Annotated in this window: 56 protein-coding genes (1 of these 56 only partly in view); 5 read left to right on the top strand and 51 right to left on the bottom strand. The window is 57.8% G+C overall.

The features are described 5' to 3' along the window. The first annotated feature begins 44 nt into the window (after positions 1-44). From THEVEDRAFT_RS05535 to THEVEDRAFT_RS05550, 4 genes are read left to right on the top strand one after another with little or no spacing between them, the layout of a single operon-like run. Complete coding sequence (locus THEVEDRAFT_RS05535; protein WP_006583729.1) at positions 45-929, top strand: branched-chain amino acid ABC transporter permease; 885 nt, start codon at positions 45-47, stop codon at positions 927-929. An 11-nt stretch (positions 930-940) separates the two neighbouring features. After that, entirely contained in the window at positions 941-1,816 is an 876-nt protein-coding gene (locus THEVEDRAFT_RS05540; protein WP_006583730.1) for a branched-chain amino acid ABC transporter permease, read from the top strand. Positions 1,817-1,818: 2 nt separating this feature from the next. After that, positions 1,819-2,586 (top strand): ABC transporter ATP-binding protein, encoded by a 768-nt coding sequence (locus THEVEDRAFT_RS05545; protein WP_006583731.1) that lies wholly within the window; start codon positions 1,819-1,821, stop codon positions 2,584-2,586. 2 nt (positions 2,587-2,588) lie between these two features. Further along, on the top strand, positions 2,589-3,323 hold the full coding sequence (locus tag THEVEDRAFT_RS05550) for an ABC transporter ATP-binding protein (RefSeq protein WP_006583732.1): 735 nt from the start codon (positions 2,589-2,591) through the stop codon (positions 3,321-3,323). Between the two features lie 107 nt (positions 3,324-3,430). Here the strand turns inward: THEVEDRAFT_RS05550 and THEVEDRAFT_RS05555 are convergent, their stop codons facing one another. Next, positions 3,431-3,871: an OmpH/Skp family outer membrane protein gene (locus THEVEDRAFT_RS05555; protein WP_006583733.1), complete on the bottom strand. Its 441-nt coding sequence runs from the start codon at positions 3,869-3,871 to the stop codon at positions 3,431-3,433. A gap of 125 nt (positions 3,872-3,996) precedes the next feature. Here THEVEDRAFT_RS05555 and THEVEDRAFT_RS05560 point away from each other — a divergent pair, with 125 nt between their 5' ends. Next, positions 3,997-4,212, top strand: coding sequence for a putative Se/S carrier protein (locus tag THEVEDRAFT_RS05560; RefSeq protein WP_006583734.1), 216 nt, complete (start codon positions 3,997-3,999; stop codon positions 4,210-4,212). A 41-nt stretch (positions 4,213-4,253) separates the two neighbouring features. Here THEVEDRAFT_RS05560 and pseC read toward each other — a convergent pair whose 3' ends face one another. The 50 genes from pseC to nrdR all read right to left on the bottom strand — a co-directional run. After that, positions 4,254-5,387 (bottom strand): UDP-4-amino-4,6-dideoxy-N-acetyl-beta-L-altrosamine transaminase, encoded by a 1,134-nt coding sequence (gene pseC / locus THEVEDRAFT_RS05565; RefSeq protein WP_006583735.1) that lies wholly within the window; start codon positions 5,385-5,387, stop codon positions 4,254-4,256. A gap of 51 nt (positions 5,388-5,438) precedes the next feature. Beyond that, a complete protein-coding gene (gene pseB, locus THEVEDRAFT_RS05570) occupies positions 5,439-6,431 on the bottom strand; it encodes a UDP-N-acetylglucosamine 4,6-dehydratase (inverting) (protein WP_006583736.1) in 993 nt (330 codons plus the stop codon). 43 nt (positions 6,432-6,474) lie between these two features. After that, entirely contained in the window at positions 6,475-7,794 is a 1,320-nt protein-coding gene (locus THEVEDRAFT_RS05575; RefSeq protein ID WP_006583737.1) for an aminotransferase class III-fold pyridoxal phosphate-dependent enzyme, read from the bottom strand. Continuing rightward, complete coding sequence (locus THEVEDRAFT_RS05580) at positions 7,787-8,569, bottom strand: cytidylyltransferase domain-containing protein (protein WP_006583738.1); 783 nt, start codon at positions 8,567-8,569, stop codon at positions 7,787-7,789. Before THEVEDRAFT_RS05580 ends, THEVEDRAFT_RS05575 begins: the two co-directional genes overlap by 8 nt. Before the next feature lie 21 nt (positions 8,570-8,590). Then, positions 8,591-9,097: a GNAT family N-acetyltransferase gene (locus THEVEDRAFT_RS05585; protein ID WP_006583739.1), complete on the bottom strand. Its 507-nt coding sequence runs from the start codon at positions 9,095-9,097 to the stop codon at positions 8,591-8,593. A gap of 3 nt (positions 9,098-9,100) precedes the next feature. Then, a complete protein-coding gene (hisF, locus tag THEVEDRAFT_RS05590) occupies positions 9,101-9,862 on the bottom strand; it encodes an imidazole glycerol phosphate synthase subunit HisF (RefSeq protein WP_006583740.1) in 762 nt (253 codons plus the stop codon). Further along, entirely contained in the window at positions 9,859-10,482 is a 624-nt protein-coding gene (gene hisH, locus THEVEDRAFT_RS05595) for an imidazole glycerol phosphate synthase subunit HisH (RefSeq protein ID WP_040825796.1), read from the bottom strand. The genes hisF and hisH overlap by 4 nt, the downstream gene beginning before the upstream one ends. A 5-nt stretch (positions 10,483-10,487) precedes the next feature. Beyond that, positions 10,488-11,660 (bottom strand): N-acetyl sugar amidotransferase, encoded by a 1,173-nt coding sequence (locus THEVEDRAFT_RS05600; RefSeq protein WP_006583742.1) that lies wholly within the window; start codon positions 11,658-11,660, stop codon positions 10,488-10,490. Between the two features lie 13 nt (positions 11,661-11,673). After that, positions 11,674-12,552, bottom strand: coding sequence for an aldo/keto reductase (locus THEVEDRAFT_RS05605; protein ID WP_006583743.1), 879 nt, complete (start codon positions 12,550-12,552; stop codon positions 11,674-11,676). A 102-nt stretch (positions 12,553-12,654) separates the two neighbouring features. Beyond that, on the bottom strand, positions 12,655-13,017 hold the full coding sequence (locus THEVEDRAFT_RS05610; protein ID WP_006583744.1) for a flagellar protein FlaG: 363 nt from the start codon (positions 13,015-13,017) through the stop codon (positions 12,655-12,657). 86 nt (positions 13,018-13,103) lie between these two features. Then, positions 13,104-15,449: a flagellin N-terminal helical domain-containing protein gene (locus THEVEDRAFT_RS05615; RefSeq protein ID WP_006583745.1), complete on the bottom strand. Its 2,346-nt coding sequence runs from the start codon at positions 15,447-15,449 to the stop codon at positions 13,104-13,106. 172 nt (positions 15,450-15,621) lie between these two features. Beyond that, the gene (locus tag THEVEDRAFT_RS05620; protein WP_006583746.1) at positions 15,622-18,303 is read right to left on the bottom strand and encodes a motility associated factor glycosyltransferase family protein; all 2,682 of its coding nucleotides are present in this window, start codon (positions 18,301-18,303) and stop codon (positions 15,622-15,624) included. Beyond that, a complete protein-coding gene (locus tag THEVEDRAFT_RS05625; RefSeq protein ID WP_006583747.1) occupies positions 18,296-18,565 on the bottom strand; it encodes a carbon storage regulator in 270 nt (89 codons plus the stop codon). The genes THEVEDRAFT_RS05620 and THEVEDRAFT_RS05625 overlap by 8 nt, the downstream gene beginning before the upstream one ends. Further along, entirely contained in the window at positions 18,565-19,035 is a 471-nt protein-coding gene (gene fliW, locus THEVEDRAFT_RS05630; protein ID WP_040825800.1) for a flagellar assembly protein FliW, read from the bottom strand. The genes THEVEDRAFT_RS05625 and fliW overlap by 1 nt, the downstream gene beginning before the upstream one ends. A 16-nt stretch (positions 19,036-19,051) precedes the next feature. Further along, on the bottom strand, positions 19,052-22,093 hold the full coding sequence (flgL, locus tag THEVEDRAFT_RS05635; RefSeq protein WP_006583749.1) for a flagellar hook-associated protein FlgL: 3,042 nt from the start codon (positions 22,091-22,093) through the stop codon (positions 19,052-19,054). A gap of 12 nt (positions 22,094-22,105) precedes the next feature. Continuing rightward, complete coding sequence (gene flgK / locus THEVEDRAFT_RS05640; RefSeq protein ID WP_006583750.1) at positions 22,106-24,688, bottom strand: flagellar hook-associated protein FlgK; 2,583 nt, start codon at positions 24,686-24,688, stop codon at positions 22,106-22,108. Positions 24,689-24,700: 12 nt separating this feature from the next. Then, positions 24,701-25,147: a flagellar export chaperone FlgN gene (gene flgN / locus THEVEDRAFT_RS05645; protein WP_006583751.1), complete on the bottom strand. Its 447-nt coding sequence runs from the start codon at positions 25,145-25,147 to the stop codon at positions 24,701-24,703. A 3-nt stretch (positions 25,148-25,150) separates the two neighbouring features. Continuing rightward, a complete protein-coding gene (flgM, locus tag THEVEDRAFT_RS05650) occupies positions 25,151-25,432 on the bottom strand; it encodes a flagellar biosynthesis anti-sigma factor FlgM (RefSeq protein WP_006583752.1) in 282 nt (93 codons plus the stop codon). 88 nt (positions 25,433-25,520) lie between these two features. Further along, on the bottom strand, positions 25,521-25,880 hold the full coding sequence (locus THEVEDRAFT_RS05655; RefSeq protein WP_156787124.1) for a hypothetical protein: 360 nt from the start codon (positions 25,878-25,880) through the stop codon (positions 25,521-25,523). 16 nt (positions 25,881-25,896) lie between these two features. Beyond that, positions 25,897-26,532, bottom strand: coding sequence for a ComF family protein (locus THEVEDRAFT_RS05660; protein ID WP_245522611.1), 636 nt, complete (start codon positions 26,530-26,532; stop codon positions 25,897-25,899). A gap of 35 nt (positions 26,533-26,567) precedes the next feature. After that, complete coding sequence (gene metK, locus THEVEDRAFT_RS05665; protein ID WP_040825352.1) at positions 26,568-27,773, bottom strand: methionine adenosyltransferase; 1,206 nt, start codon at positions 27,771-27,773, stop codon at positions 26,568-26,570. 95 nt (positions 27,774-27,868) lie between these two features. Further along, positions 27,869-28,294, bottom strand: a complete 426-nt coding sequence (locus tag THEVEDRAFT_RS05670) for a GNAT family N-acetyltransferase (protein ID WP_006583756.1) — start codon at positions 28,292-28,294, stop codon at positions 27,869-27,871. 21 nt (positions 28,295-28,315) lie between these two features. Further along, positions 28,316-28,540 carry a hypothetical protein gene (locus tag THEVEDRAFT_RS05675; protein ID WP_006583757.1) on the bottom strand — a complete coding sequence of 75 codons (225 nt, stop codon included), beginning with the start codon at positions 28,538-28,540 and terminating at the stop codon, positions 28,316-28,318. Positions 28,541-28,543: 3 nt separating this feature from the next. Further along, positions 28,544-29,740, bottom strand: a complete 1,197-nt coding sequence (locus THEVEDRAFT_RS05680) for a DUF3084 domain-containing protein (protein ID WP_006583758.1) — start codon at positions 29,738-29,740, stop codon at positions 28,544-28,546. Positions 29,741-29,872: 132 nt separating this feature from the next. Beyond that, the gene (locus THEVEDRAFT_RS05685; protein ID WP_006583759.1) at positions 29,873-31,690 is read right to left on the bottom strand and encodes an O-antigen ligase family protein; all 1,818 of its coding nucleotides are present in this window, start codon (positions 31,688-31,690) and stop codon (positions 29,873-29,875) included. A 27-nt stretch (positions 31,691-31,717) separates the two neighbouring features. Beyond that, positions 31,718-32,812, bottom strand: a complete 1,095-nt coding sequence (locus THEVEDRAFT_RS09165; RefSeq protein WP_245522775.1) for a ParB/RepB/Spo0J family partition protein — start codon at positions 32,810-32,812, stop codon at positions 31,718-31,720. An 82-nt stretch (positions 32,813-32,894) separates the two neighbouring features. Then, positions 32,895-34,238 carry a replicative DNA helicase gene (gene dnaB / locus THEVEDRAFT_RS05695; RefSeq protein WP_006583761.1) on the bottom strand — a complete coding sequence of 448 codons (1,344 nt, stop codon included), beginning with the start codon at positions 34,236-34,238 and terminating at the stop codon, positions 32,895-32,897. Positions 34,239-34,242: 4 nt separating this feature from the next. Beyond that, positions 34,243-34,683 (bottom strand): 50S ribosomal protein L9, encoded by a 441-nt coding sequence (gene rplI / locus THEVEDRAFT_RS05700; RefSeq protein ID WP_006583762.1) that lies wholly within the window; start codon positions 34,681-34,683, stop codon positions 34,243-34,245. Beyond that, positions 34,680-35,639: a YybS family protein gene (locus THEVEDRAFT_RS05705; RefSeq protein ID WP_006583763.1), complete on the bottom strand. Its 960-nt coding sequence runs from the start codon at positions 35,637-35,639 to the stop codon at positions 34,680-34,682. Before THEVEDRAFT_RS05705 ends, rplI begins: the two co-directional genes overlap by 4 nt. A gap of 102 nt (positions 35,640-35,741) precedes the next feature. Beyond that, complete coding sequence (rpsR, locus tag THEVEDRAFT_RS05710; protein WP_006583764.1) at positions 35,742-36,002, bottom strand: 30S ribosomal protein S18; 261 nt, start codon at positions 36,000-36,002, stop codon at positions 35,742-35,744. 99 nt (positions 36,003-36,101) lie between these two features. Further along, complete coding sequence (locus THEVEDRAFT_RS05715) at positions 36,102-36,599, bottom strand: single-stranded DNA-binding protein (RefSeq protein ID WP_006583765.1); 498 nt, start codon at positions 36,597-36,599, stop codon at positions 36,102-36,104. 21 nt (positions 36,600-36,620) lie between these two features. Then, positions 36,621-36,905 (bottom strand): 30S ribosomal protein S6, encoded by a 285-nt coding sequence (gene rpsF / locus THEVEDRAFT_RS05720; RefSeq protein ID WP_006583766.1) that lies wholly within the window; start codon positions 36,903-36,905, stop codon positions 36,621-36,623. Between the two features lie 81 nt (positions 36,906-36,986). Next, positions 36,987-37,286: a septum formation initiator family protein gene (locus THEVEDRAFT_RS05725; RefSeq protein WP_006583767.1), complete on the bottom strand. Its 300-nt coding sequence runs from the start codon at positions 37,284-37,286 to the stop codon at positions 36,987-36,989. Continuing rightward, the gene (gene argS, locus THEVEDRAFT_RS05730) at positions 37,287-38,963 is read right to left on the bottom strand and encodes an arginine--tRNA ligase (protein WP_006583768.1); all 1,677 of its coding nucleotides are present in this window, start codon (positions 38,961-38,963) and stop codon (positions 37,287-37,289) included. It abuts the gene before it with no gap. Positions 38,964-39,016: 53 nt separating this feature from the next. Beyond that, positions 39,017-40,747 carry a hypothetical protein gene (locus THEVEDRAFT_RS05735; protein ID WP_156787125.1) on the bottom strand — a complete coding sequence of 577 codons (1,731 nt, stop codon included), beginning with the start codon at positions 40,745-40,747 and terminating at the stop codon, positions 39,017-39,019. Between the two features lie 15 nt (positions 40,748-40,762). After that, positions 40,763-43,411, bottom strand: a complete 2,649-nt coding sequence (gene secA / locus THEVEDRAFT_RS05740; protein WP_006583770.1) for a preprotein translocase subunit SecA — start codon at positions 43,409-43,411, stop codon at positions 40,763-40,765. Positions 43,412-43,461: 50 nt separating this feature from the next. Continuing rightward, positions 43,462-44,463, bottom strand: coding sequence for a hypothetical protein (locus tag THEVEDRAFT_RS05745; RefSeq protein ID WP_040825354.1), 1,002 nt, complete (start codon positions 44,461-44,463; stop codon positions 43,462-43,464). Positions 44,464-44,480: 17 nt separating this feature from the next. Then, positions 44,481-45,038, bottom strand: a complete 558-nt coding sequence (gene pseH, locus THEVEDRAFT_RS05750) for a UDP-4-amino-4,6-dideoxy-N-acetyl-beta-L-altrosamine N-acetyltransferase (RefSeq protein WP_006583772.1) — start codon at positions 45,036-45,038, stop codon at positions 44,481-44,483. A 1-nt stretch (position 45,039) separates the two neighbouring features. Then, positions 45,040-46,071 (bottom strand): N-acetylneuraminate synthase family protein, encoded by a 1,032-nt coding sequence (locus THEVEDRAFT_RS05755; RefSeq protein ID WP_006583773.1) that lies wholly within the window; start codon positions 46,069-46,071, stop codon positions 45,040-45,042. 280 nt (positions 46,072-46,351) lie between these two features. Continuing rightward, the gene (locus THEVEDRAFT_RS05760) at positions 46,352-47,746 is read right to left on the bottom strand and encodes a tryptophanase (RefSeq protein ID WP_006583774.1); all 1,395 of its coding nucleotides are present in this window, start codon (positions 47,744-47,746) and stop codon (positions 46,352-46,354) included. A gap of 202 nt (positions 47,747-47,948) precedes the next feature. Then, positions 47,949-49,196: a M20 family metallo-hydrolase gene (locus tag THEVEDRAFT_RS05765; RefSeq protein WP_040825808.1), complete on the bottom strand. Its 1,248-nt coding sequence runs from the start codon at positions 49,194-49,196 to the stop codon at positions 47,949-47,951. A gap of 43 nt (positions 49,197-49,239) precedes the next feature. After that, positions 49,240-49,785, bottom strand: a complete 546-nt coding sequence (gene pgsA, locus THEVEDRAFT_RS05770; protein ID WP_006583776.1) for a CDP-diacylglycerol--glycerol-3-phosphate 3-phosphatidyltransferase — start codon at positions 49,783-49,785, stop codon at positions 49,240-49,242. A 133-nt stretch (positions 49,786-49,918) separates the two neighbouring features. Then, positions 49,919-50,623, bottom strand: a complete 705-nt coding sequence (locus tag THEVEDRAFT_RS05775; protein WP_006583777.1) for an ABC transporter ATP-binding protein — start codon at positions 50,621-50,623, stop codon at positions 49,919-49,921. Next, positions 50,616-51,398: an ABC transporter ATP-binding protein gene (locus THEVEDRAFT_RS05780; RefSeq protein ID WP_040825810.1), complete on the bottom strand. Its 783-nt coding sequence runs from the start codon at positions 51,396-51,398 to the stop codon at positions 50,616-50,618. Before THEVEDRAFT_RS05780 ends, THEVEDRAFT_RS05775 begins: the two co-directional genes overlap by 8 nt. A gap of 6 nt (positions 51,399-51,404) precedes the next feature. Then, positions 51,405-52,448 (bottom strand): branched-chain amino acid ABC transporter permease, encoded by a 1,044-nt coding sequence (locus THEVEDRAFT_RS05785; protein WP_006583779.1) that lies wholly within the window; start codon positions 52,446-52,448, stop codon positions 51,405-51,407. Further along, the gene (locus tag THEVEDRAFT_RS05790; RefSeq protein WP_006583780.1) at positions 52,445-53,338 is read right to left on the bottom strand and encodes a branched-chain amino acid ABC transporter permease; all 894 of its coding nucleotides are present in this window, start codon (positions 53,336-53,338) and stop codon (positions 52,445-52,447) included. The genes THEVEDRAFT_RS05785 and THEVEDRAFT_RS05790 overlap by 4 nt, the downstream gene beginning before the upstream one ends. Positions 53,339-53,404: 66 nt before the next feature. Then, a complete protein-coding gene (locus THEVEDRAFT_RS05795; RefSeq protein WP_006583781.1) occupies positions 53,405-54,541 on the bottom strand; it encodes an ABC transporter substrate-binding protein in 1,137 nt (378 codons plus the stop codon). A gap of 149 nt (positions 54,542-54,690) precedes the next feature. Then, positions 54,691-55,194, bottom strand: coding sequence for a radical SAM protein (locus THEVEDRAFT_RS05800; protein ID WP_245522777.1), 504 nt, complete (start codon positions 55,192-55,194; stop codon positions 54,691-54,693). A gap of 171 nt (positions 55,195-55,365) precedes the next feature. Further along, entirely contained in the window at positions 55,366-57,495 is a 2,130-nt protein-coding gene (nrdD, locus tag THEVEDRAFT_RS05805) for an anaerobic ribonucleoside-triphosphate reductase (protein WP_006583783.1), read from the bottom strand. Continuing rightward, positions 57,482-57,671, bottom strand: the final stretch of a protein-coding gene (gene nrdR, locus THEVEDRAFT_RS05810) for a transcriptional regulator NrdR (protein ID WP_006583784.1). Its footprint extends 290 nt past the window's final position; 190 of the gene's 480 nt are visible here — the last part of the coding sequence; the start codon falls outside the window, past its right edge — the gene reads right to left on this strand; it ends in the stop codon at positions 57,482-57,484. Before nrdR ends, nrdD begins: the two co-directional genes overlap by 14 nt.

Raw genomic sequence — 57,671 nt, forward strand, 5'->3', positions numbered from 1 at the left:
TTGTTAAGGGATCTTTGTATACCATCACGGGTGAGGTGTTCAAGATGGGCGGCTCGGTAGTTCAACAGATCATAAACGGCCTGTCCCTAGGTTCCGTTTACGCCCTGATAGCGGTGGGATACTCCTTGGTCTACTCAATCCTCCTGTTCTCAAACTTCGCCCACGGAGGTTTCCTGGTCATAGGAGGCTATACCTGCTACTACGCCCTTAGGGGGCTTGGGATGAACATCTGGGCGGCTGGGGCCATATCCCTTTTGGCGGGGGGATTATCGGCGGTGCTCACCGAGCGGGTGGCCTACAAGCCCATAAGGGAGAGGACCTCCGTTACGCTGTACCTGCTCATAGCCTCCATGGGCATGAGCATAGTGATCGAAAACCTCTTCGTGGTAACCGTGGGAGGCCGTTTCAGGGCGCTGCCTCCGGTGATTCCCACGGACCCGGTGAACTTCCTTGGCATAGCCACCACCAGTGCCTTCGACATAATATCCCTGGTGACCGCGGTGGTATGCCTTACGGGGCTGCAGCTCTTCTTGAGCAAGACCAAATGGGGGCTGGCCATAAGGGCCGCATCCTACAACCTCAAGACCGCGGGGCTCATGGGGGTAAACGTGAGCCTCCTCATATCCATAGTCTTCTTCGTGGCGGGGCTTCTCGCCTCCGTGGGGGGCATATTCCTCTCGGTCCGCTACACCCTCTACCCGCAGCTCGGAGCGATCACCATAAAGGCCTTCGTTGCGGCGGTGATCGGCGGCCTTGGCAGCCTTCCAGGAGCAGTGGTGGGAAGCCTCATCCTTGGCCTTGCGGAGATGCTTACCGCGGGGCTCATCTCTAGCCAGTTCAGAGACCTCGTGGTCTTCGCGCTTCTCATCTTCACCCTTCTCATAAGACCCACCGGGCTTTTCGGCAAGTCCGTAGGGGAGAAAGTGTAGGTGTGGCAACGATGGAAGGATACGGACAGGGAATAATCATTCTTCTGTGCATAAACTGCATAGCCGCCATGGGGGTGAGCCTTCTGACCGGCTTCACCGGCATATTCAGCCTGGGCCACGCGGGTTACATGGCCATAGGGGCTTACACGGTGGCCATACTTACCGTGGAGCACTCGATCCCCTGGTTTGCGGCGCTGATCATAGCGGGTCTCATTGCAGCGCTTCTGGCCTTCGTTATAGGAGTTCCAACCCTCAAGCTCATGGGGGACTACTACGCCATAGCTTCCATAGGCCTCGGCGAAGCCATAAGGCTTATCATCGAAAACTGGCAGTCGGTCACCCGGGGAGCCCGGGGCTATCCTGGTATAGACGCTTTCACCACCATGCCGGTGGCGCTTGGCTTTGCGGTCGTCCTTGGGGCCTTCATGTTCTTCCTGGTGAACAGTAACTTCGGCCGGGCCTTCAAGGCCTGCAGGGATGACTACCTGGCGGCGTCCCTCCTGGGCTTCAACACCGCCCGCTACAGGGTCCTATCCCTCACCATATCGGGGTTCTACTGTGGGGTAGCCGGGGGATTGCTCGCGGGATTCATGTCCTTCATCCAGCCCGTCATGTTCGACATAAACAAGTCCACGGAGCTCACCGCCGTTGTGGTCTTCGGGGGGCTAGGGTCCATGAGCGGCTCAATACTGGGTACAACCGTCATCACCCTTGTGACCGAGCTGTTCCGGCCCATCTCCCAGTACAGGATGCTCATATACGGGTTGGTCCTGGTGTTAATAATGGTCTTAAGGCCCGAAGGCATAATGGGACAGAGGGAACTCAAGGGCGTCCTCATGGGTCTACTGGGCAGCAAGAAGGCCGGCGGGCCTAAGGAGGTGGCGTAACGGTGTCCTCGGTGCTGGAGCTGGCGGGGGTCAGCAAAAACTTCGGCGGCGTCAAGGCGGTTCAGGACATGACCTTCTCCCTTGAGAAGGGGGAGCTGGCGGCGTTGATCGGCCCCAACGGGGCGGGCAAGACCACCATCTTCAACCTCATAACCGGGGTGTACGACGTGTCGGAGGGGAAGATAACCTTCAAGGGTGAGGACATAACCCCTCTCAAGACCTACGAGGTGATAGGCCGCGGCATTGCACGAACCTTCCAGAACCTGCGGCTGTTTGCCTCGTCCTCGGTGCTGGAGAACGTCATGACCGCCTGTCAACAGCACTATCGGTACAGCTTCATCGAGGCCTTTTCCCACCTTGGACGATGGGCCTCCATGGAGAGGCAGAACCGCAAGTTCAGCATGGAGCTCCTGGAGCGGGTGGGGCTTGCGGACCGGGCCCACCAGGCGGCAGGGACCCTCCCGTACGGACTTCAGCGAAGGCTTGAGATAGCAAGGGCCCTCTCGCTAAAACCGGAGCTGCTCTTGCTGGACGAGCCCGCGGCGGGCATGAACCCCGAGGAGGTGGAGCAGCTTAACGAGCTGATCGTGGGGATCCACAGGGATTTCGACCTCACAATACTGGTAATAGAGCACCACATGGAGCTTGTGATGACCATATGTCCCCACATAATATGCATGAACTTCGGGGCCAAGATAGCGGAGGGAGGACCTGAGGACATACAGAACCACCCGGAGGTCCTAAAGGCCTACCTGGGAGAGGAGGATTGATCATGAGCCAGGATAAGTCCCCGCTGCTGTCGGTCCGCGGACTGGTGGTAAACTACGGGGCCATAAAAGCCCTGCAGGGAGTTGATCTGGACGTATACGCCGGTGAGATAGTGGCGGTCATCGGCGCCAACGGGGCGGGAAAGTCCACCCTCATGAACGCCATCATGGGCAGCGTGCCAAGGCAGGGAGGCAAGGTCTTCCTCGACGGCCAGGAGCTCCCTTCCAGGAGCTATCAGGTGGTCTCCCGAGGGGTGGCCATATCCCCGGAGGGCAGAAAGGTCTTCGCCCCCCTGACGGTGAAGGAGAACCTCCTCATGGGGGCGTTCCCACAGAAGTCCGATTCCCAGATTCAGGCGGACATGCGGAAGATATTTGACCTATTCCCACGCCTGGAGGAGAGGATGAACCAGTACGCGGGCACCCTGTCCGGAGGGGAGCAGCAGATGTTAGCCATAGGGAGGGCCCTCATGGCAAGGCCAAGGGTGCTGCTCCTGGACGAGCCGTCCTTGGGACTGGCCCCAATAATAATCAAGGAGATCTTCAAGGAGCTCAAGCGCATAAACGAGGAAATGGGGCTCACGATCCTGATAGTGGAGCAGAACGCAAGACAGGCCCTCATGCTCTCCCACAGGGCCTACGTGCTCCAAACCGGGCACATGATAATGGAAGGGGCTTCCAAGGACCTGCTCAACGACCCCCACGTGGAAGAGGCGTATCTGGGGGGCAAAAAGCGGTAGGCACAAGCAAAGATCCGTCCTGGGATAGCTTCGGAAACGAAAAAAGGGGAGGGGGCTCAGCTGCCCCCTCCCCCTTCGCGAAAAAGCAGGAAACGAGTGAAAAGAAACTAGTTCGCGGACTTCTTCTTAAGCTCCTGGATCACCTCGTCGGTGATATCTATCCCGCCGAAGAACACGGAGTTCTTATCCACCACAACGGTTATGCCCTTGTTCTTGCACACCGTCCTGATCGCGGTGTCTATGTCCTTGAAGATGGGGTCCATGAGCTTCTTCTCTTCCTGGGCGGCCTCGCTCCGCTTGGCCTCGAATATCTGGGCCTTCTTGTTGTTGTCCTTCTCCTTATCTATGGCGGCCTTCATCTCCGACTGCTTCTTATCCATCATGGCCTTTATCTGGTTCTGGGTCTGACTGAACTTGGGATGCAGGTACAGCACCTTCTGGGGATCCATAATCCCCACCTTCTCATCCGCAAGGGCCACCCCGCCAATCACACCCACCAGCATGACAGCCGCAAGGACCATCCCCACGAAACGCACGTTGAACCTCATGAAAAAACCTACCTCCTTCAATTTGGTAAAGCCCGCAAACTCAAACTGGGGTAGATTTTATACCCTACACCCATACAAGTCCACAAGTATAATTACCTATAACAAACCCAAAGGAGGAACCCGATTTGGAGTGCATCGCCACCTTCGACACCACCCACATGGCGCTTCTCTTTGAGAAGACCATGAGATCCCAAGGTCTCATGGTCAAGATAGTCCCCGTTCCGAGATCCCTGTCATCCAGCTGCGGTCTGGCATGTCGGTACCCCTGCGAGGAACACGAAAAGGTGGTCCGAACGGCGGAAGAACACCGCATCGAGGTGTCCGGCTACCACAAGATATGACGCCTTTGCCCTCGTGGCATACGCCCCAACAACCTGCGGCCCTATGCACGGCGGGTCATGAACTCCCTTATGACTTTAACCACCCTCTCCTGCTGCTCCTCCTCTAGGGAAGGGAACATTGGAAGGGATATGGCCCGACGGTAGAAATCAAGGGCGTTCGGGAAGTCCTCCGGATCAAACCCGTAGAGGTTCCTGTAATAAGGGTGCATGTGAACCGGCAGGTAATGGACTTGAACTCCAACCCCGGAATCCCGGAGGAGGTTGAAGAGGGAGAACCTCAGCTCCTCTGGAACCTGTATTGGGTAAAGATGATACGAGTGTCCCGAATGACTGGGCGGCAGTTCCACCAGATGTATCCCGGAAAGGAGCCGATCATATCTCTCAGCTATCCTCCGCCGAGCCTCAACAAACCCATCCAGCTTAGAGAGCTGAGAGAGACCAAGGGCACTGTGGATATCCGACAGGCGGTAATTATAGCCAAGATCCACCATCTCATAGTACCAGGGACCATCACACCGGCTCATCCTGGAGGGGTCCCTCTCTATGCCGTGGGATCTGAAAAGCCTAAGGCGCCTTGCGAACTCGTCGTCGTCGGTGGTCACCATGCCCCCCTCAGCGGTGGTGATGTGCTTAACCGGGTGGAAGCTGAACACCGTCATGTCCGCCTCCGCCCCCACCATCCTGCCGTTTCGTCCCGCCCCAAGGGCGTGACAGGCGTCCTCCACCACCACCGCATTCAACGACCGGGCAAAGGGGATGATCTGGTCCAACGGAGCGGGATACCCCCCGTAGCTCACAGGGGCTATCACCTTTAAGCCTTCACTGGCCAGGGGATCCAGCTTGGATGGATCTAAGCAAAGGGTGGTTGGATCAACATCCACGAACCTGACATCAGCTCCAAGGTAGCGGGCGGCGTTTGCGGTGGCGGCAAAGGTCAACGGGGATGTTACAACCCGATCCCCGGGCCCCACACCGGCGGCGTAGTAAGCCCCATGAAGGGCGGCGGTGCCGTTACAGAACGCCACCGCGTGCTTCACCCCCACCTTGGCGGCAAAGGCCTTCTCAAAGGCCTCCACCGCAGGACCCTGGGTAAGCCAATCCCCTTTAAGAACATCAACCACCGCCTGCACGTCTGCTCCATCTATGAACTGTCTTCCGTATGGGATGAACGACAAACAGACCACTCCCCGCCTATGGCTTAAACTTCATCAGGGTTCCCCCGGGTCTTAACACCTTTCGAGAAGCTCTTTTATCTGATCTGGGGTCAAGAACCAAGGGTTAGTACCGGATTGGTACTCAAAATCATCCGCCACCGGCTCACCGGCCTCTCCAATGGGGTTAACGGTGTAGTCCACATTGCTCTGGAACGATATGGCGGGTTTGACCACGAAGTGGTCATGGAACTCCAGGATGTTGAGCGCCTCGTCCTTGGGGCAGAGCACCTCGTGAAGCTTCTCCCCGGGGCGTATCCCCACCACCTTCGTGGGTATGTCAGGTGCCATGGCCGCCGCAAGGTCCACTATCCTGGCGGACGGTATCTTGGGAACAAATATCTCCCCCTGTCTCATCCGCTCAAAAGCCTTGATGACGAAGTCCACCCCCTGATCCAGGGTTATCCAAAACCTGGTCATCCTAGGATCAGTTATGGGAAGGGACTGGGCCCCCTTGGCTATGAGGTCCCTGAAGACCGGCACGACGGACCCTCTGGAGCCCACCACGTTGCCGTAACGCACCACGGAGAACCGGGTCTCATGGGTCCCCGCTATGTTGTTGGCGGAGACGAATATCTTGTCGGAGCAAAGTTTAGTGGCACCGTAAAGGTTTATGGGGTTAGCCGCCTTGTCGGTGGACAGGGCCACAACCTTCCGCACCCCCAAGTCTATGGAGGCCTGCACAACGTTCCAGGCTCCCATGATGTTGGTCTTTATGCACTCCATGGGGTTGTACTCCGCCGCGGGAACCTGCTTCAAAGCCGCAGCGTGAACCACGTACTCCACATCCCGCATGGCAAGCCTCAACCTATCCAGGTCCCGCACGTCACCGATGAAGAATCGCAGACAATCACAGTTGAAGTCCCGCTCCATCTCCGACTGTTTGAGCTCGTCCCTGGAGTATATTACCACCCTCCTTGGCTTGTACCGCTCAAGGATCCTTCTAACAAAGGCCTTGCCGAAGGAGCCGGTGCCTCCAGTTATAAGTATCGCAGAGTCATCAAACAAAACCCACACCTCCACGGGTAAATCGCATTCTTGCTAAAAGCTCCTAGTTCAGCCTTTTAAAACCCACCTGGGAGGGCTGTCCTAATAGGCTGTCCTCAAGGCGGTTTGACTCCATGAGCTGTCTCATGAGACGTAAGACCTCATCCGCCGCCTTAAGGTAACGGTCCACGTGTTGGTCCTGATGGGCCAGCATGGCGTAGAACAGGTTAGAGGCAAGTATCCCCCGCTCCAGCATCTCCTGCACGTAGAAGGCCTTCATGTGGCGGCTCAAGGGGCCTTGGAAGTCCACGTGGCTCATGGGATATATGCCGCTCACATGGGCATCTATGGAGTGCTTATTCAAAAGTTCCTTCCATCCCTCCTGCACCATCCGCCCCATCCGGCAGAGGTGTTCCGCCGCGTTAAGCGCCCTGTGTTTGCGTATGGTGGCCAAAGCGGCGGCGAAGCCGGTCCTCTCGGTCCAGCAGGTGCTGCTTATGAAGGTCCTCTGGGCGGATTCCATGACCTCCGCCCTTCCTATGACAGCCCCTATGGGATAGCCGTTACCCATGGCCTTGGAGAAAACCGCCATGTCGGGCTCATACCCATAAAGCAGGTGGGCTCCTCCGCTGTTGAGCCTGAAACCGGAGGATATCTCGTCCACCACAAGGACCGCTCCCGCGTGGGAGGCTAAGTCCCTGACAGCCTCCACAAATTCCCTTTGGGGTTCATCGTTCCTTATGGGCTCAAGTATAACCGCCGCCAGGTCGTCCCGGTGAGAATCCACTATGACCTTAAGCTCCTCAACCCTGTTGAAACGGAACGGCAGGGCTGTGCCGGACAATCCCTTGGGCACCCCACGGGGGTCCAGTCCGGATATGAGGTGTTCCCCCAAGGCGTTCTCGGTGCCCACGTTGGCCGCCAGGTACCAGTCGTGCCACCCATGGTATCCACAGAAAGCCACCTTGTCCCTCCCCGTGTGGGCCCTGGCTATCCTCACCGCCACCGCCATGGCCTCTCCTCCAGACCGGGTAAACCGGGCCATCTGAGCCCAGGGATGAACATCGCATAGAAGCTCCGCCAGCTCCACTTCCTCCGGACAGTTAAGGGATGAAACCACCCCTCCCCTTATGGCTTCAATCACCGCCCCGTCCACATCGGGATCGCAGTAGCCCAGGACGCTGGCCCCTATGGCGGATATGCTCATGTCAAGGTACTCGTTACCATCCAGGTCCCAAACCAAAGCACCCTTGGCCTTGGAATAATACCCGGGCCAAACCCCAAGGCTGAACATGTCAGGCCGCTTGGACAAAAGCTGAGTCATACCGGGTATCGAAGATTTACCACGGTCCTGCATCTTAAGCGATCTATTTATATCAGGCATCTAAACGTCCTCCCCTTAAAAATTTCTCGTCCTCCGCCAGGGATTTAAGGTACCCCTCGTTCCTTATGAATCCGCTGTTTATCCCCACGAGCTCCGGCCGCTCTTCCAACAGCTTTAACACGTCGGACATCCCAAAGGCCGGGTTCTTGGGATAGAGAGCCTCGTATATTTTGCATACAAACCTAAAGTCCTCGGGCTCATCCACCGTCCAGCGAAGGGAGGAGAGGTCCTTCCCCTCCAGCTTAAGGCACCCGAGCTTGTACCTCTTGGGCCTCTTGTGAATGAAGGGGGTTACGTGTTCCCTCTCCGAGGGAAGGGTCGCCTCACGGAAGGCCTCTTCCAGGGCGGAGAACCTCATGACCTCTACGTCAAGACCATCGGGGAAGGTGGGGCAGAGGGTGTTGCTGGTGTAGTCGTTATGGTCTTTAAGGTGAAGCTCTATCACGTCATCGATGACCTTCGGATCCGCCAGTGGACAATCGCCGGTAAGCCTCACCACGTGATCTGGTTTCCTTGTAATACAAGCCCCATGGAAACGGTCGAGCACGTCGGACAGGGAACCCCGGTATAGATCTATGCCCTCCCTTTCACAGAGCTCCGCCAGGGGATCATCGGATTGCTCCGTGCTGGTGGCAAGGACTAGGGCCTCTACCCTGCGGCTCCTCCTCACCCGCTCTATCTGTCTTAAGATCATAGGAACCCCCATTATCTCCGCCAGGACCTTCCCCGGCAACCTGGATGAGCTAACCCGGGCCTGAAGAACCGCCAAGATCATATGATGACCACCCCTCTTAAGCTATAAACGGGCAAGAAGCTTCTCCACCAACACCTCGTCCACGTACACCCCATCCAACAGTCGGTGCTCCTGCAGCACCCCAACCTGGCGGAACCCGGCCTTAAGAAACGCCTTAAGGGATCCGGTGTTACCGTCGTATATCCCGGCGAACAGCTTTCTCAATCCAAGCTCCCGGTGGGCATAGGAACAGCAGAACCTTATGGCCTCAGTGGCTATGCCTCTACCCCAGTACTCCTTAAGGCCTATCACCAACCCCAGGTCACCGTATCGGTGTTTCCAGTCCACGGACCCTATCTTTATGTTCCCTATGTGCACATCCCCGTCGAATATGCCAAATAGGAAGTCCCGGCCGCTTGATGACACGGACCTCACGAAATCCACCAGGTCCTGCTTGGTATAGGGTCTGAAACGGCTTTCAAGGTAACGGGTGACCTCCGGATCGTTCATCCATTTAACGTAATTCTCCCCCACTTGGTCGGGGGACAGCAGTTTAAGACGCAAGTCCATATCCTAAGCCTCCCTTACCGGTACATCCCGGCCTTTGAGGAAAGCCTTTATCCTCACCACGTCGTAATCCCGCAGGGAAAGCATCTTGCCAATGCCAACCCCCTCAAGGTCCACGGAGCGGAATAGGTCCACCAGATCCAGGTAGCTGCCAGCTCCACCGGAGGCTATGAGGTTGACTGGCACCACCTGCCGGGCCAGCTTCATAAGGTCCAGGTCAAATCCCGACAGGGTCCCCTCCCTGTCTATGGAGGTGAGCACCACCTCGCCGGCGCCGTTCTCCACAAGGGCCTCAAGGAGCACCACGAGATCAACATTCACCTCTTGAGAACCAGAGAGGATCATTGGCATCCACCCCTTGGATACACTTCCCCTTACGTCCACCGAGGCCACCACGGACTGGGAACCAAACCGCTCCGCCAGACGTCTAACGAGGCCGGGATCCAGGACACAAGCGGTGTTGACTATCACCTTGTCCGCCCCGGAAAGGAAAAGGTTGGCCGCGTCTTTCACGGACCTCACCCCTCCCCCCACCGCTATGGGCAGCCTACAACGCTCCGCAAGCCTCCTCACCAGGGAGGTATCCACCGTACGCCCCTCCTTTGAGGCCGTGATGTCCACCAGGACTATCTCATCCGCCCCCTGGGCATCCTGGATCATGGCCTGGGATATGGGATCCCCCACATCCACATGCTCCCCGAAACGGGTTCCCTTCACCAACCGCTCACCCTTAAGGAGGAACTGGGGGATGATCCGCTTGGCCATCATCGGCATAACACCTCCACCGCAGACCGTAAAACCCTGAGCCCGTCACCTTGGCTCTTCTCGGGGTGAAACTGGAACCCCATCACGTTGTCCCTTGCCACCGCCGCCACGAAGCTCTTGCCCCCGCAATCAAACCGGGCAAGCACGTGTTCCTCCGAATAGACCTGAAAGTGGTAGGTGTGCATGAAGTAGAAGGCCCCGTAACGAACCCCCTTGAATATCTGCTCAGCCTCTTCCCTGCCAGAGGGGGTCACCATGTCCCATCCCATATGGGGAACCCGGACACCCTCCATGCGGCAAACCCTGCCAGGTATCCAATCAAACCCCCGGTTCTCCCCCTCCTCCTCTCCCACAGAGGCGAACAGCTGCATCCCAAGACATATGCCAACAACGGGAAGCCCCCGATCCTTCCAGGAACACAAAAGATCCCACATGCGAAGTTCCTTAACAGCCTTCACCGCCGCACCGTAAGTCCCCACCCCCGAGAGGACCAAAAGGGAGAAACGGTCCGCACAAGACGGGTCCGACAACAGATCCACCTCATAGCCGTAAAACGAGAGGGCGCTAATGACGGACCCCACGTTACCAAGACCGTTGGAGACCACTCCTATCCTCAAAGCCATGGGGCTCACCACACCTTTCCCCTGTATTCCCTGTCCACATCATCCCGGAACCACAGGTCCTGATCCTTCAACCTCTCCCCCGTTGGGATCTCCTTGGGGTTCCTTGGAACCGCGGGCCTTATGAGGTGCCTGGCCACTATCTCGTTGAACTCCTCCTCGGTTATCCCAAGGTACTCAAGGAACACCTCAAGGCTTTGGGGCTTCCTGTCCTCGTAGCGCTTTATGTGCTCCAACGCCTCTTCCCTGGTCATTCGGCCATGCCGTATGTCAAGGGTGGTAAGGTGGGTTATCCTGGAGAAGCCCCGCTTGAGGTACTTTATGTAGTCCCTTATACCGGTGAACATACACTCGATCTTCTCGTAGGTGGGGCCTGGGAAGCCGCTTTCTATCTCATCCTCCCGCCATCCCAGATCCCGCTTTATTATCTCCACGTGCTTTCTCACGTCCCAGGGACGGTACTTGCCCAAGGGAAGGCTCTTGACCCCCGCCTCATCGAGTTCCTCCCTGGAGGGGTACACGTAAGGGGCAAGGTCCCTTGGATGCACCCCAATGAAACCCGCCATATCCTCTGCCCTCATGCCCAGGACTATCCGGCGGTTGAACTTCCACTCGTCGGTCTCCTCCAGGTCGGCAAAGCGGAAGTAGGCCTCGTACTCCCCGCCCCCCTCACCCCAGATGAGCAGGGGTATCTTGAACTTAACCGCTATCTGCATGGGGTAGGCGAAAACCCCAGCATGGCAGTGCCAGCAGAAGTCCCCCTTCCTTATCAGGGCCTCCAGCATGAGACGGCGCACCACCTGCCAGTTGGGGGTGAAGGTGATCACGTCAACCCCCAGCCGGCGAAACGTCCTCTTCCGGTTCTCCACCATGTTGGGCCGGTAGAACCAGTGGTCAAAAGAGACCACCAGGGGTTTGAGGCCATACTCCCTTACTATGGCCCAAAGGGTGAAGGTGGAGTCCTTACCCCCGCTGAACGGCACTATGCAGTCGTAGTCCGCCCCCCGGGCCTTGGCCTCCTCAAAGATCCTACGCAACTCTCGATCCCTGGCCTCCCAATCTATCTCCTTCTGCTTCACATCCCAGTTCCTGCAGATGTTGCAAACCCCGTCACGATCAAAGTAGACGGTCTCCCAGGTGATTGGAAGCACACACCTGCTGCAGCGCTGAAGCTCCTCCAAAACCGGATCCCTCCTATCCCCACTTCCGAGGATCTATCACGTGATCTTCAAAACATATGAGATCTTTAAGGTCCTCCGCACAAACCCTGCCGCAAGCTGAGCGGGCGGCTGATACCACCTCCAGAAGCTGCTTCGGGGAATCCACCCCCACTATCACCCGGTCAACCTCTGGGATCGACAGGCAGAACCCCAATGCCAGCTCCATGGGAGACATATTAAGCTCCAATGCCCTCTCGGCCAAACGGGTGAGGAACGGGGCAGCTCCTTTAACCTTTTCGGATCCCTCCTGGGGATCCATTAAGAGCAGCCCCTGAAGAAAACAAGATCGGACGTGGATCTCCGTCCCTATGTCCTTAAGCCTTTTTATCCCACCAGAGATGAGGAACCGCTGGTCCAATGGGTTAAGGGGGAACTGGATGACCTGGGGGGACATGATGCGGGATGCATCCAAGGCCTCCTCAGGGGAATAGCACGAAAAACCAACCTTTAAGGCAACCCCTGAGTCCCTCTGGGCCGCAAGGAATGCCGCCATGGATCCGCCCTGGGGGCCCAAAAGGGCCTCCCCGTGATGGAGCATGAGGCCATACACTCCGCTGGTCTTAAGGTCCTCTACCGAGGCCCTTAAGGCCTTCTCCATCTCCCGGGGGCTTAGTGCAGGCAACTTGGTCACCACCTTCATGGATGTACCTAGGCGGGCAAGGGCCTCTCCGATGAACCGGTGGGAGGTACCATAAAGGTAGGCGGTATCCACCATGTCTATACCGGCACAAAGGGCGGTTTCCAAAACACCGAGGGCCCTATCATAGCTGGGCTCCCGGGCTCCGCAAATCCCATAGGCCAACCCCAGCTGTGCCCCCCCAAGGGCAAGCCGTGTCACCGGGTCGGGCTTCATAAGCAAGCACCTCGCAATCCGAAATCCCTTGATTATAATAAAACCCGCAATCCGAAAAATGAAGAACTGCCCCAGGTCCTGTCTCCCGGGGCAGTTCAAGGGCTAAAACTTGTCATCGAAGAGCATCCCCAGCAGCTTGTTGATGTTCTCGATGAGCTTAACCACCTCGTCGGGGGGGATCTTCCTTATGACCTTGTCCTCCCCCCGGTCTATCACTTCAACCTGGTATATGTCCGCCTCCTTGCGGTAGAGGAACTTAAGGTCCCTCCCGAAGATCCGGCTGGTCTCCTCGGCCTTCCTCAAGGCCTCGGAGAGCACATCCTCCGAAAGAACCCCCTTGAGATCGGTCCCCTTGGACCCTTGGGGCTCCCGGTTGCCAAGGTCCATGGGGAAAGCCCCATGCCGCATTTCAATCCCGTTGGAGAACCCCACACCCAGCCGCAGGGATTCGACAGCATCCCTCATGGCTGCATCACCACCCTACTGCGATGCCTGTATGCCCTAAAAAGGAGAGGGGCTCATAGCCCCTCTCCATCAAGCGGCCTCCGGCGTTACCGGAGGAGCTGCAGCACGTTCTGGGGAAGCTGGTTGGCCTGGGCAAGCATGGAGTTGCCAGCCTGCATGAGGATGTTGAGCCTGGTGAAGTTCATCATCTCCTTGGCCATGTCCAGATCCCTTATGCGGCTCTCCGCAGCGGTGAGGTTCTGGCCCGCCACGGTGAGGTTGTTGATGGTGTGCTCCAAGCGGTTCTGGTAGGCACCTATGGCGGCCCGCTGCTTGGACACCCGGTCGATGGCGTTGTCGATCACGGTTATGGACCGGGCGGCGGAGTCGCGGTCGGTGACCAGTATGTTGTGAACCCCAAGGGCCCTGGCGCTCATGTCGCCGATGTTGACCCCCATGTCCTCCTTCTCGTTGGCGCCGATCTGGAAGACCGTGGTGTTGTCCGCAAGGTGCAGCTTGGTCTCGTAGATCTTGCCCGTGTCCTGAGAGAGGACGAACTCGTTGTTGAGGAAGCTCACCTTTACGTTGGCCATGGCGTCGAACTCAACGTCCACGTTGGGGTGCACCACGCCGTAGAGCACGTTGCCCGTCACCTTGGCGTTGCTCACCACCGTAGCGCCACTGTGGGCGTCCTGCACGGAGACCCGGAACTGGTTCTCGGTGGACTTCTTGATCACGTTGAGGCTCAGGGCCTTGATGAGGTCCTCGTCGCCGGAGAAGTTGAGCTCTCCAGCCTTGCCGGCTATGGCGGACCTTATGACGAAGGTGCCCTGCACCGACTGGGAGGTTCCGGAAATTACGTCGTTCTTACCAACGAAGGTTACGAACTTGTCGGTGTCAGAGGTAAGGTACTTGGCCTGACCAAGGTCGAAGGCGATGGCGTTGTTGAGCTTGGTCTGCACGTCCCGCAGGGTGTCGGTGGAGTAGAGGGTGATGGAGGCCTTGGTGCCGTCGCCCTGGACTATGGTGATGTCCTTGGGATCGTCCAGGAGGAACCGGCCATTGGCGTCCCAGAACTTGTCAAGGTCCTTAAGCTGCACGTCCGCCTCGGCGATCTGCCCCACGTAGGCGGCGTCGAAGGCCGCAAGGGTAGCGCCGGTGGCCACAAAGCTGGTGCTCAAGGTAAGGACTATGTCGGATTCGTAGAGGGTGCCGTTGGCGGTGTTGAGGTAGAAGTTCCTGAAGTGCACGTCCTTGCCCGCCACGTTGGCAGCCACAACGTTGAAAGCGGCGGTCAGGGTGTAGGCGCCGGTGTCCCAGTTGCCAAACCAGCTGGTGTTGTTGGTGGCGGAGATGGTGACCTGCAGGTCCGCAGTGGCGCTACCGGCCGCAAAGTTCACAACGATCTTGTCGCCAACCGTATAGTTGGTGACAGCGCTTATGGCTATGATACCCTCACCCATAGCGGTGGTTCCAAAAGCGGTCATAGAGGTAGCGGAGAGAGCCGTAGTCTGCAGGATTATGTTCTCGTTGGTGAAGGTGTAGGAATCACCGCTCAGGGACAGGGTGTTCGCCACGCCCCGGAACGTGACAGAGCTGTTGGCGGTGTCCACCGCAACCACTTCGAGGTATATGGAGCCGCCGCCGCCCGCGGCGCTAACGGAGCCGGAAAGGGCGCTGATTATGGACACGCCGGTAGCAGCACCGAAGACCTGCTGGTTATTAATTGGACCACCATCCACGGAGAAGTTATCAGCCGACACCGCAAGGATGGTGAACTTGCCGGCGGGCAGGGAGTCCACCCGGACCTTCTCCACGCCCTTGTTGGTGTTCTTGGTGACGTTCATGATCACGTTCTCGTGCTTGATCTTGAAGATGTCGGTCTTCTGGATCTGGGCGTCACCGGGGTTGGCTATGATGCTTATCTTGTAGTTGCCCTCGGCGCTGTTCTTCTGGCCGAACTGGTCCACGGTCCTGAGGCCGCCCCGGACGAAGGCCTTGGTGGTCAGCTTGTCGGAGGACCAGAGCACCGCGGCGGAGCCGTCCAGCAGCTTCTTCTTGTTGAACTGGGTGGTGCTGGATATACGGTTTATCTCGTCCTTCAGCTGCTCGATCTCGTCCTGGATGTAGCTGCGGTCCTGCTGAGTCAGGGTGTCGTTGGCCGCCTGGACGGACAGCTCCCTCATCCTCTGCAGGATGGAGTGGGTCTCGTTGAGGGCGCCCTCGGCGGTCTGGATCATGGATATGCCGTCCTGGCTGTTGCGCACCGCCTGATCAAGGCCGCGGATCTGAGCCCTCATCTTCTCGCTTATGGCAAGCCCCGCCGCGTCGTCCGCCGCGGAGTTGATCCTAAGACCGGTGGAGAGCTTGTTTATAGACTTCTGAAGGCTGTTGTTGGTGGCGCTGAGGGAGTTGTACGCGAAAAGCGCCGGTATGTTGTGGTAAACTCTCATGTTAATCTACCTCCTTGTGATGTTCCAGGGCGTCCTCCGTGGCGCCCCATGGGTAAGAACAGCTTGAACTAAGAACAAAATCCTTCTTTACTATCTAGCGACGCCGCATCACCTCCTGCTCCCCTTATCGGAAACCGGGGATGATAACTTTAGCGGCTTCACAATGGAAGACCTAACCCTCATCACAAGAAGCAACCGATACTAAGCTAACGTCCATCCCAAGGGACTTGAGGTAATCCAGCCACCTAGGTTCCCACTGGAAGCCCGCCTTGGAAAGCGACTCCCTAATGGAGAAGATGAAGTCAAGCGCCCTTCTTGCAGCCTGGTCAACGCGTGTGTCATCGCACCCCAGGACGTCAAAGGATGTGCGGGCAAGCCATGCAAAATGCGGCACCACATCTCCGGGGTATCGCTCAAGCCCCGCCTCCATCTTCATGACCTCCTCAAAAGCCCTTGGCAAATCCCCATCCATAAGAGCCCTTTGAGCGGAGTTCCTCAGACCCAACAACATCGCCGCAAGATCGTATTCCGCCACCTCACCCACCGCATCCACATACCTACGCTGAGAGGCCAAGACCTCCTGCTTCAACTGGTCTATCCGCTGGGACCACTGGGGCATCACGGACTTGGCACTGTCAAGAAGGGTTACCGCAAGCTCGTGCTGCGGAGCCCTTATCAGGTCGTTGGCCCCCTCGATCAAGGCCCAGTCGATGAAGAAGGAGGCCACCTTCTCCGCCTCCGCCTCCCTTCCCTCCAGCATCCCGTATGCCCTGCCCATGCAGTGCCTGGCCTCAAAGGCCCTGCCCTGTGCGTAGAGGAACTTGGCAGCCATCCAGAGGAGCTCCGGAGAAACTCCCTCCTCCCGCAAAATGTCAACCCGGCAGAGCATGTCCGATATGCACAACCCCAAGGGGGACAGAAGATCCGGCTCCTGGGAACCCAATAGCTCCTCAAGGGCACGTCCCAATGGCTCCAGAAGATCCCGGTCCTTGAGATCCAAGCTGTCACTCAGGGCTACCAGGGCCTCAGGGGATAACTGGGCCTCCATGTAGTCCAACCACTGGCTCATAAACCTAAGGTTCACTCTGTGGCTAGCCACCATCTCCCTGTGAACCCTCTCCCAGTCCCTCACCTGCTCCACCGTCTCAAGGAACCTGGTCCTCGCTATGGTAACCCCGGAAAGGTGGGTGTAGCTCTGACCTATAAACGCCAACGCCCTGTGTGCCCCATGCAGCCGGTCCAGAAGGTCCGCTATCTTAAGGGCATGCTGTCTTCTCCTTGTGGGGGGAAGACCCGCCGACGCAGCCCTGTCTATCTCCTGGTCCATCTCATCGAGCACGGAAAGGCAAAAGTCTATGTCGTGCTTTGCCCTTGAAATTCTACTCAAAAGTTCCCTGGTACCCTCCTGGGTTACATCCCTAGGCTTTGTCTCCGATACCCCCAGGTGACGCACCGTACCGTCACCACCGAAACGGTCCATGAACTCCCTAAGGGGGATGGGCTTGGCCCCTCTAATGTCAGCCCCCCGCTCGGAGCACTGAAAGACCCTATCATCCCCAAACCCACTTAGGAGCCTTTCGAAGATCTGAAGGAAGTAATACCACATGTAGTGGGTCTTGACCTTACCACCCCCTATGGCATCAACTTCCAACCGCTGGTATGAAAGCTCCTTGGCGATCCCCTCGGGGGTTAGCGACGCAACCCCCTCGGCATGGGTGGTAAGGCCGTCGTCGTCAAAGGAGAGGTCCTGGCCTATAAGGGCTACCTTTGGACACCCGAGCCCCACAGCAAAGCACATGGCCATGTGGGCCACGCTCATCCCGGAGGTCATGGTGTTCATGTTGAGCACTTCCTTAACCAGCCAGGTATCGGCGGGGCTGTCCATCTTGCCCACCACGAAAACCGGCCCGGGCCACCGGCCGGCGGTCAAGGGCTCGCTCACCGACTGGGACACCAGGAGTATACGCTTGCACTCCTCCGGAAACTCCTCCAGCACCGCAGGCATCCACAGCTCATACATGGAGTTCCGCTCGATGGTCACCACCGCATGGGGAACTATCCCGCGCCTTAAAAGCTTGATCAACGAGGTGTCGCAGGCTATGATAAGGAACCGATCTTCCTCACCCTTCAACAGGTCCACGTTCTTCTTAAGGGACGGACCGGAGCTCACGCACACCGCGGGACGACCGCCCCAAAGATCTATGAGCTTCTTGCCGTCAACTCCGCGCAGGATCCGCAAAAGGTTCAACGCCCCGTGCCTTATCCCCAGCAGGGTGTCCTCCGGGGAATTGCCCAACATCTCGATCCTATGCCGCACCGCATCCCAGAACTTGCCCTCTAGACGACTCATACCCTGCCCATGAGCCTCCCATATACCCCGGTGAACATGCCGTGAAGCCCCGGTAAAAAGGTATATCCCCAAGGGCACAACATTGTAGAAAAGGGCCTCTTCCAAAAGATCGGGATCTTCCCACACCACAAATGACAGCCTGCAGCCCTTAGGCAAGGCCATGTAGACCGACGTGGCGGACAGGGTGGCCAGGAGCCTCTCAAGGCTTGGCTCCAACACCACCACCGAGAGGGCGTCCTTGGGAAGGGATCTCAAGACCTTAAAAAGATAAGGGGGATAACCCACCCCCAACACCAGGTGGCACTCCCCTTGAACCCGCCCAGCCTCAGGCACCCTATCGAAGAAGGGCTCTCCCAAACCCTTCACCCAACGGCCCGAAGGGGTTTCCTCAACCCTGACCTCACCCCTCAAGGGCAGCTTCCCCATCTCATCAAATATCCTCTGGGCCAGGAGAGGCTGTCGGCTCCGCAGCTCCTCCAGGTTCTTGCTCAACAGGTCACTCATGATCCACAACCTCTCCCTCAGCGCATTTCCCAACACCCCGGCTACCCTTAAGCGGGATCTCCAAAAGGTCCATGGGCGGAGATGCCACCGCCGACGCGTTGGCATCCATCACCTCATCAAGCAGCTCCTTCCGCCATACCTTAACGTCCCTGGGGGCCACTATCCCAAGGCGGACCACATCGCCCCGAACCTCCACACAGCGGACCTCTATGTGGTCCCCTATTAATATGGACTCCCCGGGCTTCCTGGACAGGACCAGCACTAGGACCCCTCCCTCAATGAGCCGGGTTCCCCCTCTGCCCCCTCGGGGTCCCCGAAAACCCTGTACCTTATGGGATAGTCATCGTTCTTCAGTATCACCTGACAGCCCAAGCGCTTGAGATGGTTGAACACCAACGGGGCCCGAAGGTTGGCGGTCATCTGGCGAACATCCCCCGGGATGGTGAGCACCACCATTATCCCCAGCTCATCCTCCGACGAGGCCTCTATTACCTCCAGATCCTCACCGGTCACCTCCGCCCTATAACCGGGGAACACCAGCTCCGGAGGACACACCGGCAGCGCCACATCTCCATCCACCAGGCTCTGAAGCCACTTTATGGGGCTTTCATCCTCCCCGACAAAGGCCCACTCCTTGTGCTCCTCAAAGGCGGGTATGCCCTGAGGAAACCTTATAACCGCATCATCCCCCACCTCGAGCAATCCGAACCGGGAAGTCTCAAAACGTCTCATCTCACTCAAGATTCCATCACCTCAAAAAGTCCACGAGAGTGGGCTGAACTATCCGGGCTATGACCGCGAGGCTGGCTTGATAAACCGCCTGGGACATCTGAAACTGGGTGGCGGCCTCCGCAAGGTCCACATCGGATATCTTGCTCTGGAGATCCGTCAGGTTAACGTTGTTCTGCTTGAGCCTGCCCTGGGTGTTCTCGTAACGGTTCACCAGGGCCCCGCACTCGGTGCGGCACCTGAGCAGGTTGTCCCCCCATTTGGTGACCTTGCCCAGAAGGTAGTCCGATATCCCCCGCCTGTCCTGATTCTTAACGGCGTTTATGAGATCGTCCATCACCCCGAAGAAGTCCTGCTTAGACTGGTTCCCAAGGGTTCTCACCTGCTGCACCTGGTTGAAAGGCCCACTGCCTCCCCTATTGGGGGACGAGGCGGTCCAAGTGGGGCCGCTGGTAAGACCAAGCCTGGTGGCGGCATTCATGACGCTTTCATCAACGGTCACCACGTAACCCCTTGGGGAGGTTAACACCAGCTTCTTGCTCCCACCACCCTGATCCACTGCATGGGCCCTTATATCCTGCCCCTGGAATCGAGCGTTTATGAGCTCCGCCAGCTCGTCCAAGCTGGACACTATGGGCTGGCCAGCGCTCTCATCGTAAAGGTCGATGCTGTGACTCATCCCGTTGACATGCAGGGTCAACACGTCCCCCGCCACCGGGGTCCACGCGGCCAAAGCGGAACCCTCAAGGGCGGTGCCCATGTTAAACGTGGAAGCGGCGGACCCGGAGACATCAAATATGGACACCGGAGAACCGTCCTTGGATGATATGGAGAACCTAACAGGACCCGCTCCAGGGGGGTTCGCCACCGCCGGGTCGTAGTAGGCCACGTTGAGCCAATCCCCCGCCAGCTCCACCACCCGGTCAAGGAGGCTCTTCACGTTGTCCGCGGCCAACACCGGCACGTCCACGGACCTGCCCAGGGAGGATATCCTCAGAGTGCCGTCCGAACCGGCCGTCAGGTTCCCCGCCACAGCGCCCCCGGATATCCCCGTCGCAACACCGAGCTGGATCGCCAAACCACCGGTGTAGGATCTATAGGCGGGATCACCGTAGCCCCGGTCTGATATCCTGACCGGCTGGCCGCTGAGGGAAAGGATGGCGAAGTCGTCGGACGAGGATGACAGCTTGTCAACCCCAAGCAGCACCTCCCCCGCCTGCTGGTTAACCTGGGAAACGATGGCCTCCGCTATCTTCTCCCCCGTGTCATGCTGAAGCCGACAAAGCTTTACCGTGTAAGTGTTGTCCCCCACGGTCACCTCCATCATGGCGGGCATGTTCTCGTCGAAGCTCCCCACCCCGTCGGAGGGGTACACCACGGGACCGCTGCCCCTAATGGACGTGTCCACCCCCAGCTGGACGGCGTAGTTCGCCCCCGCCTTCTCCCCATCATAGAGCACAAGAGGAGAACCGTCCCGGGTCCTCAATATGAGGCGCTTGGTGGCCCCCTCGGCGTTAGACCCGCTGTTGTCCAAAGGATCCGGGCTCGGATAAGTGCCGTCAGGCTCGTCGGTCTCAACCACCGCCTCCAACCAATCCCCCGCGACGGCGGTGATCCTCTGGGCAAGCTCCTCCATGGTGAGGTTCGGATCACCGTTTATGAAAAGCTCCCCCTTGTTCGATCCGGAGACGAACTTCCAGTGCAGGGGAGACGAGGTGGTATCCTGGCTCCAAGAGACACCAACCTCCATGGACTTCAACGACGTCTCCATCCCAAGAAGCCTCGCCAAGTCCACGTGGCTGTGATCCGAGTTCTTCCTTACCTCGGAGGACGTGACCGCATCAACCCCTCCAAAGAGGTTCTGAACGTTGCCGTCCAGCTTGAGGCTGAAGGACTTAGAAGGGTCACGACTGACCACATCCAGCCACTCGCTAACCCCGTCGGTCTTGCGGGCCGCCCATATGCCCGGGACCTTCATAAGCTCATCCGCTATCTGGGCAACCGTCTTACCCACCACATCCACCGGGTAGGCAACCCCTCCTCCAAAGTCCACCGACATGGCAGAAACAGCATCGGCGGTGAACCCCAAGGGGACACCACTGCCCTTGATGCCCTGGGAGAGGTTGGGGATGTCGGTCTCAGGCCACGTCGTAAGCCTCACTGGAAGGCCGTTGTGGCTCCGCACCACCAACCGCTGAACCCCCTTGGAAACGTCCTTCTCCACCGAAACGGACACCAGCCGCTTAAGGTCCCCCATCTCTATGCTGTCGTTAAGGGCCTTGGCTATGTCGTCAAGGCTGTAACCCTCCAGCTCCTGGGCCTCTCTGAAACGGTCATAGTCAGTGCTGTCCGCCACGTTGTCCAGCTTCTCATCCTTCCACTTCTCGGGGAGCCTGGCCTTGACGACCTGATCCCCCACCTGAAGCTGGATTATCTCGTCCCTACCCTTCCAGGAGAAGTCCAAGGGCACGTCAAACCCGGTTATTACATACCTCTTGTCGTCCATCTGAAAAAGGTCCCGTCCGGTAAAGGAAACCCGGCCTAACTGCTGGCGCTCCATCTCAAAGTAGACTGGCATGTTGCTGCCCTGGTAGATAACCCTTCCCCTCTCATCCCGAACGAAGGGTCTTACGCCGGTCGAAAGCCCGGACAGGAGGAAACGCCCTTCAACCTCGTAGTTGGCGGCGTTCCTCATTTCCTCCTGAAGCTGATACAGCTGCTCCGCTATGGCCCCCATGTCCACATCCACCAGCCCGCCGTCCCCGGCGTACACCGCAAGCTGCCTCACCTGCTGGTACACACTGGTTATCTGATCAAAGGCGGTCTCGGTGTTCTTAAGCCACGTAAGCGCGTCGTCCAGGTTCCTCTGGTACTGGACGTTCTCCGTTATGGTGGTGTCCATGGCCAAGGACCTGGTTACGTCTATGGGGTTGTCGGAAGGCCTTGAGAACTTCTTCTGGGTGGCCAACTGCTTCTGTATCTCCAGCATCCTGGCCAGGTTATTCTGCATGTCCGAAAGCAACATCCCGTGCATCATGCTGTTGGTTACCCGCTGAAGCATCCTTCACACCCCCTACAGGCCCACCCGGCCCATGCCGTTTATTATCTTGTCCAACATCTCGTCTATGGTGGTTATGTAACGGGCCATGCCGTTAAAGGCCTGCTGGAACTTTATTATGTCCATCATCTCCTCGTCCAGGTTCACCCCCATCACCGACTGCCTCTGGGTCTCTATCTGGTCCACCAAGGCCTTCTGGTTCTTGGCCATGGTGGTGGCCCGCTGGCCCGCCGCACCAAGCTCGGCTATGAAGCTCTCGTAGTAGGAGTTGAAGTCCGAGGAACGGCCGTTCAAAACCTTGGACTGCTTTAACTGGGCCAGCTTAAGGGCCACTGTACCATCCCCAGAGGAGTTACCCGCCGCCCCCTGAGCCTTGCCCTTACCATCCCCGCTGTAGGCGGCTATCAACGACGACCGGGCCTCCAACAGGGGGTTCAACGAGAAGCTGCCGGAGGCCCCATACTTGCCGGTTACGGGGGTGAAGAACTCTATGCCAGTGGTGTTTATGTAATCCCCAGCCCCGTGCCCCGAGTAATGAAGAGCGTTAAACTCCGTGACCAGGCCATACACTATCTCGTCGAACCAGTCCGTCTGGGCCAGGAGAAAATCGTCCCTTGACTCCAGCAAACCCCGGATCTCGCCACCCTTTACGTGATGGCGGCACTGGATCTGGGTAAGGCCAACCCCCTTGAGCTCCAGCCTAAGCCCCTTGTAGACCTCCGTGGCGGAGGAGGCGGACCAAAGGTCCGAAGCGGACAAGGACCTGGCGTCCTTGAAGGAATTGGTGGAGGACAAATACTCCCTGCCCTCGAACTTAAAGTAAGCGTCCTCGGAGTAGGCTGCCACGCTGGTCGAGTCATCGGCGTTCACAAATCCCAGCTTACGGGCCATGTAGAGGCTTCCCCCCTGGCCGGTCCCACAGTCGCTGCCTCCCAAGACGTTTATCCTGTAGGCCTCCCCGACCAGGTCGCTCTGAAGCTTGAGATAGTAGTTACCGGTGGTGCCGTCCTGCTCCACAAGACACCTAAGCCACTGCTCCGGCTTCGACGGAGCAGTGCCAGGCGGATTGGTGGTAAGCTCGGGCGGGATCTTGGCGGCAAGATCGCTGGAGTAAGCGGCGTTTATCTTGTTGGCTATGGTGGTGAGAGAATCCCCTTCCGTCACCTCTATGGTGACCGCCGGCGAGCTACCCGTCAACCCCATATGACGCGCCAGGTCACCCTGAACATCCGATATGGCAATGAGGTGCCTGTCAACGCTCGACAGGGTCAGCTGATCTCCGCCAGACGAAACCGAGGAGATGAAAGCAGAGCCGTAGTTGGCTGAAAAGAAGGAGTTTAGATCCGAAAGGTTCAAAAGCCCTCCCGCGGTGGAGGCGCTGTTGCCCAGGTTGTCCGATATGTCCCATTGGGAAGTTCCGCTATTCCACACCACCGACACCAGCGACTCAAAGGAACCCGCCGCAACCCTGAACCTATACGAGGCAGAACCGCTGGAAGGGGGTATCAAAACCGTCCCCACGGGATTGCCCCCGGAGGCAGGGAAAGAAGCGGTGCTCTTAACCACCCCGGACGAGGAGACCTGAAGGGCAAAACTGCCCCTCAACCCGATGGCGGCGTCCTTATCGGTCACCGAAAGCATCGCGTTCCCGCGCCCCAGCTCCCAACGCTTCTCGTTCGCCAAACGCTGAACCTCCAGGGATACCACCGACTCGGGCATCCTCTGCTCTATTATCGCCACCGCCACGGTGGGGTCTGACACGTGCTGGAACTGGTTGTCCTCCACCTGCACGTCGAAAAAACCCTGGTTCCCCGCCACCGGCACGAGCACCAAGTGCCTGGTCTTGGTGCCCTGCACCAATAGTTTACCCCCCAGATCAATCTTGTAGTCCCCGTCGGCCTCGTCCAAACAAGGGCTGCCTACGGTGCAGTCTATCATCCTGGAGAGCTTCTCCACCAAAAGGTCCCTACGGTCCAAAAGGTCGTTGGGGTTCCCCCCTACCCCCTTTATCTCCTCTATCACCCCATTGAGCTGGGCTATCTGATCTATGAGGGAGTTCGCCTCCTCCACCTTAAGGCGAACCTCCTTGTTCAGCGCCGTCCTGTACTGATCATAGTTGGTCTTAAGCTGCTGAAGGAAAACCACCACGTTCTTGGCGTTCTGCACCAGGTTCTCCCGGGTGGCGCTGTTGTCCGGCCTCTTGGATACCTCCTGAAGGGCCGCCCAAAAGTCGTTCATGGAGGCCTGGAACCCCTTGCCCCCAGGCTCGTTGACGTAGGTCTCCGTCTGGCTTATGGCCTTCAGCACCGTGTCCCAGTAGCCCTTGACGCAAACCTCCTCCCGGTACTGGGCATCCAAGAAGAGATCACGAAGACGCCTTATAGCATCGGTCTGAACCCCCGTGCCTATCTGACCCGGCACCGCTGGACGGGCAAGACCGGGGTCCGTGAAAGGATCGCTGGCAGACGCCTCAACCCTCTGACGGGAATAACCCTCCACGTGGGCGTTGGACATGTTGTGCCCCGCCACCTCCATGCCCCGCCTGAAGTAGTCCATGGCCCTCCTGCCCATCTCAAACCCGAAGAAGCTGTTGAGCAAAGCCCTTCCCCCCTATATCCTGGCGCTAAAGCCCCCGGCGTCATCAAAAGGAGCCCGCATCCTGCGCCATTCGCTTATCATCATCTCGTTGAGCATCCTTGCCTCGTCCATGAGCATCTCCAGCAGCTTCATCTCAGACCTCAGCAGCCCCACACGGTTGGCCAAAGACCTGCCCCTGGCCCTGAGAAGCTCCCCATCCTCCAAGCTCAATCGCTCACACATCTCGGAGATCACGGGCTCACACCCCAACTCTGAAGCCAAGGCGGCACAAAGCCTGCTGCGCTTTCCCTCCAACGCCTGGGCCTTCACGGACAAAAACTGCATCTCCTTGAAGAGGTCCTGCAAAACTTGAAGGCGCCCATCCCTGAGCGCCTCCCTCTGCTTTATAAGAAGATCCCCCAACTGTCCTAAAACTTCATCCTGCATCTCAAGGGTCTTCACAAGCTCAGGGAAGCTCAACGGCTACACACCCCTCGTAACCCCAGCCTTGAGGAGACGCTCCGCCAACACATCCAGATTTGGCCGGTAAGAACCCGCCTCAACCCTGGAGCGAACCTCCTCTACCTTATCGACCCTTAGGTCCGGCAACTTTTGCATCTCCTTGACCACCGACGCAAGCTCCTTGCCAAAGGAACTTACCTCCACATGGTCCTTCCCGCCCCCCTCGGGGACGCCGGAATAAGCCCTACGGGACTTACGGTCCACCGGATGGCCGCCGTATATCCTGTCTATGCGATCTATCATCTCAAGATCTCCCCTCTTCCTGGATCCCAAGGTCCTCAACGAACTTATCGGAACCCAACCGGAGAATCTTTAGTAGCTAAACTCAACTTTAATGATCCGAAATCATCATCCTGTGCCTGACGTAAGCCCTGCAACGGTCGCAAAGGCCTCCCAAATTGGACCTCTCCCCGCACATGGGGCAAGAACCATCCGTCCCGGACACCGGGGAAGAATAATCCCATGCGAAAAGGGCCTTGACCACCTCCTCCGGGACCCCAAGAAGCTCCGACGCATCCCTAACCGACAACCTAAGGGAGGGGAAGTCCCGCAGCATGGCCCGGATCACCAAGTACAACCTCACCGCCTCGTCCTTGCACACGGGGCAAAAGGGGGCGCTTCCCCTGGGGGCTGCAAAGGCCTTACCACACATGACACAGGATATAAGATCCAACTCTCCCAATTCGCTCACCCCTCAAACGGAGGCACTAGAGCTGCCCATGTCCCTTCCCTCCGCCCTCAAAGGCCTTTGAAAGGCTCAAGACCGCCACCCCGACCACCGAACAGCCCGCCTCGTTCAAGGCCTCCGCAGCGGCTCCCAATGTCCCCCCGGTGGTCAAGACATCGTCCACCAGGACAACCTCATCCAATCCCCGGGGACCGGACCAACCTATCGCCCCCTCAGGTATCCGCCGCTCCTTCGACTTGACCTGGGACGCCACCTTAGCCCGCCAAACCAGATGGTCCTCCACCGAAATCCCCCAGACGCTGGACAGCCCCTGGGCCAATAAAAGGGACTGGTTGTATCCCCTGGGACTTCCAACGTGAAGGGGTATCGGCACGATACACCGGCCCAAAGGAGCAAAACGCCTGCCAAGCGCCACCCCCACATGAAAGGCCAGGGACGAACATCCCCGGTACTTAAATAGGTGAACCACATCCCTTAAAACACCCTCGTGCGTCCCCCCATACAAAACCTCCACCGCCCCGCCGGGCAGGAGGATCCTGGAGGAACCGCAGGAACTCAATAAACCGTCCCCGCAAGCCGAACAGAGCACCTCCCCCAGGGCGCCGCAGACAGGACAGCTGGCGGGGAGGAACAGGTGAAGAAGCCCCTTAAACAAAGAAAAAAGGGGGCCCAAGGCCCCCGATCCCACGATCAAACCCGCTCCGCAGCCTTACGAAGGACTTCCGCCCGGTCGGTCCTCTCCCAGGCGGGCAGGGGATCTAGATCCATCCGCCCCATGTGGCCGTAAGCCGCAAGCCTCCTGTACTGAGGTTTTCTCAGGTCGAGATCCCTTATTATGGCCCCGGGCCTGAAGTCAAAGTGCTCCCGGATAAGCTGGGTAAGGGCCTCATCGGATATGACACCGCTGCCAAAGGTGTCCACCATTATGGAGACCGGATGGGCCACACCTATGGCGTAAGCCACCTGGATCTGACAGGCCTTGGCAAGCCCCGCAGCCACCACGTTCTTGGCAGCGTACCGAGCCATGTAGGCCGCCGAACGGTCCACCTTGGTGGGGTCCTTCCCGGAGAAAGCTCCGCCCCCGTGAGGTACCATGCCGCCATAGGTGTCAACTATTATCTTTCGCCCCGTAAGCCCCGTATCCGCCAACGGCCCACCAAGGACGAAACGCCCGGTGGGGTTAACCAGTATCCTGGGCTTCCTCTCCATCAGATGAGCGGGTATAACAGGATATATAACGTGCTCCACCACGTCAGCCTCTATCTGAGATGCGTCCACCGCCGGATGATGCTGGGTGCTAACCACTATGGTGTCCACCCGCACGGGCTTGCCGTCCACGTACTCCAGAGTCACCTGGGTCTTGCCGTCCGGCCTGAGGTACGGAAGTATCCGCTGCTTCCTCACCATGGCAAGACGCCGGGCCAACTTGTGGGCCAGGGAGATCGGGGCAGGCATGAGCTCCTCGGTCTCGTCACAGGCGTAACCGAACATCATCCCCTGATCCCCTGCTCCTATGGCGTCTATCTGACTGTCGGTCATGTGGGACTCCCTTATCTCCAGCGCCCTGTCTACCCCCTGGGCTATGTCCGGAGACTGATCATCTATCGAAGTAACCACCGCACAGGTATCCCCGTCAAAACCGTACTTCGCCCTGGTATAACCTATCTCCTTCACTATCTCCCTAGCAAGCCTGGGGATGTCCACGTAACAGCTGGTACTTATCTCCCCCGCCACAACCACAAGGCCAGTGGTAACCAAGGTCTCGCAGGCAACCCGGCCCATCGGATCCTTCTCCAATATGGCATCCAAGATGCCGTCGGAGATCTGGTCCGCGAGTTTGTCGGGGTGCCCCTCCGTCACCGACTCGGACGTAAAAAGGAACCTCTCTTTGCTCAACAAACACACCTCCAAGAATTATTACCCCTCTTCATTAAAGGGGACGATGGGGTTATACCACAAACCCACCCATCAACCAAGCCCCAAGACTGAAATCAAGTGTACTCTATTGGCCTCTTTATCAACACCACGGCACCCTCCCGACGCTCAAAACCCTTCCTTATCAGGAACGACGATAAGTCGCTGCTGTAAGTTATGATGAGCGGAATGGGGCTTACCACCGGGTGCCCCAAAACGTAGTCCAAAAGGGCGCTCCCAACCCCCTTGCCCTGATGATCCGGGTGCACCAGTATATCCCACAGGGTACCCCGGAAGACGAAGTCGGTTATAAACCGACAAAACGCCACCAGCCTCCCCTCGTACCTCATGGAGAAACACATGCTGGTCCCCTGCAGCATCCGCTCTATCTGCTCCAGGGTCCTGCTCTTCCCCCAATGGGTGAACCGGTAAAGCTCCTGAAGCTCCTCGGGCCTTACGGACTCCTTGCTATCATAGGTTACATAGTCCCCGAGAACGGACAAAACATACCCCTCCCGCCTGGATCACATGGGGCAGGAACTAGGAATAGCCATGCCAAGAACCATCTCCTTAAGATCCCTTCCCTCAGCGCTGGATGACACGTTGAGCTGAAGCACCTGCCCCGCCCCGCAGGATCTGCAGGTGAAGGCCACCCGTGCCGACCCCGACGGATCCGATGCCCCCGCCAAAACCATGATGCGCCCGCAGTTCTGACACCCCACTATGAGCACCCCTGAAACACCCCCCAAAAGCTACCTCTCCACCCTTATGGTGACCTCCAAGGGCCCCTCTGTATAAGCATCCCCCTTAGCCACCACGGTCACCTGGAACGGCCCGCTAGCCCCTGACATGCGCTCCACCGCATCGAAGAACTCCGCCGCCGTAACCCCTCCAACAGTGCCGCTCAAGGGGTCCTTAAGCAAACCCCGGCTCACCACCCGCTGGTTCACCTCTTTAAGAATGCCGTACAAAACCTGCTCCGCATCGGAAGGGTTCAAGGCCCTCTCAAAACGCTCAGCCGCCAGGACCTCTCCGTCCCGAACCACCAAGACGCTCCTGTAGACCTTCACCGAACAGTCCAGGGCCTCGCCGATAGTGGCGTTGGAGGACGCAAAAAGCCTCAAAACCCTCCTGCCGCCACCCCCCTCCCGCAGGACCCCGAGAACCTTGGCTTCTTCCTGTGGATCCAGCCTTAGGATAACCGCCTCGGGCTTCAGCCCAAACCTAAGGGCTAAACTGGCCCTCGCCCGGTTTAAAAGGGTCGAAACCGCTTCACCAGGATCTCCCCTCCCATCCCAAGAGACCTGGTATAGCAGCTCCCCAGCAAAGACCATTATCCGGCCAGACCGCATCTGCTGCAGCTCCTTCTCCAGGGCATCCCTTTTCAGCCGGAGATCCGCCACCTCCGCCATAAGCCTGTCCCGCTGGGAGCGAAGATCCCGCAACTGACCCTCAAGCTGGGACTTCTTGTCCGCTAGCTCCACGGTCTTCGCAACAAGCCCGTCGTACTTTCGCCTCACCATCTCCAGCTCACCCGAAGCGGAAACGAGACGGGACTCCGTCTCCTTAAGACGCGAAACCATCGAGTCCATGGCCTTGTGACTCTCGAAAAGCCTGCCCTGGGACTCGGAAAGCTCCCGCCGGCTATCCTCCAGCTTGACGTTAAGCTCCTGCATCTGACGGTTTATTATCTTCATGCCCAAAAGGGCACTTCGAACCGTGGAGGAAGCAAAACCCAAAACCACAAGGGTGCTGAGGGTTATCAGCACACCGGTCACCGTGGTTATGACCGATGAGGTGTGCCTCGGCCTCAACCCAAACAGGGACACCCTCTTCTTGCCCACCCGCATGCCAAGCACGTCGCCCACATAGGCCACAACGGCACTTATCAGCACCAAAGCCAGTATAAGCTGCCAGTTAAGCTCCCCTATATCCTGCCAAAAGGACACATCTATACCCCCAAGGAAAAGCCCCAGTCTATCTCACCACCCAAATTACCATAAAACGGGACATAAAAAACCAAAGGGGCCCCCCAAGAGAGCCCCCACTTACACTTAACACAAAGCCCCAGGCCTACACCGCTAGAAGTGAAGCTGGTAAGTGCCGGGCTTTAGGTAATAGACCAACTCCATCACCTTGTCCTTGTCCCTCAGCATGCCGTAGGCGTTTATGAGCTCGAAGAGCTTCTTGGTATCAGGCCTATGGAGAAACGCCTGGTACAGTATGTCAGCCCCCTTGCGGAAGACCACCGGGTCCTTGAGATAACGCCCAAGCGCCAAGAAGTAGTACCCCCGCTGCTCCTCCGCCTCCTCCCGGGTCATGATGTGGCTTACCGCCTTGTTGACATATACAAGCTTGGAGTTAGGATCATTCATCTTGCTGGCGAGCAGAAGCATTCGATCCCCCACATAACCGTCCGCCAGGTACGTAAGTCCCAACAGGGCAACCACCATCCAGGCAGCCCCAAAAACCCTGGTGACCCACTGGTTCCTGATCCCGTTGAACCAGGACTCCCGAGGCAAAAGCGTCCTCGCAGAAACCGCAAGGGCAAAGGCAAGCCATATCACGTTCTCCACCCGGTGAAACGGGCGGCTGAACAGCGCATCCGTGGCCACTATGAACGCCATCCCGCAAGCCCAAGCACAGTACAACGGCACCTCGTCACCCTTCAACAGCGACCAGAAGAAGCCCCTAAGCCACCAAGCCATGGCCAAGGCCAAGAGAACTCCCCCTATGACGCCGAACTCCGCCAGCCACTGAAGGTATTCGTTGTGCGCCCAAAGGGTGTACTGCCAAAGCCCGTCGGGGTAACGGTCGAACATCAGCCTCTGACCCGCCAGGTAGTGCAGCTTAAACTGCCCAAGCCCCACCCCCTTAATGGGATGAAACTTGAAGACCTCCCAGCTGCTGCGCCATATCCCAATGCGCCCCGCCAGGCTGGTGGGGTTCTCAACCATGTCCGCAGCCTTGTTTAAAAGCGCCTGGGAACGGCTTAACCCCATGTGCCCAGCCCCAAGGGTTGCGGCCAACATCAGCCCCATAACCAAAACACCTATACCCATCCTCCGCAAAAGGACGGACCTCCTGGCCGGGAAGTTCCTAACCACCATTAAGGCCAGGACAACCACCCCAGCAATAAACGAAACTATCCCGCCCCTAGCGGTGGAGTTCCAAAACCCCCAACCGTTAAGCGCAAGCAAAGCCAAGTTCAACGGCTCCATCCACCTGCGCCTCGGGGGAACCTCCGAATGTGACACGTGAAGGTAAACGCCGCAGAAACAAGCCATGGCGGACCAAAGCCCGAACATCTCCTGCTGGGCGGTGTTACCCACGTAGTTGCCCGGGGCGTTCAATATGAACGAGAAGGGGACCTGGCTCAACCGGGTCTGGACCTCCGCAAAAACCACGTTAAGCCCGCAGTTCACTATGGCAAGCCACAGGAAAACCCTAAGATCCCCCTCCCCCCGGAAGGCGTTATAGGCCACGAAGTAGAACGCCACAAGACCTCCCAGGGCAAACCACTCACGAATGAACGTGGGCAGCGATTTGATGCCCCCAAAAAGGGGCTGCACCGACGCCCAAAGGATCACCAAAAGCCACATGCACCCCAAGGTATCAACCATGAAACCGGACCTCTCGGGCCCCCGCCTCATAACGGACCAGCCGGCCACCACGGAAAGCACCGCCACCGGCACCATGGTCACAATCCACTTGAGCAGATGGAGGGGATCGTAAAACAGGAACCCGGAGAAGACCAGGTTGGGGATGCCAAGGGTTATCCCCCCCAGGAGCAGGAAGAGACCAGGGGGCACGAGCCCCCCCGCGGAAGCCCCTATCAAGTCGGATGAAGCAGATCCACCGGCCTCAAGGCTTCCCGATAACCTAACCCTTGGAGTCATCGAGCATTGCCTCCTTCATGTCCACCACTATCTCCACCACCATGACGCTCTGGGCAAGCTCCTTGACCTGCCATTGGGCAGGAAGACCCCGGTTCTGTGCTTGCTCACCAACGCTGCCAACTCCCGGAGCAGGTCACCGGCAGGTCCCGCCGCAGCCTGGGACTCCTGCTCATCCCTATGGGCAACCCGCTTCTTCTGGGCCTTCTGCTCCCCCCCGGTTTTAAGCCCCACTATCCGCTCCAGGTCCCGAACGTTGAGCTCCTCCTCGATCACCCGGTAAGCAAGATCCCGCTGCTCCTCAAGGGGCACCGAGAGCAGCGATCTCGCGTGACGCTCGCTCAGCCGGCCCGACACCACCAGCTCCTGCACCTCGGGATCCAACTTAAGCAGCCTTATCTTGTTGGCCACCGCAGCCTGGGACCTTCCCAACCGCTTGGCAAGCTCCCCCTGGCTCCAGCCGGTCTTCTCCAAAAGGTCCTGCAGGCACCGAGCCTCCTCCACCGCAGAGAGGTTCTTCCTCTGAAGGTTCTCCACCAAGGCCAGCAGCTGCTGGGAGTGGGGATCCACCTCCACTATCAAGGCCGGAACCCTCTCAAGCCCCGCCTCCCTGGCAGCCCGAAGCCTGCGCTCTCCCGCCACCAGCTCGTAACCGTTCTCCACCGGCCGGACCAGCAATGGCTGGAGGACCCCAACCTGCCTTATGGAGTCCGCAAGCTCCCGTATCTCCTCCTCATCCAGCATCAACCGGGGCTGATACGGGTTCGGCCTTATACGGTCAACCGGTATCATCTCGAGCCCCTCAGAAGGCACCCCCACCGGGGGCAGGGGGAACGACTGGACCTCATCGGGAGGGGGCAGCAATATCCCCTCCTCCGCAGAGCTGACGGGGGCATCCCCCAAGGCCCCTACCAAATTTGAAGCCCCTTGCCCCAAAGAATCTCCACCCTGGGCAGGGGCGTAACGGTCCACCAGCTCCTCCGCCGCCTTAAGTGCCTCCTCAAGCTTGGAATCTATACGATGCTTAGCCTCCTCCGGGGGCAACGAGGATTCCCCAACCCCCTGAGGCTCCTCCTCCTTCTGGGGGGTCCTAAGAAAACGCAGAACATCCCACATCTTGTCCACCGCCAAGGGAAGACCCTCCTTTTACGCCGCCTGGGGCACCTAGCTTATAAGCTCATAAAACCAAGGGGCGGGACCTCCGCCCTTAACCATACCGCCTCTCGAGGCTCTCAAACTTGGCAAACTCCTTAAGGAACACCAGATCCACCTTCCCGGTAGGACCATTCCTGTGCTTCGCCACTATGGCCTCCGCCTGTATGTTGGTATCCGCCTGATCTCGGTCATAGTAACCAGGACGATACAGCAATATCACCAGGTCCGCGTCCTGCTCTATGGCACCGCTGTCCCTCAAGTCCGACAGCTGAGGCCTCTTGTCATTGCGAAGCTCCACCGCCCGGGACAGCTGCGAAAGGGCCAACACCGGCACGTCAAACTCCCTTGCTATACCCTTCAAAGCCCTGGATATCTCCGCCACTTCCTGCTGCTTGTTGTCCACCCGGCCAGGCAGGCTCATAAGCTGAAGATAGTCTACCACCACAAGGCCCAAATCCCCATAGCGGGCCTTGAAACGCCTGCAGCGGGCCCGCATCTCCAGGGTGGACAACATGGAACTGTCGTCTATGTACAAGGGGGCCTCACTCAACATGCCCGCCGCACGGGCCAGCTTCTCCCATGAGCTCTCCGGGAAACGGCCGGTCCTAAGATCGTGAATGTTCACCCCCGCCTCAGCGCCCAACAACCGTTGGGCCAACTGCTCCGCCCCCATCTCCAGGCTGAACACCAGCACCGGCGTCTTCGCCCGGATCGCCGCGTTCTGGGCTATGTTCAGCGCAAAGGCGGTCTTACCCATGGACGGCCTGGCGGCCAAAATGTTCAAGCTCCCGGGCTGAAGCCCCCCAGTAAGCCGGTCAAAGTCCTCAAAACCCGTGGGCACCCCGGTGACCAAACTACCGGAGTTAAAGCGATCCTCTATCTGACGAAACGTCTCTCCCAAAACGGACCTCAAGGGCTTAACAGCCACCCCAGAGGCCCCAGTGCCTATCTCAAAGACCAGGCGCTCCGCCTCGTCCAATATATCCTCCTTATCCCGGTCCTCCTGGTAACCGAGCCGGGCAATCTCCCCCCCAACCTGTATGAGGCGCCGGTGAACCGCCTTGTCCTTCACCATGCGAGCATGGTACTCCGCATTGGCAGTGGTGGTCACCGAGTCCGTCAGGGCAAACACAAAGGCTTCCCCGCCGATCCTCTCCAAGAGCCCCTTAGCCTTTACCTCATCCAGAAACGTAAGGACATCCACCGGCTTGTCCTTGCGAGCCATGTCCTGGATCAGCTCGAATATGAGCCGGTGCCGCTGATCGTAAAAGTCCTGGGGGTTCAGGGTCTCCGTAACCGCCAGCATGGCCTCCCTCTCCAGGAGGCAGGCCCCCAAGGCGGCCCGCTCAGCCTCCAGGTTATGAGGGGGGATCCTATCAAAAGAGGGCTCCGCCAAAACCCTAAGCCTCCACTGAAAGGAGCATCTCCGCCTCTACCCCTGGGTAAAGCCTCACCTTGAAGCGGTACTCCCCAACCTGCTTGACCTGATCCATCTTCACGTCCCTCTTGTCCACCTTGATCCCGTGCTGGGCCTCTATCGCATCCGCCACCTGCTGAGCGGTCACCGCACCGAACAGCTTTCCAGATTCACCCGCGGAGGCCTTGACCACCACCCTTTTGCCCCCTAAGGCCGCGGCGTTCTCCTTGGCCTGCGCCATAAGCTTCGCCTCCCGGGCGGCACTGTTCCTGCGCTTCTCCTCTATCTCCTTGAGCTTACCGGCAGTGGCCTCCTCCGCCAAACCCCTAGGCAGCAAAAAGTTCCGGAAGTACCCATCGGATACCTCCACCACATCGCCCTTCCGGCCCAGCTTGCTCACATCCTCCTTGAGAACCGCCTTCAAGACACATCACCTCCGAAACGGGTCCTAAAATCCCACCATATGTCCAAAAGCCCAACCATTATGGCACCCCCAGACAGGAGGGGCACCAGCACCAACAGCGCCACCAACAGAAACCTCAACCCCCTGGAGATCCCTCGGCGCCTTAAAAAGTACCATATAACCGCCACACCCTGAAGGAAGAAAAGCATCTGAAGTATGATCCGAAGGTTCAGCGCCCCCTGGGCCAACACACCGCCCCCTTCAGACCCTGCCGCCACGGACAAGACCACGGAAAAGAGAAAGGCCCAGAGAACGCTCCTGGGAAACCGCCACCGGGAAAACTCGGGCAAGGGAGGCAATGCACCCATGGAAACCCTGCGGGCCACCACGCGGGTCACCGTGTACGAAAGATAGGTATCCAAGGCAGATGCCATGGTTATCAGGGCGGGGAACATGTCCGGCAACATCCGGAAGGTCTGCATCAACTGGGCCTTAACCTGCTCAAGAGACTTCCGATCCATTCCGTGGCTGGCGTAAAACCGAAACACCCGATCCACTATCTCCTCCATCTGGGCAGGATCTCCAAGGGAAAAGGGGTTCACCCCGGTGAGCTTAACCATCACCGCCACAAGGGCCAGCTTGCTGACCAGGGATATCAGGATCCCATAGAAAAGGATCTCCAGACCCCTCCTGTTACCCTTAGCCAGAGCCCCCAGCCCTATGCCAAGAACCCCAAAACCAAGGAAGAAAAAAAGCCCCCCCTGAACGCCGAGGAAAAGGACTGAGACCAGTGATGCCACGGACATCCCAAGCACCGCGTTCTTAAGACTGTGCCTCAGCCCAAGGATCACCAAGGGTGCAGGACACAACAGGGTAATAAAGGCTCCCGCCACGGGGATGAAGTTGCTGGCCAGGAAAAGGGCCGCCCCAAGGGCAGAGAGAAGGGCCGACTCCACCAACGACCTTATGGGTGTCATATCTGTCCCCCCAAAAGCAAAGAAGAGCTGCGGGCAAAGCCCCAAAAAGACCGATGGGGAGCTTTCGCCCCCCACCTGCCGCAACCTAAGGATCCAAAAGGACTAGTCCGCCGTGAAGGGGAGCAGAGCCAGGATCCTAGCCCTCTTTATGGCCCTGGTTAGCTGCCGCTGATGCTTAGCACAGGTACCAGTAACCCGCCGGGGGATTATCTTGCCCCTCTCGGTGATGTACTTGCGGAGCTTGTCGAACTCCTTGTAATCCACCTTCTCAACCTTATCCACGCAGAAGTGACATACCTTCGGACGCCGCTTCCTGCGCTTGCGGTTGTTATTGTTGTTGCTGCTGCTGTAACGATCGTTCACACCAATTCCCTCCCTTCCCTAGGAAGAGCAGCTTCGCTCAAGGTAATCGAACAGAACGGGATCTAACCCCCGCTGAAAAATCCCGCGTATTAAACAAGCCTAAAAGGGTATATCCGGCTGATCCTCGTCCCCCTCGGATAGGGTCGATATGTCCATGGGGAACTCATCGCCAAAGTCCTTGTCGTCCCTGAGACTACCGAAGTCCCCAAAGGATCCCCTGGAAGATCCGGTCGGGTAAGGAGAAGCATCGTCCTCCCTCCTGCCTCCGGACAACAAGGTAAGCCCGCTGGCCACCACCTCGGTTATCCAACGGTGTTGGCCACTCTTGGGGTCATCAAAATCCCGAACCGATATGCGGCCCTCGATCAACACAGGACGCCCCTTCCTAAGGTACCTCTCGCATATGTCAGCAAGAGACCCCCATAGGACGACGGGGACGAAATCCGTCTGATTTTGAACCTCCCCGTTCGCAGACTTCCACTGACGCCCTATCGCCACGGTTATCCGGGCCACCTTCTGCTTGCTCGGCGTGTACCTGACATCCGGATCCCTGGCCAGGTTACCCATGAGTATCACCTTGTTGAAGCCCCGGGACATCCAAGAACACCCCCCAGATGACTACTTCTCGTCGCGGCTTATGACCAGGTGACGCATCACCTGGGGCTTAAGACGAAGAACCCGCTCCATCTCCTTGATCATGGAGGGCTTCTGCTTGAAAGTGTAAAGGGCGTAAATACCCTCAGACTTCTTGGCTATGGGATAAGCAAGACGCCTCTTGCCCCAAAGGTCAACCTTCTCCACCTCTGCACCCTGGGACTTAAGGACCTCCGCCAGCTCCTCCACCGCAGACTTGGGATCCTCCAAATCCGCCGTGAGAATGGTAACCAACTCGTATGGCCTCACGACTTTCACCTCCTCCCTACGGACTTAGGCCTTTCGACAAACGAAAGGCAGGGACATACATCAAGGGATTATATGGCCTTTCTACTTTCTCCGCAAGGGCTTCTCCGGAACCACCTCTATGCGGTACACCACCTCGTTGGGGAAGAACAAGTTGAACTCCTCCCGGGCAAGCCTGGCCAACCCCTCGTCGGTGGCATAGTAACGGATCTTGTGCTCCATCTCCTGGTTATTACGGCTTAACGCCACCAGCTCGTCCATGCGTTTATCCACCAGGGCGGCAAGGCGGTCCACCTTCCGGGTCTCCAAGACAAAGGCGGTGGCCAATATGGCCACCACCAACGATGCCCCAGACCAAAACAGCACCCACCTAAGCTTCGGCATCTACATCCTCTCCGGAGCCTTGACCCCAAGTATCCCCAATACGTTCCTCAAAGTTACCCTGGCAGCCTCCATAAGGAGCGTGCGGTTCCTCCTCAACGGCTCCTCCTCCCCTATTATGCGGGCCACGTTGTAGAAGGAGTGGAAAGCCTCCGACAGTTCCTGAGCATAGTAAGCCATCCGGTGAGGAGCCAGATCACGAGCGGCCTTGCGGATCTCCTCGGGGAACTTGGCAATCACGGTTGCAAGCCGAACCTCCTCGGGAAGCTTGAACAACCCAGGATCAAGATCCTTAACGCTGGGCTTCTCAAGCCCCCTGGCCTCGCTCTCCCTCTCTATGCTGCACATCCTGGCATGAGCATACTGAATGTAGTAAACCGGGTTGTCCGATGAAGCCCTCTTCGCAAGCTCCAGGTCAAAATCCAAATGGCTGTCACACCGCCTCATCACGAAGAAGAACCTGGTGGCGTCAACACCAACCTCGTCCATAACGTCCCTAAGGGTTACAAACGCCCCCGCCCGCTTGGACATGGACACCGGCTCCCCATCCCTCAAAAGGGTCACAAATTGAATCAGGAGCACCTGCAGGTCCTCAGGGTCCCGGCCCATGGCGGCAACCGCGGACTTCATCCTCGGTATGTAACCGTGATGATCCGCCCCCCAAACGTCTATGACCAGGTCAAAACCCCGGTCATACTTGTTCTTGTGGTACACCACATCGGACATGAAGTAGGTAGGAGCCCCGTTCGACCTTATCAGCACCCGGTCCTTCTCGTCCCCAAAGGCGGTAGACTTAAACCACACCGCCCCGTCCGCCTCATAGGCGTAACCCCGGGCCTTCAAGGCCTCTATGGTACGCTCAACCTGGTCTCCTACGTATAAGCTCCTCTCGGAGAACCAAACATCGAACTTGAGGCCAAAGTCCTCAAGATCCCGCTTTATCCAGCGAAGAACCTTCTCATAGGCAAGATCGGTGAAGATTGGCACCGCTTCCTCCTCAGGCATGTCCGCCAGGGATGTGCCCTTCTCCTCCAGGATCTCGTTGGCTATGTCCATTATGTAGTCCCCGTGGTAACCATCCTCGGGGAACGGAGCCTCATCGGGCCTTCCCAAAAGCTCAAAGTAACGGCTCCTGGCAGAACGGCCCAAAAGCTCCATCTGGAGCCCCGCATCGTTTATGTAATACTCCCTCTCAACCTGCCAACCCGCATAGGAAAGTATCGATGAGGTTATATCCCCCACCGCAGCTCCCCTCCCATGCCCCATGTGCAGAGGACCGGTGGGGTTGGCACTCACGAACTCCACCTGGACCTTCTTGCCCCCACCATCGGACACGCGACCATAGTCAGGCCCCGCCTCCAAAACCTTCTTTATGAGATCCCCTATCCAGTCCTGGGAAAGGGTCATGTTTATAAACCCAGGTCCTGCCACCTCAACAGAGCTCACCAGGGGATCCCCGGCAAGCCTATCCGCCACCTGCTGGGCCAAATCCCGGGGAGACAACCCAAAAACCTTGCCAAGCTGCAGGGCCGCGCTGCACGCCCAGTCACCCTGGCCCTCCCGCTTGGGACGCTCAAGGTATATCTTGGCCTTTTCAGGGATCTCCACACCCTTCGCCTGGGACATCTCGCCGATTATAGACCGTATCTTCTCCTCCAACGAAAGCTTTATCTCTTCCATGGCAGAACCCCCTTAACCTTCTTTAAGAGAGAAACCCTGAGGGATATTGTATATCACTTACCCCTAAGTAGAACACCCTCCGAAAGCCCCCTCGCGAAATAGACCAAGTCTTCTGCCGATAACCCGCCGGACTTACCCTTGGGCTTAACGGTGAGTATTGACAGGAAGCTCAGCCTCCCCTTCCGGGGGGATATGGAAAACCTCTGAGAAACCGCCCCCGAGTTCCTTATAACCGGCGGCAGCACCACGTCCAAGCCCTTGGGTATCCCCAACTCCACCCGCTGCTCCACCGTAAAGGGGAAACGCGGGGTCGTGGTCCCCTTGGGATCCACGAGCAAATCCAACCAACGAGGATAGACGGACGGCACCATCAGCAGCATTCCACCATTGGAACCCATGCCGATCCGGCCGGAAACGTTGGCCTTCAAGACTACCCCCCCAGAGGTCCTCTTATGGGCCACATCCCTAAAATCCTTCAACGCACCGGCCGCCAGCCAGTCTAACCCCGCCTCATGACCCACCATCCCATGCCACATGCCCCACGCCGAAACCTCTAAAGCGCCAGAAAAGGCCCCATCGGGGTCAACCTCCCCCTTAAGAGAAACCAGGAGCCGGCTTTGAGCGGCGGTGTAAAACGGCACCGGCAAGGACTCAAGCCCCCCTCCGTCCTTCGGGGCCCATAGGGTGGAACCGCAGAGCTCCGGCGGCAACTGTCCGAACGGTACCGATTGACCAGGGAAGAACAACACATCCCCCTCCCCTGGCCTGGAGGCCCTCAAAACCGGCCTAAGCCACATCCCCTCCGCAACCGGGGGATCATCGGGAAGATCCACCAAGGGCTGCCAGAACACCCTAACCCTGTACCCTTCGGCCTCCAGCGCGGCCTTTAAAGCCCCGGTACTTCCGGAATCAAAGGACACATCCCATGGAACACCCCAGATGTAACGCGCAACCCTAGGACCGGATGATAACGCTTCCAGCTTGCCCTTAAGGGACTTGGGAAGGTAAGCCTGAGGCTTCGCTCCCCAAGACAGCAGGCTTCGCTCCATCTCGGAAAGCCTCAAGGCCACCAAAGCGCTCCCCTTGGAGGTCCCAAAGATCACGTAAGGGCGCCTGACCTCGGCGATACCAGAGGTGACAACCCCCCCCAGGTTTGAGAGGGACCAGGTATACCGATCAACCCCTTGGGAAGAGAACTTAACCGGGTCATCCACGCCAAAAGAGCGGAAAGCCAGCTCCTTGCCCGACGGAACCTCCACGGACAAGACCTCCTCCCAGACGGGGATGGGAAGCCCAAACTCCACTAAAGCCCCCATAGAAGCCTTGGAAGGGATGCGCTGAACCCACCGGATCGTTGCCACCCTGCCCACCGCATCGGAAGGGACTTTTATGCTAACCGCCTTGACACCGTCCTCAATGCTCTCTTCCGACTTCCGGCTACCCTCCTCACGCCATGTGAGCGGGTTGTACCAGCGCACCGGATCCGCCTCCACAGACCATCCGTCGGGTATTGGAAGCCGGATCTCCTGGAGCACCCCCGGGACCCTCTCCCCCACCATGGCCACCATCGACGTCTCCGCCTCCACCGATCCGTCAGACCGCATGCGGTAGCTCCGAATTACCCGCCAAACCACACCGTCAAAACCCGGAAAGGCCGAAAGCGACGGCACCCTGCCTCCCAAGGCCCGCACATCATCCGGCGCATAACCGCCGCTAAAAGCGGGCAAGGGATAAACCCACAGGATCAAGGCCGCACAAAGGACCGCCCCAACCAACCTAGGCATGCGGCGCATAAGCTTCTACTCCCCCTTACCACAGCAGTGCTTATACTTGCGCCCGCTCCCGCAGGGACACGGGTCGTTCCTTCCCACCTTCACACCCCGCCTGGCAGGGGCCATCGGGCGCTCTTCCTCACCGCCGGAACCACCTATAAAGAGTGGTCCACGCCCCTCCTCCACCCTGACCGGGCGACGCTCCTGAACAACCCTTACCCGGAGAGCCAGCTCGCTGAAACCCTCCCTCACCCGGTCGAGCATCTCCTTGAAGAGGTTAAACGACTCAAACTGGTACTCCACCAGCGGGTCCTTCTGACCTATGGCCCTAAGGCCTATGCCACGCCTGAGCTCGTCCATGGCCAAAAGGTGTTCCTTCCAGTGAGAGTCGAGAACGTTCAAAAGCAGGAAGCGGAAAAGCTCTCTGGCGTTCTCCTCCCCAAGCTCACTCACCTTCGCAATAAACGCCTGGCGCACCATCTCAAGCACCCGATCCCTGGCCTCCTGGGGCTCCAAGCCCAGGTCGGCACGGAGTGGCTCGTCCAAACCGGGACCGAATATCGCCCTTAACCTTATGGCACACCGTTCCCTGTCAAAACCGCCATCATCCCCAGAGGTAAGATGGGAATCGAAAACCGATGCCACCGTGTCCTCCAGTATAGACCATGCCCTGTCTGTAAGGTTCTGATCCGTCAATATCTCCTGCCGCTCCTTATAAACCGCCTCACGCTGCTGATTCATAACGTTATCATAGGCCAGGAGCTGCTTCCGTATGTCAAAATGCATCTGTTCAACCTTGCGCTGGGCGTTCTCTATGGCCTTGGTCAGGAAGGAGTGCTCAACCGACTCCCCCTCCTCCATCCCCAGCTTGGACATGAGCCCCTGGATCCGTTCGGATCCGAAAAGCCTCAACAGGTCGTCCTCCAGGGAGATGAAGAAGCGGCTCTCGCCGGGATCCCCCTGACGGCCAGCGCGCCCCCTAAGCTGGTTATCTATCCGCCGGGACTCGTGGCGTTCGGTGCCGAGTATGCAGAGCCCCCCGGCGTCAAGGACCTTCTTGCGCTCCTCCTCGCATTGAACGGTGAACCTGTCCAATATCACCCGGTACTCCTCCGGCGACTGGTCCGGGTCTATCCCCTTGGCCGCTGCCTCCTCCAGGGCGAGGAACTTGGGGTTGCCGCCCAAGAGTATGTCCGTACCACGTCCCGCCATGTTAGTAGCCACCGTAACAGCCCCAAAACGCCCCGCCTGGGCCACTATAGCGGCCTCCTTGTCATGGAACTTGGCGTTCAGCACATGATGAGGTATCTTCCTGGCCTTAAGGAGCTTGCTCACCCGCTCGGAGTTCTCTATCGAGGCGGTTCCAACCAAAACCGGCTGCCCCGCCCGGTGACGCTCCTCCACAAAGTCCGCCACCGCATTGTACTTCTCCCTCTGGGTCCTGAAGATCACGTCCGGGTGATCCACCCTTATCATGGGCCTGTGGGTTGGGATCACCACCACATCCATGCCGTATATCTCCTTGAACTCCTCCGCCTCAGTCGCGGCGGTTCCGGTCATGCCCGACAGCTTCCGGTACATACGGAAGTAGTTCTGCAGGGTTATGGTGGCAAGGGTCTGGCTTTCCTTGCCTATCTGAACCCTCTCCTTGGCCTCTATGGCCTGATGCAAACCATCGGAATAACGGCGACCGAACATGAGCCTACCGGTGAACTCGTCAACTATTACGATTTCTCCGTCCTTCACAACGTAGTGCACATCCCGCTGGAAGAGGTGATGAGCCTTGAGGGCCTGGATCACCTTATGAGCCAGCTCGGACATACCGTAATCGCTGAAAAGGTTGGGAACCTTCAATATCTCCTCGCAACGGGCTATACCCCGCTCCGTAAGGGCCACGTTCCTCTCCTTCTCATCCACCTCGAAGTCCTCGCCCTTCCTCAATGCCCTGGCACAGGAATCCGCTATCCTGTAGGGCTCCACGCTGTCCTCGGAGGGACCGGATATTATAAGCGGCGTCCTGGCCTCGTCTATGAGAATGGAGTCGACCTCGTCAACCAGGCAGTACCAATGCCCCCTCTGAACCTGGGATGCCTTAGACAAAGCCATGTTGTCCCTTAGATAATCAAAACCAAACTCGCTGTTGGTCCCGTAGGTAATGTCCGCCCTATAGGCGGCAAAACGGTCCTCCTGGGACATGAAAGGTTCTATGACCCCCACGGTGAGCCCAAGTCCACGGTACACCGGCCCCATCCATTCCGCGTCCCTCCGGGCCAGATAGTCGTTGACCGTTATAACGTGAACCCCCTTGCCCTCCAGCGCATTAAGCGCCACAGAAAGGGTAGCCACCAATGTCTTACCCTCACCGGTCTTCATCTCCGCTATCTTGCCCTCATGAAGGGCCATGCCCCCCATTAGCTGGACGTCAAAGTGCCTAAGTCCAAGCTTGCGCCGGGAGACCTCCCGGACCCGGGCAAACATCTCCGGAAGAAGCTGATCCAAGGTCTCCCCTTCGGAGAGCCTTCGTCGGAACTCCACTGCGGTCCCCTCAAGCTCCTGGTCCGACATGGCAGATACCTGACCCTCCAGGGCATTTACGGTCTCCACCACGCGGCGGTACCTCGAAAGGGCCCTGTCGTTGGGGTCAAGCCCCAGGACCTTAAGTATGCCTTTTAACATCCCGATTCCCACCTTTCGGCCCAAAGGCCATAAAAAGCTTAACCGTCAGATTATATCCCATGACAGGGATTGAGCCGAAACGTCTCCAGCAGCTCCGTCGCCGCTCTAAGCGCCCCCCTTGGGTTCACCACGTCTGCGGGGGGAACAAACATTGCATCCAAGGCCCTGCGCAGATCCTCAGATCCCCAGGAGCCCCATGGACCCAGGTTTATCCCAAGCCCCATCCTCCCTATGGCCTCACCGGTTGCAAGCTGGTTGTCCGCCACCTGAAACACCACCACCGGCTTCCGAAGCCCCAAAGCCTCATAGGCGGTTACACTTGACGTGCAGATCACTCCCCTGGAACCAGCTATCCTGCTCGGAAGGTCCACGGGGGAGAAGAGAAGCCTCACCGATGGTGCCCCCCGCGCAGCCTCCTCAGCCTCCCTCCGGGTGCTCATATCCGCCATGGGGCCTATAACCACGTCCACCGCTGGAAGACCAAGGCCATTCCACCAGCGAACCAACTGAGGCGTTACCCCAAGGGGATCCGCAGCACCAGCCACCACCAGGTATCTTGCTCCACAAGCGCTCTTCAGGCCCCAGAAGGGTTCCCTTAGGAGGGCGTACCCAGGCCCCAACATCAGCCCACATCGGTCACTTGAATACCCAAGCCCATCGGCCCCCAGGCTGTAGTTAATGACCCCCCGGCAGTGCAGCTCCACCGAGTAGCTCCTCAGGTCATCGATCACAACCACAGGCGAAACGGAGCCAAGCTCATCAAGCAAAGCTTCCCCCGCCTGGTAGCTATCCACCACACATAACAAGGGGGTTGAGGAACGCAAGAAACTCAGGGCATCCTCAAATCCCCCGCCGAAAGGATCCTCTATCGAAAAAAAGCTCCCCGGGCCCCCAAGGAGCCCCTGGTGGGAGAAGAACTCCACCGCCCCAGGGTTGCCGACCAGGCCCACGGGAACCCCAAGCCTTAGAAACCCCTGGGCCAGGGCCGCAGATCTAACCACGTGGCCGCCACCTACCCCGCCACCCCCATGGGTAAGAAAAACGACTTTCAAGCGACCTAGCAAAGGCGTCAAGATAAACCCTCTTCAGCCATGCCCTTGAGATCATCCCTGATCTCAGCCCAACGCTTCCTGAAGGCCGCGATCCAATAAACGTCCTCCCACCTTTGATCCCTAAAAATGTGCCTCTCAAAACGACCCTCGAGATGAAAGCCAAATCGGAGGTACAACGACAAGGCCCCCACGTTGGAAGCCAAAACAGAGGTAAAAAGCCGCTCCAGCCCTTCATCCTCAAAGCCCCACTCCATAAGGCTGTAAAGCATGTGTTTTGACAACCCTCTGTTCAAGAAACGCTCGTCACCTATGTACATCCCCCAGTCGCTCCTAAGGGACACCCTGTCAATATCCTTTAGCGTTATGACCCCAAAAGCCTCCTCCCCCATAAAGGCAACCCGTACCATCTGCCTCTTGAGCGGAGATGCGAGGGAATCCAGCCAACGCAGGTGCTCCTCCTCCGTTATCAGCGCATCACTGAGCATGCCCCTCCTTACCCTGTGGCTGTTCCTCCACTCCAGAACCCTCATGGCCACCGGAGGCCTCACTTCCAGGATATCTACGTACCGGATCATGTCAGATCATCTCCCAGGTTATCCACTGATCCGCCGCTATGTCCACCTTGGCCTCCCGACCCACAACCAGATGCATGAACTTGGGCCTTATGCCGTACCCAGGCCGCTTTACCGTGAGCATCTCCTGGGTTATAACGCTTCCGGCGGGGATGTCCACCGCCGCATGGATGCTGCGACGGGCCTTCTCGTAAAACTCCATCTCCTCTTTAGATGGACCAAGCTTGCGCCCGTCCCCCATGGCGGACTCCACATCCCTTATCTGCCGAACCAAATCCTTGAGCTCCCCGGGCTCTATGGCGAAGGGATGATCCGGCCCCTCCATACCTCGATCCATGGTGAAGTGCTTCTCTATGATCTGGGCCCCCATGGCAACCGCAGCAACGCTTATGTGTATGCCAATGGTGTGATCCGAAAGCCCCGTTGGGGTGCCAAAGGCCCTTCGGATGGTTTCCATGCTCCGGAGGTTCATTATGGACGGAGATGCGGGGTATGCGGAGGCACACTGCAGAAAAGCCACATCACCGTTACCCTTCCCCAGGCACGCCATATATGCGTCCTCTATCTCCTCCATGGTGGCAAGGCCAGTGGATATTATCATGGGCTTCCCCTTAGAGGCACAGTACTTTATCAGAGGTAGGTCCACTATCTCAAACGAGGCTATCTTGAAGATCGGACTAACCTGATCCAGCTCGTCCACCGCCTCGAAGTCAAAAGGCGTGGCAAAGAACACAACCCCCCGTTCAGCACATCGCTTGGCCAAATCTGGCAACCAATCCCGCGGGGTCTCTATCTCCTTTATCAGACTGAAAAGATCCTTGGAGTACCCCGAGTGCCTGGGTGTCCTTCGGGAGTACAGGCTCTCGGCGCTGTATATCTGAAACTTAACCGCATCCGCCCCCGCCTCTGCGGCGGCATCTATTAGCTCCATGGCCAGGGGAAGAGACCTGTTGTGATTAGATCCAACCTCGGCTATTATGAAACACCTTTGACCGTCTCCGATCTTGATCCCATTTTCAAGGTTTATAACCCCCATATCTCAATCCCCACCCTTCACGCAAGCATCCCAACACCTACAACGCTGTAATCGGTCAAAATAACGGCTGCTTCTTACACACCAGCGTTACGCCCCCTGTAGAGGTCCACCAGAGCTAAATCATATCCACCCGGTGCTACATGTACAAGGAGTTATAATGACGGGCTCAAACAGTAAGAAGAAGGGGCCGGCTCACGCCGGCCCCTGGGTCGTTTGGCTTCAAGCTTGCGATCAACGCCTGGATCTAAGACAGCTCCACCTGGAGATCTAGTCTAACATCTTAAAGGCTTACCGGGCTCAGATGGGCAAGGAAATGGTGAAGCCCCTTCGCAGCCGGCGCAAAGTCGACCTTAAGACCGTACCGGATGCTATCCCGCCTCTTATAGACGTTGATTATGGTCTCCGCCACGTACTCCATGTGGCTGTTGGTGTAGGTCCTGCGGTTTATGGCAAGCCGGAAGAGCTCCAACTTGGGGTATACGATCTCGCCGGTGGCCTCGTCCTCGGTGGCAAAGGCAAGGGCCCCAAGGCCTATTCCCCGAACCGCTCCCTCCCGGTAGACCTCTACCCCCAGCACGTCGGCAGGATAGTACTTCTGGGGTATGTGGGGGAGGAACGCGGCGGCATCGATGAATATGGCATGTCCGCCGGCGGGCTTAACGAAGGGCACACCCGCCTCGTCCAACAGGTCCCCAAGGTACGCCACCTGGGCCACCCGGTGGGCCAGGTAGTCCTCCTGGACCATCTCCCTGAGGCCCTGGGCCAGACACTCCAAGTCCCTGCCCGCAAGGCCGCCGTAGGTGGCAAAGCCCTCGAAGAGGATCACCCGGGGCAATATCTTGTAGTAGAGGTCCTCGGTCCTGGTGCAGACAAGACCGCCTATGTTAACAAGCGGGTCCTTCTTGGCGGATACGGTGATGGCATCGGCACAGTCCATGCAGGCCTTAAGTATCTGGGCCACCGTCATGTCCTTGCAGGCTTCCTCGCGGGTCTTGATGAAGTAGGCGTTCTCCGCCATCCTAGCGGCATCCAGGAAGAGGGGGATACCGTACTTATCCGCCACCTTACGGACCTCCCGCAGGTTCTCAAGGCTCACCGGCTGGCCGCCACCGGAGTTGTTGGTTATGGTGACCATGATCAGGGGAATTCGCTCCACCCCGTAGGTCTTTATGGCGTTCTCAAGCTTGGCTATGTCCACATTGCCCTTGAAGGGATGGTACTTGGCGGGATCATAGGCCTCGTCGATAACGCAGTCCACCGGCTCGGCACCAACGTTGAAGATGTGGGCCCTGGTGGTGTCAAAGGGCATGTTGAAGGGAATCCTGTCCCCGGGCTTGACGAGGGAACCAAAGGTCACGTTCTCCGCCGCCCGACCCTGATGGCACGGTATCACGTAGTCAAAACCCAGCACATCCTTTACGGCCTCCTTCAGGGCATAGAAGCTGGTGGCCCCGGCGTAGGCCTCATCGCCCCTCATGAGAGCCGCCCACTGCTGCTTGCTCATGGCACCGGTACCCGAGTCGGTAAGAAGGTCGATGTAAACGTCCTCGGACCTCAAACCGAAGAGGTTGAAGTGCCCCCGCTTAAGCGCCTCCTCCCTCTGGGCCTTGTCCGGAATGGACACGGGCTCCACCATCTTGATGCGAAAAGGTTCCGGCTGAATGCGTCTGACCACTTTGGGATCCTCCCTTGACTGGTCTTCTGCTCTGCTGGGCTAAGGACTGCTCTCAAGCTCAACTGGTTGACAGAGAAAGGCTAGCACCTAAATTCACAAAAATCAAGCCTCAACACACAAAACCCCCGGAAACGTTACAAAAATGGATCTCTCCAATGGGACGAAGTCATTTGGGGTATCCACAGGGCTTCAAGGGGCAGCCCTACAACATCATCCTGGCAAACACCTTGGCCTCGTTTAACATGTGGGAGATCTCCGCATACTCGTCCGGCATGTGAGCGGTATCCGCCTCCTGGGCCCATACCACCGCAGGCATGCCAGCCTCCCGGAAGAAGGCGGCACAGGTGCCCCCTCCTATCCCCCCAACCCGCGGCTTGACCTTGAGGACATCCTCCACCGCATCCTTGAGAAGCACCACCACCGGAGAACCGGGATCCGTAGCCCCCGCCGGCTCACCCCTCTGAAGGAACCGATAGGAGATCTTGGCACCAAAAGCATCCTGGGCCTTCTTGACCTCGCCGGCAAATACCCTCTCCACATCTTCTACCTTAACGTGGGGAAGCACCCGACAGTCCAGGCAGAAGACCTCCTTACCAGGAATGGTGTTCACGTTTCCAACGTTCGCCAACCTCCTGGTGGGCTCAAATGTAGAATACGAAGGCTCAAACAAAGGATCCTCCTCCGGGAAAGCCCCCCTAAGAGCCCGGTCCAACGCCACGGAAAGCTCGTTGGCAACCCGACAGGCGTTAAGCCCCTGATCAGGCCGGCTCGCGTGAACCTGACAACCCTCAACCTGAAACTCCAACCAAAGGATGGTCTTCTCCGCCACCTCTATGAAGTCACCAGATTCAGTTCCCCCATCGGGAACCACTATCAAGTCCGATGGATCGAACAAATCCCGGTGCTCCCTCAGGAGAAAACCTATCCCGTGTTGGCTTCCCACCTCTTCATCAGACACGAAGGCAATACAAACCTCCCTACGGGGCCCTCCGCTTTCCATCACCGCCTTGAGGGCGAACAGGGACGCCACCAACTCCTGGCCGTTATCGTTGGACCCCCGTCCGTATAACCGCCCCCCCTCCAACACAGGCTCAAAGGGATCAAACCTCCAAAGAGACCGGTCACCCTCAGGGACCACGTCCATGTGGGTGAAGATCCAAAGCCTGCCGGATGAACGGTCCGCGCCCCCAACCCTTACCACCAAATTGGGCCTTATACCCCCCTTGGCCCTGGGATCCTTTGAGTCATACCTCTCAACTACCCCCAACCCAAGGGACGATACCAGGGACTCTATGAAAAGCGCCTTGTCATGCTCCCCCTCTCCTCCATCCTCAGGGGAAACCGCAGGACGCCTCACCAGCTCCGACAAGGCATAAACCATGGCCCCCTCCATGGAGGCTATCCTAGCGTCCAACGCTTCAAAACCCTTGCCCAACAAAAACACCCCCATAACAAGCGTCCTTAACGGGAACGGCAACCCCATATAACAGCCATCAACGGCTCAACAGATCCTTCCCCTTCACAAGATAATCCATGCCGGACCAAACGGTGAGGGCCATCGCAATCCACATTACCCATATGCCCCCAGGAAGGTTCAATATCATCATGGATATCGCCACTATCTGGCTCACCGTCTTGGCCTTGCCACCCTTGCTGGCGGCTATCACTATGCCCTCCGCTGCAGCAACCATCCTAAGACCTGTCACTATAAACTCCCTGGAAACTATTACCACCACTATCCAAGCCGGAAGCCGCTGAAGCTCCACCAGGGATACCAACACAGCAGTCACCAGGATCTTGTCCGCCAAGGGGTCTATGAACTTCCCAAGGTTCGTAACAATACCCCTTTTCCTCGCTATGTACCCATCCGCCGCATCGGTTATGGAGGCTATGATGAACACCAACACCGCCAACAGGTCCCCCAGGGGAAGACCCCAAAAGTTCCCGAACTGGGTCCTCATGGTGAGGATCACCATCACCAAGGGAGCCAAGAAGACCCTGGAAAGGCTTAGAAGGTTGGGTAGGTTCATGGAAGACAAGGCTTATCCCTCCGCAGAGATCCGGATTAACCCCAATGGGGCACATGCATTTATAGCATATAATCAACACAAAAGGGGATCCCACTAAAAAAGGGGCCCAAGGCCCCTAAAACTTTGCGATATCCTTGTCCCATCAACCCCCAAGGTAGGCCGCCTTAACCCTTGGATCGTCCAAAAGCGAAACCCCAGGCCCTTGAAGCACCAACGCCCCCACCTCTAGCACATAGGCGTAGTGGGCTACCTTGAGGGCCGCAAAGGCGTTCTGCTCCACAAGCAACACGGTCTTGCCCTCCTCGTTTATGGCCCTAATTATCTCGAAGACCTCCTTGACCAACAGCGGAGCAAGCCCCAAGGAGGGCTCGTCCATCATTATGAGGTCCGGCTTGCTCATAAGAGCCCTGCCAAGAGCCAACATCTGCTGCTCCCCCCCGGAAAGGGTCCCCCCCTTCTGCCAGGTCCTCTCCTTAAGGCGAGGAAAAAGCTCAAACACCCAGTCCAGGGTCGACTTAACACCGTCCTGATCATCCCTTGTATAGGCACCAAGCATCAGATTCTCCATCACCGTGAGGTGCGGGAATATCCTCCTGCCCTCCGGGCACAGGGCAACACCGGACTTGAGGATGTTCTCCGGCTGCATGCGGCTTATGTCCTTACCGTTCCAGCGGATGGTACCCCGCTTGTCCTTAGCGAGCCCCGCTATGGCCCTCAGGGTGCTGGACTTGCCGGCCCCGTTGGCACCTATCAGGGTCACTATCTTACCCTTGGGGACCTCTATGGATATGCCCTTCAGTGCGTGTATGCCCCCATAGTGGACGTGAAGGGAATCTACCTCAAGCATGCTCCAGCGCCTCCTCCCCAAGGTAGGCCTCTATAACCCTCTGATTAGAACGGATCTCGCTCGGAACCCCCTGAGCTATTATGGTTCCATAGTCCAAAACCCATATGTACTCCGATATACCCATCACAACCTTCATGTCGTGCTCGATGAGCAGTATGGTCAGGTTGAACCTATCCCTTATGTTCCTTATGAAGTCCATGAGCTCCGTGGACTCCTGGGGGTTCATCCCCGCCGCAGGCTCGTCCAAAAGCAGGAACGACGGACCGGTGGCCAGGGCCCTTGCTATCTCCAGCCTGCGCTGGGCCCCATAGGGGAGTGACGTGGCGTTCTCGCAAGCAAGCTTCTTAAGACCCACCGCATCAAGGAGCTCCATGCCACGCTCCCGAATCTCCCTCTCCTCCCGGAGGAACCCGGGCAGGGCGAAGGGGGCAGCCCACCAAGGGGACCTCTGGCGCACCCTAAAACCCACCATCACGTTCTCAAGCACCGTACCACCGGAGAAAAGCCTTATGTTCTGAAACGTCCTGGCAATGCCGATTCTGCAGACCAAGTGAGGGGCAAGACCCGTTATGTCATCACCCTTAAAGAGAACCCTCCCCTCCGTGGGCCTGTAAAAACCGGTTATTATGTTGAAGCAGGTGGTCTTGCCGGCACCGTTAGGCCCTATAAGGCTTACGATGGATCCCTCCGGCACCGCTATCTCAAACCCGTTGACCGCGGTGAGCCCACCGAAGCGCATTACCACCCCTTCGGTCTTGAGTATGTGCTCAGCCATCAAGGATCACCCAGCCCTTCTGGAGAAGAATCCGATCACCGCGTCCCACGACCACTCCCGCTGACCCATCATGCCCTCCCTACGGAACAGGATTATGATGAGCAGCGCCAAGGAGAAGATCACCATCCGCATCCCCGGTATCCCCGGTATGTGAATGGATCCCAGGTCTATTGGGTTCTCCACAAACCTGAGCCACTCCAGGAGCACCGTTATCACTACGCTGCCAAGCACGCTGCCCGTCACGGATCCAAGCCCGCCGGCCACCACTATCATCAACACGTTGAAGGTTAGAAGGAAGGTGAACATCTTGGGGTCTATGGTGGTTATAAGACTGCCCATGAGAGCACCCCCAACACCGGCGAAGAACGCTCCGATGGTGAAGGATATGACCCTGTAACGGAAGGTGTCTATCCCCATGGCCCTTGAAGCCACCTCGTCGTCCCTTATGGCCTTAAGGCAGTTCCCGAAGTTGCTCCGCAGCAGGCTCACCACCACGTAAAGGGTGATCAAAAACCAACCCCAGTTCCACCAAAGGTTGGCATAAGGGGGTATCCCCTTTATGCCTAAAGCCCCGTTGGTAACCGACTTGGCGTTGGTGAAAACCACCCGGATTATCTCCGCAAACCCCAGGGATGCTATGCCCAGATAGTCCCCCCCAAGGCGGAGAACCGGCACGGCTATCACCAGACCGAAGATGGCCGCCATGATCCCCCCAGCAAGAACAGCCACGAAGAAGGGAGCCTGAACGACCGAAAGGGGCCATATCAAAGGCTCCAAAATGTAGATCATCTCCTTCTGCATGGGCGGCAGTATCAAAAGGGCACACGTGTAAGCCCCCACCGCCATGAAACCCGCATGCCCAAGGGAGAACATGCCGGTGAAACCGTATATCAGGTTCAGACTGACCGCCAGGATGGCGTTTATGGCTATGAGGTTTAGAACCTGGATCTTGTAACCATCCATATTCCCATCGGCCCACCAAAGGAAGGCACCCAGTATGCCAAGACACGCAAAGTTGAGGATTAGGTCTCTCTTCTTCTTGTCCATCATACCTTGTCCTCCAGCTTCTCCCCCATGAGACCGGTGGGTTTAAATAGGAGTATCAATATGAGCAACACGAAAGCGAAGGCGTCCCTATAGCCGGAAAGGGACGGCATGAAGGCCACTATCATTATCTCTATGAACCCCAGCATGAGTCCCCCCAAGAGCGCTCCCTGGATAGAACCTATGCCCCCTATCACAGCGGCTATGAACGCCTTAAAACCAGGGAATATGCCCATGAGAGGATGTATCTGAGGATAACGAAGGGACCACATGATGCCCGCCGCCGCAGCCAGGGCAGACCCAAGACCAAAGGTAAGGGCTATTATGCGGTCAACCCCCACTCCCATGAGACGGGTCGTCTCTATATCCTTGGATATGGCCCTCATGGCAAGCCCAGGCTTAGTCCTATAAACCACCCAGAACAGAAAGGCCACCAGCAAGAGGGACACCAAGGGAACCAATATCGCCAAGGGCAGGATCCTAACCTTCCCGAGCTCTATCACCTCCACCAGCCAATCAGGTGACGGCACAGGCCTGGGTATGCCAGAAAAGACCACTATGCACACGTTCTCTATGAAAAAGGACACACCAATGGCGCTTATGAGCGCGCTTATCCGGGGTGCATCCCGCAAGGGCCTGTAAGCTATCCGGTCAACCATCACACCTATACCAGCCACCACAACCACCGAGAGCGCCACCGCAGCAAACCACGGGAGCTTGTAAAGGGTCACGCTCCAAAAAACCCCATAGGCCCCCAGCATGAAGATGTCACCATGCGCAAAGTTGATGAGCCTGAGTATACCGTACACCATCGTGTAGCCTATGGCCACCAGGCCGTAAAGGCTTCCAAGCATCAGGGCGTTGAAAAGGTGCTGCACAAACATGTCAAGACTCAATGTCTACCATCCCCCATTAAACGCGGGGGAAGAGGAAACCCCCTCCCCCCGCGAAGAGTAAGGTCCCTACAGCTTGGGCTGGACGGTGGTGAGGAATATCCTCTTGCCACCCTTGATCTGCATGATGCCAACCGGCTTCTCCGCATCGTGGGTGGCATTTATCGTGGTGGAACCGGTGACCCCAAGGAAGCCCTTGGTGCTGGCCAAAGCCTTGGTTATTGCCTCGGGGTCCGGCTTGCCGGCCCGCTTGATGGCGTCCATTATGAGCATGTAGGCATCGTAGCCCAGAGCGGCGTTAACGTTGGGCTCCTTACCAGGGAACTCGCTGCGCCAACGGGCGGTGAACTTCTTAGCCACCGGGTTCATGTCCTTCATGGTGGGGTCGTAAGGGAACGTGGTGTAGGAGAAACCCTCCACCGCAGCCCCACCTATCTTTACTATGTCGGGGTTATCCATGGCGTCCCCACCCAATATGTGGAACTTCGCCCCAAGGTCCCGAGCCTGCTTCATTATGATGGCCCCCTCGGCGAAGTAGGAGGGGATAAAGAGCACGTCCGGGTTCTTGCTCTTGATCTCCGTGAGCTGGGCCGTAAAATCCTGGTCACCGGAGTTGTAGCTCAGCTTGGCAACGATCTTACCACCACCCTTGACAAAGGCCTTCTCAAAGAAGGACGCAAGGCCCACGCTGTAGTCCTGGGCCACGTCGATCAGCAAAGCCGCATTCTTGGCCTTCAGGTTGTTAAGGGCAAACGTGGCAGCGCCCGCCCCCTGATAGGGATCGATGAAGCATACCCGGAAGTAATACTTCTTGCCCTGGGTAACCAGAGGGTTAGTGCACGAGGTCCCAACCGCCGGTATCTTGGCCTTCTCGGAGATCTCTCCGCCCGCCATGGCCAAGGAGGATCCGTAGGTGCCTATTATGGCCACCACCTTCTCCTTCTCCACCAAGCGCTTCACCGCATTGGCGGCCTCTACCTTGTCGGACTTGTTGTCCACCACCACGAGCTCAACCTTCTTGCCCAGCACGGTGCCCATCTCACGATGGGCCATCTTGACCCCCTCCAGCTCCAGCTGACCACCGAAGGCGTTCTGCCCGGTCAGGGGAAGGTAAACCCCTATCCGAATCGTGTCGGCCCCAAAGGCAGCACCGACCAGGAACACCGCCACAAAAAGCGATAAGAACAACGTCCTCCAAACCCTCATTCCGTTACCCCTCCTCCGTTTTATAAACTCAAAGCGCGCTTCTAATTATACCCAACAAGGAAAACACAAGAAAGACGGGTAGCGAAAATTTAGCCTATTTAACCGGCCAAATAATCGCTACCCGCCATAAAATAAACCGTGATTTAGACCTATCCCCTCACCCGCACACCACCCAAAGCATCCATTATCTCATCCGGGGATGCAGCAGCGGTCTCGTCCAGCTCGGGCTTGAGGCAACGGCCCGGCCTGAAGGGCTGAACCACCCAATGCTCGTCGTCGTTGAGCATGAACCGGATGGACCTCAAGTGATCAACGGACATGAGGGCAGGCACCCAAGTGGTCCTGAGCTCATAATCAACCCCAGAAGACCTTATGATCTCCAGGGAACGCCTTACCATGGACGCCACGTCCAAGCCCCCCGTCAACAAGGGATACAGGTCCCAATGGGCTTTAATATCCATGGCCACCATGTCCACAAGCCCCTGCTCCAGCAGATCCCTCAGAACCTCGGGGTACGTGCCGTTGGTGTCAAGCTTCACCAAAAGCCCCATGGACTTGATCCTGCCCAAAAGCTCCCCGATGCCCCTCTGCATGCATGGCTCACCGCCACTCACGCACACCCCGTCAAGAAAAAGGCGGCGATCATGAAGCATCTCCAAGAACCCCGAAGGCCCCTCCCCACGACGTCCGAACCGGCACCAACTCCGGGTTGTGGCAAAAAGGGCACCTCAGATTGCAGCCCGCGGTGAACAACGTGGCACAAACCTTGCCGGGCCAGTCTAAAAGGGAGGCCGGGACATGGCCTCCCACTAAGACCTCACACATTAGGACACCGCCACCCGGCTCCTGTCCTTAAGCTCTCCCCTTTTACCGGCGTTCCAACTGGAGGTCCTGGTGAAGTAACCGGTTATCCTGGTTATGCCGTCCACATCCTCGGAGCCGCAGGAAGGACACGTAGAGAAGAGCCCCCGGTGTACCCGGTTGCAGGAGTTGCATATGGTGAACTCCGGACTGAAGGCAACCTGGGCGTTCTCGCTGTGTAAGTGGATCTTTTGGATCAGGCTGCTCAACCCCTTGGGATCCGGCTTGTGCTCTCCCATCCACACGTGGGTGAGAGCACCGGCCTTTATCATGGGATGGAACATGCCCTCCTCCACCACCCGCTGTATGGGGTCCAAGGCCAAATGGTAGTTCAAGTGGGTGCTGTTGGTGTAGTATATCTCCCCGGTTCTGAAGTCCCCCTTTATGACCTTGGAGGCCTCCTCTGGAAACGCCTTGAGGTCCAGCTTGGCAAAACGGTGAGCGGTGCTCTCCGCCGGAGTCTGCTCCAACACCATCTTAACCCCGTAGCGCTCCGCCAGCTGCTCACACTTGATCTCCATGTACTTGACCACCGCCAGCCCCAAGTCCAACGCCCCCTTGTCCTCATGCAGCTGGTGGCCGGTCATCACCTGGACCATCTCGTTAACCCCCAGGATCCCTATGAGATGGGAGGCCTTATCAAACCTAAGGTAACCTTCCCCATCGTGATCCACACAAAGGGCGCTCAAGGGCCCCTTCTTACCCAAGGACAATATCTCCTTTATGAAAGCCCTCTTCTGCATATGCGCCTTGGCACTGAGCTCCATGTACTGGTCCACCAGGTCGAACAACACGTCCTGGTCCCCTTTCGACCGGTAGGCAAGACGGGGAAGGTTAATGGTGACGTTCTGAAGCGCACAGTAACGCATCTTCCAGGGCTGATGAGCCTCCTTCAGGTCCTCCTCGCTCAACTCAAAGGACAACCTGCAGCACTCGGACAGCTTGGCAACCCCACCTCGATCAAACACGAAGTAAGTGTTACCCTTCTCCGAAGCCACCCGGCAGGCAAGCTCCAAGAACTCCTCCCAGCCGTGCTCCTTGAAGAAGTAGTCGGTTATGTGCAGAAGAGGCTTGGGGAAGAAGAACGGCTGACCACGGCTGTCCCCCTCGAGGTAGACCTCGAAGAGGGCCTTTAGGAACTTCTTGGACTCCGAATCGTACTCCCCATAGGTCTTGCCGGTGAACTGGCCACCAGGCCCTATGGCAGGAACGTCCCGGAAGTGGTTCGGTATCTCGTAGTAAAGGTTTATGTCCGTGAACGCCACCTGGCCCCCACGACCACCCGCCAACTGGTTGAACTCGAATATAAGCTGCTGGGCCAGCTGCTTATACTCCCTGTCGGAAGCACCGACCAAGTAAGGGGCAAAGAACATGTTAACCGCATCCCAACCTATGGCCCCGGCAAAGTTGTTCTGAAGGACAGAGGTCATCTTGAGGACGTGGGCCAACAGCACGTCCGCATGCTTGGCAGGGGCGGAGACACTGGTTATAGAAGGGATGTTAAGCCCGTACCTGGCTACGTAAGCTATGCTCTGCCCGGAACAGTAGGGACGGTTAACCATGCCCAAATCATGAAGGTGAATGTCCCCGTTAAGGTGGGCAGAAGCCACGTCGGGAGTGAACACCTTGCTGAGCGAATACTCCTTAAGCACCCTCTCCGCTATGGAGAGGTTGATCGACTCCGGGTTGTGGGTGGTGTTGCTGTTCTCCTTGTTGGGCTTCAACAACATGGTCTCAAGATCCCTAACCGGCAACCCCACCTGGCTGTGGTCCGCCAGCTTAGCATCCAGCCCCCTCTGGAAGAGCTTAACGTTAACCATCTCCCGGATGAGACGGGTGGTAACCCTGTCCCTGCCATAGCGGATTATGTCGTCCTCCACCTCCGCCGCTATGCTGGACGCCACCTCAGGATCCACCCCCGCCTCCAACACCAAGGCGTTCTTTATTCGCACGGGATCCCACTCGTACCGCTCCTCATGCCCCAAGGCATCCACCATCAAGGCAAGGTCGGTGGACTCGCCACCCCCGAAGAGGTGTTGCTGGCGCCCCCCCAAAGACACCTGATCTATTCCGGTGACATCAGTGGTTATCATGCTTATCCTCCCTTTCCTCTATGAGCCTGGCTATCTCCGCGGCGAAATTAGAAAGATCCGTGAACTCCCGGTAAACCGACGCAAACCTCACGTAGGCTACCTTGTTGATCCTCCTAAGCTCATCCATGGCCAGGTCACCAACTTCCATGCTCAAAACCTCTCCGGACTCCCGCTCC

Origin of the sequence: Thermanaerovibrio velox DSM 12556, assembly GCF_000237825.1 — a bacterium.
GTDB classification, from domain to species: domain Bacteria; phylum Synergistota; class Synergistia; order Synergistales; family Synergistaceae; genus Thermanaerovibrio; species Thermanaerovibrio velox.

Bases quoted from the DNA above. Each gene is read 5' to 3' on its own strand.
- THEVEDRAFT_RS05535 (WP_006583729.1), top strand. From the start codon at position 45: ATGGGCGGCTCGGTAGTTCAACAGATCATAAACGGCCTGTCCCTAGGT.
- THEVEDRAFT_RS05540 (WP_006583730.1), top strand. From the start codon at position 941: ATGGAAGGATACGGACAGGGAATAATCATTCTTCTGTGCATAAACTGC.
- THEVEDRAFT_RS05550 (WP_006583732.1), top strand. From the start codon at position 2,589: ATGAGCCAGGATAAGTCCCCGCTGCTGTCGGTCCGCGGACTGGTGGTA.
- THEVEDRAFT_RS05555 (WP_006583733.1), bottom strand. From the start codon at position 3,871: ATGAGGTTCAACGTGCGTTTCGTGGGGATGGTCCTTGCGGCTGTCATG.
- THEVEDRAFT_RS05575 (WP_006583737.1), bottom strand. From the start codon at position 7,794: ATGCCTGATATAAATAGATCGCTTAAGATGCAGGACCGTGGTAAATCT.
- THEVEDRAFT_RS05580 (WP_006583738.1), bottom strand. From the start codon at position 8,569: ATGATCTTGGCGGTTCTTCAGGCCCGGGTTAGCTCATCCAGGTTGCCG.
- THEVEDRAFT_RS05585 (WP_006583739.1), bottom strand. From the start codon at position 9,097: ATGGACTTGCGTCTTAAACTGCTGTCCCCCGACCAAGTGGGGGAGAAT.
- hisF (WP_006583740.1), bottom strand. From the start codon at position 9,862: ATGATGGCCAAGCGGATCATCCCCCAGTTCCTCCTTAAGGGTGAGCGG.
- hisH (WP_040825796.1), bottom strand. From the start codon at position 10,482: ATGGCTTTGAGGATAGGAGTGGTCTCCAACGGTCTTGGTAACGTGGGG.
- THEVEDRAFT_RS05605 (WP_006583743.1), bottom strand. From the start codon at position 12,552: ATGAAGCCCGACCCGGTGACACGGCTTGCCCTTGGGGGGGCACAGCTG.
- THEVEDRAFT_RS05610 (WP_006583744.1), bottom strand. From the start codon at position 13,017: ATGAGGGATGCTGTCGAATCCCTGCGGCTGGGTGTGGGGTTCTCCAAC.
- THEVEDRAFT_RS05615 (WP_006583745.1), bottom strand. From the start codon at position 15,449: ATGAGAGTTTACCACAACATACCGGCGCTTTTCGCGTACAACTCCCTC.
- THEVEDRAFT_RS05620 (WP_006583746.1), bottom strand. From the start codon at position 18,303: ATGAGTGACCTGTTGAGCAAGAACCTGGAGGAGCTGCGGAGCCGACAG.
- fliW (WP_040825800.1), bottom strand. From the start codon at position 19,035: ATGAGACGTTTTGAGACTTCCCGGTTCGGATTGCTCGAGGTGGGGGAT.
- flgL (WP_006583749.1), bottom strand. From the start codon at position 22,093: ATGCTTCAGCGGGTAACCAACAGCATGATGCACGGGATGTTGCTTTCG.
- flgM (WP_006583752.1), bottom strand. From the start codon at position 25,432: ATGATAGATCGCATAGACAGGATATACGGCGGCCATCCGGTGGACCGT.
- THEVEDRAFT_RS05685 (WP_006583759.1), bottom strand. From the start codon at position 31,690: ATGACTCCAAGGGTTAGGTTATCGGGAAGCCTTGAGGCCGGTGGATCT.
- THEVEDRAFT_RS05705 (WP_006583763.1), bottom strand. From the start codon at position 35,639: ATGACACCCATAAGGTCGTTGGTGGAGTCGGCCCTTCTCTCTGCCCTT.
- THEVEDRAFT_RS05715 (WP_006583765.1), bottom strand. From the start codon at position 36,599: ATGTCCCGGGGCTTCAACAAGGTGATACTCATGGGTAACCTGGCCAGG.
- THEVEDRAFT_RS05725 (WP_006583767.1), bottom strand. From the start codon at position 37,286: ATGCCGAAGCTTAGGTGGGTGCTGTTTTGGTCTGGGGCATCGTTGGTG.
- argS (WP_006583768.1), bottom strand. From the start codon at position 38,963: ATGGAAGAGATAAAGCTTTCGTTGGAGGAGAAGATACGGTCTATAATC.
- THEVEDRAFT_RS05735 (WP_156787125.1), bottom strand. From the start codon at position 40,747: ATGCCTAGGTTGGTTGGGGCGGTCCTTTGTGCGGCCTTGATCCTGTGG.
- secA (WP_006583770.1), bottom strand. From the start codon at position 43,411: ATGTTAAAAGGCATACTTAAGGTCCTGGGGCTTGACCCCAACGACAGG.
- pseH (WP_006583772.1), bottom strand. From the start codon at position 45,038: ATGATCCGGTACGTAGATATCCTGGAAGTGAGGCCTCCGGTGGCCATG.
- THEVEDRAFT_RS05755 (WP_006583773.1), bottom strand. From the start codon at position 46,071: ATGGGGGTTATAAACCTTGAAAATGGGATCAAGATCGGAGACGGTCAA.
- THEVEDRAFT_RS05765 (WP_040825808.1), bottom strand. From the start codon at position 49,196: ATGGGGGTGTTTTTGTTGGGCAAGGGTTTTGAAGCGTTGGACGCTAGG.
- THEVEDRAFT_RS05775 (WP_006583777.1), bottom strand. From the start codon at position 50,623: ATGCTTGAGGTAGATTCCCTTCACGTCCACTATGGGGGCATACACGCA.
- THEVEDRAFT_RS05780 (WP_040825810.1), bottom strand. From the start codon at position 51,398: ATGGCTGAGCACATACTCAAGACCGAAGGGGTGGTAATGCGCTTCGGT.
- THEVEDRAFT_RS05785 (WP_006583779.1), bottom strand. From the start codon at position 52,448: ATGATGGACAAGAAGAAGAGAGACCTAATCCTCAACTTTGCGTGTCTT.
- THEVEDRAFT_RS05795 (WP_006583781.1), bottom strand. From the start codon at position 54,541: ATGAGGGTTTGGAGGACGTTGTTCTTATCGCTTTTTGTGGCGGTGTTC.
- THEVEDRAFT_RS05800 (WP_245522777.1), bottom strand. From the start codon at position 55,194: ATGCTTCATGATCGCCGCCTTTTTCTTGACGGGGTGTGCGTGAGTGGC.
- nrdD (WP_006583783.1), bottom strand. From the start codon at position 57,495: ATGATAACCACTGATGTCACCGGAATAGATCAGGTGTCTTTGGGGGGG.